The 57,671-nt window shown below is 39.5% G+C and carries 34 protein-coding genes (2 of these 34 cut by a window edge); 20 read left to right on the plus strand and 14 right to left on the minus strand.

Translation table 11 applies throughout. The features are described from left to right. The 9 genes from H9565_RS07730 to H9565_RS07770 form a co-directional block, all read left to right on the plus strand. Positions 1-1,057: the 3' portion of a RagB/SusD family nutrient uptake outer membrane protein gene (locus H9565_RS07730; protein WP_215438633.1), read on the plus strand. 482 nt of this gene lie to the left of the window's left edge; only the last 1,057 of its 1,539 coding nucleotides appear in the window; its start codon lies off the left edge, out of view; it ends in the stop codon at positions 1,055-1,057. A gap of 154 nt (positions 1,058-1,211) precedes the next feature. Further along, positions 1,212-2,738 (plus strand): sulfatase family protein, encoded by a 1,527-nt coding sequence (locus tag H9565_RS07735; protein WP_215438634.1) that lies wholly within the window; start codon positions 1,212-1,214, stop codon positions 2,736-2,738. Positions 2,739-2,762: 24 nt separating this feature from the next. After that, positions 2,763-6,146, plus strand: coding sequence for a VCBS repeat-containing protein (locus tag H9565_RS07740; RefSeq protein WP_215438635.1), 3,384 nt, complete (start codon positions 2,763-2,765; stop codon positions 6,144-6,146). Between the two features lie 165 nt (positions 6,147-6,311). Further along, positions 6,312-7,793, plus strand: a complete 1,482-nt coding sequence (locus tag H9565_RS07745) for a sulfatase family protein (RefSeq protein WP_215438636.1) — start codon at positions 6,312-6,314, stop codon at positions 7,791-7,793. Positions 7,794-7,802: 9 nt separating this feature from the next. Then, the gene (locus H9565_RS07750) at positions 7,803-9,629 is read left to right on the plus strand and encodes an alpha-1,3-galactosidase-related protein (RefSeq protein WP_215438637.1); all 1,827 of its coding nucleotides are present in this window, start codon (positions 7,803-7,805) and stop codon (positions 9,627-9,629) included. A gap of 161 nt (positions 9,630-9,790) precedes the next feature. Then, complete coding sequence (locus H9565_RS07755; RefSeq protein WP_215438638.1) at positions 9,791-11,674, plus strand: alpha-1,3-galactosidase-related protein; 1,884 nt, start codon at positions 9,791-9,793, stop codon at positions 11,672-11,674. 31 nt (positions 11,675-11,705) lie between these two features. Beyond that, complete coding sequence (locus tag H9565_RS07760) at positions 11,706-13,802, plus strand: sulfatase-like hydrolase/transferase (RefSeq protein ID WP_215438639.1); 2,097 nt, start codon at positions 11,706-11,708, stop codon at positions 13,800-13,802. A 17-nt stretch (positions 13,803-13,819) separates the two neighbouring features. Continuing rightward, positions 13,820-15,160: a sulfatase gene (locus tag H9565_RS07765; RefSeq protein WP_215438640.1), complete on the plus strand. Its 1,341-nt coding sequence runs from the start codon at positions 13,820-13,822 to the stop codon at positions 15,158-15,160. A 42-nt stretch (positions 15,161-15,202) separates the two neighbouring features. Next, complete coding sequence (locus H9565_RS07770) at positions 15,203-16,675, plus strand: sulfatase family protein (protein ID WP_215438641.1); 1,473 nt, start codon at positions 15,203-15,205, stop codon at positions 16,673-16,675. 70 nt (positions 16,676-16,745) lie between these two features. On the opposite strand, the gene H9565_RS07775 is transcribed toward H9565_RS07770, so the two are convergent. Continuing rightward, positions 16,746-19,472 (minus strand): outer membrane beta-barrel protein, encoded by a 2,727-nt coding sequence (locus tag H9565_RS07775; RefSeq protein WP_215438642.1) that lies wholly within the window; start codon positions 19,470-19,472, stop codon positions 16,746-16,748. Between the two features lie 272 nt (positions 19,473-19,744). Between H9565_RS07775 and H9565_RS07780 the strand changes: the two genes are divergently transcribed. From H9565_RS07780 to H9565_RS07790, 3 genes are read left to right on the plus strand one after another with little or no spacing between them, the layout of a single operon-like run. Beyond that, on the plus strand, positions 19,745-21,220 hold the full coding sequence (locus tag H9565_RS07780; RefSeq protein ID WP_215438643.1) for an arylsulfatase: 1,476 nt from the start codon (positions 19,745-19,747) through the stop codon (positions 21,218-21,220). A 45-nt stretch (positions 21,221-21,265) separates the two neighbouring features. Next, the gene (locus H9565_RS07785) at positions 21,266-23,539 is read left to right on the plus strand and encodes a sulfatase-like hydrolase/transferase (RefSeq protein ID WP_215438644.1); all 2,274 of its coding nucleotides are present in this window, start codon (positions 21,266-21,268) and stop codon (positions 23,537-23,539) included. Positions 23,540-23,545: 6 nt separating this feature from the next. Beyond that, entirely contained in the window at positions 23,546-25,051 is a 1,506-nt protein-coding gene (locus H9565_RS07790; RefSeq protein WP_215438645.1) for a sulfatase family protein, read from the plus strand. Positions 25,052-25,058: 7 nt separating this feature from the next. Here H9565_RS07790 and H9565_RS07795 read toward each other — a convergent pair whose 3' ends face one another. Beyond that, positions 25,059-26,210: a hypothetical protein gene (locus H9565_RS07795; RefSeq protein WP_215438646.1), complete on the minus strand. Its 1,152-nt coding sequence runs from the start codon at positions 26,208-26,210 to the stop codon at positions 25,059-25,061. An 87-nt stretch (positions 26,211-26,297) separates the two neighbouring features. On the opposite strand from H9565_RS07795, the gene H9565_RS07800 reads away from it, so the two are divergent. Beyond that, positions 26,298-29,213 (plus strand): glycoside hydrolase family 2 protein, encoded by a 2,916-nt coding sequence (locus tag H9565_RS07800; protein WP_317195433.1) that lies wholly within the window; start codon positions 26,298-26,300, stop codon positions 29,211-29,213. Between the two features lie 324 nt (positions 29,214-29,537). On the opposite strand, the gene H9565_RS07805 is transcribed toward H9565_RS07800, so the two are convergent. The 4 genes from H9565_RS07805 to H9565_RS07820 are packed head-to-tail and all read right to left on the minus strand — an operon-like array spanning position 29,538 to position 33,016. Next, complete coding sequence (locus H9565_RS07805) at positions 29,538-30,716, minus strand: acyl-CoA dehydrogenase family protein (RefSeq protein ID WP_215438647.1); 1,179 nt, start codon at positions 30,714-30,716, stop codon at positions 29,538-29,540. A 55-nt stretch (positions 30,717-30,771) separates the two neighbouring features. Then, on the minus strand, positions 30,772-31,485 hold the full coding sequence (locus H9565_RS07810) for a tRNA1(Val) (adenine(37)-N6)-methyltransferase (protein ID WP_215438648.1): 714 nt from the start codon (positions 31,483-31,485) through the stop codon (positions 30,772-30,774). Positions 31,486-31,517: 32 nt separating this feature from the next. Beyond that, positions 31,518-32,225, minus strand: coding sequence for a LytR/AlgR family response regulator transcription factor (locus H9565_RS07815; RefSeq protein WP_215438649.1), 708 nt, complete (start codon positions 32,223-32,225; stop codon positions 31,518-31,520). Beyond that, positions 32,222-33,016, minus strand: coding sequence for a sensor histidine kinase (locus H9565_RS07820; RefSeq protein WP_246560378.1), 795 nt, complete (start codon positions 33,014-33,016; stop codon positions 32,222-32,224). Before H9565_RS07820 ends, H9565_RS07815 begins: the two co-directional genes overlap by 4 nt. 649 nt (positions 33,017-33,665) lie before the next feature. On the opposite strand from H9565_RS07820, the gene H9565_RS07825 reads away from it, so the two are divergent. The 5 genes from H9565_RS07825 (at position 33,666) to H9565_RS07845 (ending at position 44,155) form a co-directional block, all read left to right on the plus strand. After that, the gene (locus H9565_RS07825) at positions 33,666-34,748 is read left to right on the plus strand and encodes a carbohydrate-binding family 9-like protein (protein WP_215438651.1); all 1,083 of its coding nucleotides are present in this window, start codon (positions 33,666-33,668) and stop codon (positions 34,746-34,748) included. Beyond that, positions 34,732-35,862, plus strand: a complete 1,131-nt coding sequence (locus H9565_RS07830; protein WP_215438652.1) for a family 10 glycosylhydrolase — start codon at positions 34,732-34,734, stop codon at positions 35,860-35,862. The genes H9565_RS07825 and H9565_RS07830 overlap by 17 nt, the downstream gene beginning before the upstream one ends. Positions 35,863-36,009: 147 nt before the next feature. Beyond that, positions 36,010-39,114, plus strand: a complete 3,105-nt coding sequence (locus H9565_RS07835; protein WP_215438653.1) for a SusC/RagA family TonB-linked outer membrane protein — start codon at positions 36,010-36,012, stop codon at positions 39,112-39,114. A 9-nt stretch (positions 39,115-39,123) separates the two neighbouring features. After that, positions 39,124-40,695, plus strand: coding sequence for a SusD/RagB family nutrient-binding outer membrane lipoprotein (locus tag H9565_RS07840; RefSeq protein ID WP_215438654.1), 1,572 nt, complete (start codon positions 39,124-39,126; stop codon positions 40,693-40,695). 121 nt (positions 40,696-40,816) lie between these two features. After that, complete coding sequence (locus H9565_RS07845; RefSeq protein ID WP_215438655.1) at positions 40,817-44,155, plus strand: VCBS repeat-containing protein; 3,339 nt, start codon at positions 40,817-40,819, stop codon at positions 44,153-44,155. Here H9565_RS07845 and H9565_RS07850 read toward each other — a convergent pair whose 3' ends face one another. Genes H9565_RS07850 through H9565_RS07875 form a run of 6 tightly spaced genes read right to left on the minus strand, consistent with a single transcriptional unit; the run spans position 44,156 to position 53,385 of the window. Continuing rightward, positions 44,156-45,589 (minus strand): sulfatase family protein, encoded by a 1,434-nt coding sequence (locus H9565_RS07850; RefSeq protein ID WP_215438656.1) that lies wholly within the window; start codon positions 45,587-45,589, stop codon positions 44,156-44,158. It lies immediately after the preceding gene. A 52-nt stretch (positions 45,590-45,641) separates the two neighbouring features. Beyond that, on the minus strand, positions 45,642-47,699 hold the full coding sequence (locus tag H9565_RS07855; protein ID WP_215438657.1) for an FN3 associated domain-containing protein: 2,058 nt from the start codon (positions 47,697-47,699) through the stop codon (positions 45,642-45,644). 1 nt (position 47,700) lies between these two features. Then, positions 47,701-48,507, minus strand: a complete 807-nt coding sequence (locus tag H9565_RS07860) for a chitobiase/beta-hexosaminidase C-terminal domain-containing protein (RefSeq protein ID WP_215438658.1) — start codon at positions 48,505-48,507, stop codon at positions 47,701-47,703. Further along, a complete protein-coding gene (locus H9565_RS07865; protein ID WP_215438659.1) occupies positions 48,504-49,538 on the minus strand; it encodes an NHL repeat-containing protein in 1,035 nt (344 codons plus the stop codon). Before H9565_RS07865 ends, H9565_RS07860 begins: the two co-directional genes overlap by 4 nt. Continuing rightward, positions 49,538-51,031, minus strand: coding sequence for a DUF1501 domain-containing protein (locus H9565_RS07870; protein ID WP_215438660.1), 1,494 nt, complete (start codon positions 51,029-51,031; stop codon positions 49,538-49,540). Before H9565_RS07870 ends, H9565_RS07865 begins: the two co-directional genes overlap by 1 nt. 2 nt (positions 51,032-51,033) lie before the next feature. Beyond that, the gene (locus H9565_RS07875) at positions 51,034-53,385 is read right to left on the minus strand and encodes a PSD1 and planctomycete cytochrome C domain-containing protein (RefSeq protein ID WP_246560381.1); all 2,352 of its coding nucleotides are present in this window, start codon (positions 53,383-53,385) and stop codon (positions 51,034-51,036) included. Between the two features lie 472 nt (positions 53,386-53,857). Here H9565_RS07875 and H9565_RS07880 point away from each other — a divergent pair, with 472 nt between their 5' ends. Continuing rightward, positions 53,858-54,901: a sugar phosphate isomerase/epimerase family protein gene (locus H9565_RS07880; RefSeq protein WP_215438661.1), complete on the plus strand. Its 1,044-nt coding sequence runs from the start codon at positions 53,858-53,860 to the stop codon at positions 54,899-54,901. A gap of 48 nt (positions 54,902-54,949) precedes the next feature. Here H9565_RS07880 and rimM read toward each other — a convergent pair whose 3' ends face one another. Next, on the minus strand, positions 54,950-55,480 hold the full coding sequence (rimM, locus tag H9565_RS07885; protein WP_215438662.1) for a ribosome maturation factor RimM: 531 nt from the start codon (positions 55,478-55,480) through the stop codon (positions 54,950-54,952). A 15-nt stretch (positions 55,481-55,495) separates the two neighbouring features. Beyond that, positions 55,496-56,032 carry a 30S ribosomal protein S16 gene (locus H9565_RS07890; protein WP_215438663.1) on the minus strand — a complete coding sequence of 179 codons (537 nt, stop codon included), beginning with the start codon at positions 56,030-56,032 and terminating at the stop codon, positions 55,496-55,498. A gap of 306 nt (positions 56,033-56,338) precedes the next feature. Here H9565_RS07890 and dnaE point away from each other — a divergent pair, with 306 nt between their 5' ends. Continuing rightward, a protein-coding gene (dnaE, locus tag H9565_RS07895) for a DNA polymerase III subunit alpha (RefSeq protein ID WP_215438664.1) crosses the window boundary here: on the plus strand, positions 56,339-57,671 show its 5' end (the start). 3,104 nt of this gene lie beyond the right edge of the window; only the first 1,333 of its 4,437 coding nucleotides appear in the window; its start codon is at positions 56,339-56,341; its stop codon lies off the right edge, out of view.

The raw sequence follows: 57,671 nt of genomic DNA on the forward strand, positions 1-57,671 counted from the left end.
AGTTACTACTTATGGAGAGGTTCCTCTTAGAATAGAACCAACTACTTTGGATAATCAAGATTTACCAAAAGCTCCTGAGTCAGAAATATTCGCTCAAATTGAAAAGGACCTAATATTTGCTGCTGCCAACTTACCAGAAGCTCCTTACGGAGATGGTTATGTTGTTAAAGGTTCTGCAAATGCTTTATTAGCCCGAACTTACTTGTACCAAGAAAAATATGCCGAAGCAGCTGTAGCGGCAAAGGCCGTAATGGACGGTGGTAGTTTTTCGCTATCTACTAATTACGAAGACCTTTTTGTAGATGCAGGACAAGTTGACAACCCTGAAATTATTTTCTCTACAAAATACTCAAGTGCTCCTGGCGAATTCCAAGATAGAGGTAGTGAAATCATGATAGGCTTTTGGGGAACTCTTAAACCAACTGAAGATTTTGTGAATTCTTTTGAAGCTACTGATGGTCTACCAATAGATGAATCTCCTCTTTATGATGAAGCTAATCCTTTGGAAAACCGTGACCCTCGACTAAGTAAAATAGTACAAGTAGGGGAATGGAATCCTGAAATTGAGCAAAAAACCTTATCAGGTTTTGGTTTGTTAAAATGGACAACCCCACAAACAAGGGCTTCCCTAGTACAGAATTTTACAGAAGGTACAGACTATATCCACATTCGATATGCCGATGTTTTGTTGATGTATGCTGAAGGTAAAATAGAATCCGGCAGTATTGACACCTCTGTTCTTGATGCCATAAATGAGGTAAGAGCAAGAGCATATGGTGTGGCTGTAGGAGATACAGGTTCTTATCCAGCAATAACCACTACAGATCCGGGTGAACTCCGTGAAGCCGTTCGTAACGAGCGTAGATACGAATTCGGTTTTGAAGGTTTACGCTATTTTGACCTTAAGCGTTGGGGCATAGCAGAAGAAGAATTAAATGGTTTTTATGATCCGCATGTAGATGCCAATAGAGTATTCCTTCCAAAACATTATAAATGGCCGTTGCCACAAAGTGCAATTGACAAGAATGATGCTCTTGAGCAGAATCCTGATTATTAATAGTCTATAAACATGAGAACAGTAAGACATCTGTTTTTATTAAAATTGTTGAGTTAGTTTTATCCTAAAGCCAGTTGACCATTTTGTCAACTGGCTTTTTTATATCGTTTCCATTAATTAATAGTATTTTCAATCTCTCTTTAATAGTTAACCCATGAGAATTCTAAAAAGAAGACTAGTTACGCTTACTACACTCTTTGCATTCGCGGTAACCTTCCAAACTTATGCTCAACAACCCAACATTGTAATTATCTATGCAGATGACATGGGCTATGGAGATCTACAATGCCAGAACAAGGATTCTAAAATACCCACTCCCAATCTAAACCAACTGGCGTCGGAAGGCATTCGTTTTACTGATGCCCATAGTTCTTCGGGTATTTGCTCTCCTAGTAGATACGCGTTACTTACAGGAACCTATCACTGGCGAAGACAGCATGATATTGTAAATTCTTTTGGCCCTCCATTTTTTAATGAATCGGATGTTACACTTCCTGAACTCCTGAAGACCAATGGCTACAAAACTGCAGCCATCGGAAAATGGCATTTAGGGTGGAATTGGAAATTCAAGAACGAACCTTCAGGCGAAGTTTTTCAGTGGAACAAAAAACGTAAGTTCTACAGACCGGAAGATATTGATTGGAGCGGACCCCTCACGGGCGGGCCGTTAGATCAAGGTTTTGACTATTATTTTGGTGATGGAACCATTAACTTTCCTCCTTACGCATGGATTGAAAACGACCAATTTATTGAACTTCCAAAAGCAGTTATGGACGTTTATAATGTAGGTTTCAATGTTAATGAAGGCGAATGGGAGTTTAGGCCAGGCCCAAAAGTTGAGGGTTGGAACCCATATGAGGTACTTCCCACCCTTACCAAAAAAACAGTAGCCTACATCAACCAACAAGAAGCAGATAAACCGTTCTTCCTTTACATGGCTCTACCCTCTCCCCATGCACCAATAATCCCTAACGAAGAATTTGTTGGCAAATCTGAAGCAGGTCCATATGGCGATTATATGTTTCAAACTGATTGGGTTGCGGGCCAAGTGATGAAAGCTTTAAAAGATAAAGGTTTAGATAAAAACACTATCGTAATTTTCACTGCGGATAACGGTCCTGAAAAATATGCTTTTGAGCGCGCAGAAAAATACGAGCACTTTAGTATGGGAGATTTTAGAGGCCTAAAACGTGACGTCTGGGAAGGCGGTCATCACGTGCCTTTCATCGTTAAATGGCCAGAACAAATTAAAGCTGGAACCGTCTCAAAGGAAGTCATTTCTCAAGTAGATATCATGGCTACTCTGGCAGAAATTGCAAACGCTACAATTCCTGAAAATGTGGCCCCGGATAGTTATAATTTATTAGACCTTCTAAAAGGTGAAAAATACAGCACTCCATTGCGGGAAGCAACCGTACACAATACATACAACGGTATTTGGGGTTTGCGAAAAGGGAAGTGGCTATACATTAACAAACCTTCTGGGCAACATTCAAAAATGCCCGATTCTTTTAAAAAGTTGAGAGGTTACAAAGATTTTGATACACCCGCCCTTTTATTCAATATGGAAAAGGATCCTGAGCAAAGAAATAATATTGTTGAAGTACACCCGGATGTTGTACAAGAAATGTCCACTATTTTAGAGACGTATCGCAAACAAGGATATTCGGTAAAACGATAAAAAATAGCCTCGTAAATTAAACCTATGCCTGTACTTTCTTTTGGACGTTATTCTATTTCACCAATCACAAGGTTGAAGTTATTGGCTTCGTTTGCGTTGCTATTGGTATCCTGTCAAGAAAAAGAACAACCAGGAACACAAGTTGGGGAAAACACTCTTTTCCAAGAGGTTTCCAGTGAAACTACAGGCGTAAATTTTGACAATTCCGTAAAAGCTTCCAAAACGCTAAACTTATTCTCCTACATGTACTTTTACAATGGCGGTGGGGTTGCTGCGGGCGATCTAAACGGGGATGGTCTTGATGACCTATATTTCACGGGAAATCAAGTTCAGAACAGATTATACCTCAACGCGGGAAATTTCGACTTTAAAGATATTACCGAGCAAACTGGTACTGGCGGCGATTCAAATTCATGGTACACCGGGGTTAGTCTTGCAGATGTAAATGGGGATGGCACATTGGATATTTATGTAAGTCAGATTGGAAAAATTTCAGGAACTAACGGGCACAACCTCCTCTTTATCAACCAAGGCAATGACGAGAAAGGTATTCCAAAATTTAAAGAAAGTGCAATTGAATTTGGCCTAACAGTTAAAGGTGCAACCACGCAAACCGCATTTTTTGATTATGATTTAGATGGAGACCTAGATGCGTATATTATGACGCACTCCAATTTTAACGACGGTGTTCTCCCCCGTGCCGAAAAACGACTCATTTCCAGTCCGTATGGCGATAAGTTATTCCGAAACAATGGAGGTAAGTTTACCGATGTCACCAAAGAATCCGGTATCTATAGCAGTCCATTAGGGTTTGGATTGGGTATTAGCACGGCAGACATTAACAAAGATGGCTATCCAGATATTTATATTGGGAACGATTTCTATGAAGATGATTACCTGTACATTAATAACGGAGATGGTACATTTACGGAGGATTTAGAGTCCCGTATAAAACACACCAGTCGGTTTTCTATGGGCAATGATATTGCCGATTTGAACAATGATGCCCTACCGGATATCCTGTCTCTGGATATGCAGGCGTACGAGCCCGAAATCTTAAAAGCATCGCATGGTGAGGATTCATATGCCATTTTCAATTACAAACTATCCTTTGGGTACCAACACCAGTATGCACACAACACCTTTCAACTGAATAGAGACGGAGAGCACTTTAGCGAAATAGCAAGATTATCAGGAATTGAAGCCACAGATTGGAGCTGGTCCGTTTTGGCAAGCGATTATGACCTGGACGGGCAAAAAGACCTTTTCATTACCAACGGTATTTTTAGGCGCAGTAATGATATGGATTATATGCAGTTCCTTTCAGGAAATGAGGTTCAAAAACAATTGCGTTCCGGTAATTATGACTATAGTAACGCCCTTACGGATAAAATGCCAAGTTATCCTTTGCAGAATTTCTTCTTTAAAAATAATAACAACCTTACTTTCACCAATACTTCCTCTGAATGGGGCGGCACAAAAAAAGGCTTTTCAAACGGTGCTACTTACTCAGACCTTGATAATGACGGCGACCTAGACTTGGTAATTAACAACCTTAATGCAAAAGCATCCATCTTAAAAAACACCACCATAGAGAATGACAGTTTAACCAAGGATTATTTAAAAATAAAGTTGAAAGGTCTAGCCGGAAACGATTACGGAATTGGCGCTAAGGTCATTTTAAAGAACAAAGGTCAAAAACAATATCAGGAATTATTGAATGTTCGCGGATATCTATCATCTACCCCTCCCTATTTAAATTTTGCAGTTGGCAAAAACACTATTGTAGATACCGTCTTGGTACAATGGCCAAACAAGCAGCAAACCGTTTTAACAAATGTGAATTCAGGTCAAGTGCTGAGCATTGCCCAAGAAAATGCTTCTACCATATCATTAGAGACCAAAAAAACACCTAAATCCCTTTTTACCCTTTTAAACAATAGTGAATTAGATATTGATTACCGGCACCAAGAAAATCGATTTTACGAATTTAATAGGGAACACTTAATTCCACATATGAATTCCACTTGGGGACCTCCTATTGCTGTAGGAGACCTTAACAATGATGGTTCAGATGATTTTTTCGTTGGTGGGGCACTAAACCAACCTTCTAAAATCTACTTGCAGCAATTTAATGGTAAATTTATCTCATCATCATCAAAAGCACTACAAACGGATGCAGCTTCTGAAGATACTGCAGCCGATTTTGTAGATGTTAATGGAGACGGCTATTTGGACTTAATTGTGGGTAGCGGCAGTAACCAAGAAATAAAACCAGACCCTAAAAGTCTTACCCGACTTTATATAAACAATGGTAAGGGCAACTTTACAAGACAAGATAATTTTCCTAAAATCTATACAACGGTTTCAGACTTGGCAATAGCCGATTTTGATAAAGATGGAGACAATGATGTTTTTATATCCTCTCGCTCTGTCCCCGGTAAATACGGTTCTTCTCCAGATTCATATCTTCTTAAAAACGATGGAAAAGGCAGTTTTTCCATGGATACATCATCCCAAAAACTTTTTGAAAAATGCGGAATGGTCAATTCTGCAAAATGGGTGGATTTAAATGGCGATGATTGGCAAGACCTTGTATTGGTGGGTGAATGGATGCCTATTAAAGTGTACTACAATTCAAACGGGAGTCTTAATAAAGCTAACCCAGAGGCCAACTCCCTACAGTTTTCAAACGGTTGGTGGAACTCCCTAGCATACGGAGATTTTGATAATGATGGCGACGTTGATTTGGTAGCGGGCAATCTTGGACTAAACTCAAAATTAAGGGCAACGGAAAAAGAACCGGTACAAATGTACTATTCGGATTTTGACAAGAACGGTTGGCCCGAAGGAGTTACTACACATTTCATTGAAGGAAAGGAACATGTTTTCTCCTCAAAAAGCCTTCTTGAAAAACAAATGGTATATCTCCGCAAAAAATTCCCCACATACAGTGCTTTTGCCCAAGCGGACTTCAAGGCTATTTTTACACCAGAAGAGTTAAAAAATGCAGAAATTTTAAAGACTCACGAATTCAGGAGTTGTTTCATTGAAAATCTTGGAAACAAAAAATTCAAACTTAGACCGTTACCTACCCCAGCTCAATTCTCTACGGTAAATGCTATTCATACGCTAGATTTTGACCAAGACGGGAGATTGGACCTATTGCTGGGAGAAAACTTCCATGATGCCAACACAGAGCTAGGACGGTACGACGCCGGCTATGGAACGCTGTTAAAAAATATGGGAAACAGTAATTTTAAAGAAACACCCATTTCTACATCAGGATTGTTACTAGATAAGCAAACCAGACACATCAAAAGCTTGAGCAGTAAAAAGTACGGGGAGTTATTGATCATAAGTAACAACAATGACAGTCTGCAGTTTTATAGAACTTCAGCTCAATGAGGCTGCTTTTACTAGAGGCTTAATTTAGTTGTAAATCACTTACAGTACTGTGTTAGCGCACATTTTGTACTAACAAATACATTTCGTGAACTGCAAGGCACACAGCTTTATGAAATAAAACCCTTCTTTGTATCTCATTATGCAAAAAACCGAAAAGTAATTCGCATGAAAACGATTTTAAAGTATAGTTTCTCCATTTTACTTGTTTTAATTACCCTTACAAGCTGCTCCAACGAGCAAAAAAAACCCAAAGAAAAGGATAGCGCCCAGGTTAGTAACTCCCCAAACATTATTCTATTCGTTTCTGATGATCACGGCACCGATGCTATTGGCGCCTATGGGAACGAAGTAATCAAAACACCTAACTTGGACCAACTTGCCGCAGAAGGTGTACGTTTTGATAATGCCTATTGTACCAGCGCCAGCTGCGCCGCTAGTAGGTCCGTTATACTTACCGGTCTTTACGGACATGCTACAGGCTCTTATGGACACGTTCATGATTATCATCATTTTAGCAGTTACGATAACATAAAATCCCTCCCCGTTCTTCTTGAAAACTCAGGTTATGAAACGGCAAGAATTGGTAAATACCACGTTGCACCGGAATCTGTCTATCGTTTTCAAAAGGTCCTGGAAGCGGATCCCAGAAATACTGTTGAAATGGCCGAACAATGTAAAGAAGTGCTTAATTCAGATAAACCATTCTTTCTTTATTTCTGTACGGACGATCCACACCGTGGCGCTCCTTTTGAGTCGCACCCTTGGAACGTACCAAATAGTTTCGGGAACAAGAAAGAAGGTTATGAAGGAGTTGAAACGATTACCTATGACCCAAAAGATGTTGTAGTTCCAAGTTTCCTTCCGGACAGTAAAGAGAGTCGTGAGGAAATAGCCCAATATTACCAAAGTGTATCTAGAATAGACCAAGGCTTTGGCAAACTCATGAAAATGCTAAAAGATACGGGCAAGGATAAAAACACCATCGTCATTTATATTTCGGATAACGGAATGGCCTTCCCCGGTGCCAAGACTACGGTTTATGAGCCAGGCATTAAACTCCCATGTATCATAAAAGACCCTTTGTCCGAGGTAAAAGGTGGCTCCGTAAACAATGCCCTTATTTCATGGACAGACCTTACCCCTACTATTTTGGACATGGCGGAAATCTCCTATGATTCCAATGATTTTCATGGCAAATCGTTCAAGAAAATAATGAGCCAAGAAAACCCAAAAGGATGGGATGAAGTTTATGCTTCGCATACCTTTCATGAAATTACAATGTATTACCCTATGCGAGTCGTAAGGGATAAAAACTACAAGCTTATTCGGAATATCGCATGGCGACAAGAATACCCCTTTGCTTCGGACCTTTGGGCGGCATCTACATGGCAAGAGGTATACCGAAACGAAAAAGAATACTACGGACAACGCAAAGTTAAAGATTACCTCTTCAGGCCTGAGTTTGAGTTGTTCGACCTATCAAAAGACCCGGAAGAAAGCATCAATTTGGCCACCGACCCAAACTACACCAATGTACTAGAGGCCCTAAAGACCAAAATGAAAACTTTCCAAAAAGAGACCAAAGACCCATGGCTCATTACTTGGGACCATGATAATTCGCTTCAAGGCACCGGTGTAAACCTCTAAAAAATACATATGACTCACTTTAAATCTATAAAAACACTATACCTGAGCACTATTTTGTGTTTAGGCATGTATACATTATCTGCACAGCAAACCATTCATATTCAAGCCCAGGCCGAGGACATGACGCCTTTGGTTCGCAAAGCACTAGAGAATGCAACGGACAAAAACCTGACTTTGGTTTTTGATAAAGGGATTTATAAATTTTTACTGGATTACGCCACTCAGCGCTATTCCTACATCACCAATCATGGTAATGGACTCAAGAACATCATTTTCTTATTGGAAGATTTTGATTCCGTTACCATAGAAGGTAATGGTGCCGAATTTATTTTTCATGGTCAGGTTGCCCCTTTTCAAATTAAAAATTGCAAAAAACTCACGGTTAAAAATCTAAAAATGGATTGGGATATCCCATTCTTATTTCAAGGTGAAGTTCTTGCTGTTAATGAAACCGAAGGCTGGCGGGACATTAAACCTTTTACTCAAGGTTTTTCATGGGAACTAAAGAAAGAACACATTTTGTTCCCCAACATAGATGGCTTTACTTTTCCCGAATTGGGAAGCACCCTTGCCTTTGATGCGCAACATAAGCGGGTGGCCCATGGTGCATGGGATATGAGCAGTAGACCGCGTTGGGTAGAAAAACGCCCCAATGGCGTCCTACGTTTTCATGAACATTTAAAACAATACCCGGCTGTAGGCTCAATTCTAAACTCAAAGGGAGACCATGACCACAACCGTTATGCCCCTGCTTTTCAAATTACGTCTTCCAAAGATGTTCATTTGGAAGATATAACTATTCACCACGCATTGGGAATGGGTTTTCTTTTTGAACGAACTGAAAATATTACCATTAGCAATTCAGGTATTTATGTACGTGACGGTTCGGACCGGGTAGTTTCTACCATTGCAGATGCTACGCATTTTGCCAATTGCAAAGGCGACATTCTCATTGAGGACTCCACCTTTAAACATATGTTAGATGATGGTACTAACGTACATGGCACCTATGTAGTTGTAGATAAGGTTTTGGATGACAATACCGTTCGCGTATCCCTTCAACATTTTGAACAAATGGGTTTTGAATTTGCTGCTTCGGGCGATGAAATCTGGTTCATTCAGCAGCCCAGCCCTAAAAGAGCCTCAGAAAACACGGTAGCCAGTGTTTCGGTCGTTAACGATAAATATTCGGACATCAGCTTTAAAAATAAACTTCCAGATAATTTAGCCGATGGCGATATCCTAGAAAACAAAACATGGAATCCCACTTTTATAATGCGTGGTTGTACTATAAAAGACCATAGAGCAAGGAATATTGTCCTGAAAACACCCTTAAAAACAGTTATAGAAAACAACAATTTTTCTTCTATGATGTCCTCCATATTCTTTAGGGGGGAAACTTATTTTTGGTTTGAATCGGGTGCCGTAGAAGATGTCCTGATTCAGAATAACAATTTTGACCATTGTGCCTATAGCGGAATGGAACATGCCATTTTAAACATAACACCTCGTCTAGGAAAGACTTTTGACCAGACCCAAACATATGACCGTAACATCCGCTTTACTAACAACACCATCAAAACTTTTGATAATAGGATTGTATGGGCAGACCGGGTAGACGGACTCACTATTTCCGATAATGTAATTGAACAAGTGTCCGGTTCCGCTCCGCTATATCCAAACGCACATCAATTCGATTTTAAGAATTGTGACCATGTTGAGATTTACAACAACACTTACACAGGAGAAACGGAGAAGGTGCTTTCATCAGATGAATCATCCTCCAAAAACTTAAAATTTAAGCGAAACAAAGGGTTTGCAAAATATAAGAAATAGCAATGTTCATTCTTGTAAAACCTTAATCTATAACTGGATTTTGGCCTATAAACAGGGACTTGAATGACCAAAGACATAATATTTACCCCTAAAGACAAAGAAAACACGCTAAGCCTATAATTTGGCCTAGAACAAACACTTTTATTAAACACGAGAAACCTATGCCGAAAATTATAGCCCGTTGGTCCGTTTTTATATTTGCCCTAATTTCCACAAATATTTATGCTCAAAATACCGTTGGTGAGCAAGTGCTTTTCAATACATCTATTTCTGATGATGCCACACCAGCAGTATTGGCCCGCATACTGCGTGCGGATAAAGAGCCCATTTCAGAAATAAAATTTGAAAAAGGAACCTATCATTTTTATCCGGATAAGGCATACGAGCGCTTTACCCGTATTTCTAACCATGATGATGTTATGGCCAAAACGGCCTTACCTCTTCTTGGTTTTAAAGAGCTGATTATAGACGGCCAAGGTTCTACCTTTATTTACCATGGCAGAATGATTCCTTTTCTGATTGAAGGTTCGCAAAATATCACGGTACAGAACGTAACTATAGATTGGGCCATGCCCTTCCATAGCGAAGGAACCATTGTGGCCAACGATGAAAAAAACAACACTTTTGATGTTCAATTTTCAGATGAGTACCCTTATGAAATCAGGAACGAGCAACTAATTTTCCTAAAGGAATACTATGAGCATGATCTTGGACAATCTATTCTCTACGACCCCAAAAGACAAGCAATTGCTTTTGACACTGAATCGTATACGTCCATTACCACTGTTCGAAACTCAAAAGTGCAGCACAACTTTGATAAAATAAAATACAAATACAAAGTAGACCCACGTTCCAAAGTAGAAAAAGTTAGAGGTAAGGAAAACAATTTAAAGGTTGAAGAAATAAAGCCGGGTACCATTAGGATTTACAACCATAAGAAAAAATTACCTCCCGTAGGTATGATTATGGTCTGCAAGGGAGACCAAAGCTTAAATCGTTTGGCCCCAGCATTTAGAATAACGGGCACGGACGGTTTCAACGCCAACAACGTTACCGTACACCACGCTGGTGGTATGGGCTTGATTGCCGAAAATTCTTCCGATCTTATTTTAGATGGCTTTCATGTAAAACCCTCTCACGGCAGAATGGTTTCTACATCTGCAGATGCCACACATTTTGTAGGTTGCCGCGGTAAGGTTGTCCTTAAAAATTGTACGTTCAACAATCAATTGGACGATGCCACTAATGTTCACGGCACCTACCAAGAGGTAATAGATATTTTAGGTGATAACAGCATTGGTGTGCGCATGGGCCATGCACAACAACAAGGCTTTGCCATAGGAAAGAAAAACGATACCATTGGGTTGGTTAATCTTCAAAAATCATTTTTTGGTTACGATCACCTTACGTTAAAAAGCATTACCCCAATAAATGGGAGATACCAGATTATTACATTCAATGAAAACATACCACCTACTTTAAAGACTGGCGACCTCATCGAAAACTTAGAAGGCTACCCGGATTTACTGGTACAGAACTGTAATATTAGCCGAAATAGGGCTCGTGGCCTCTTGATATCCAATCCTAAAAACACCTTAATAGAGAATAATTTTTTCAGTACAGAAATGGAAGCTATCTTAGTTCCTGTTGAGAGCAGCCATTGGTTTGAATCGGGCAACGCTGCCAATCTCACTATTAGAAACAACACGTTTCAGGACAACCAGCATAGCGGATTTGATAGAGGTGTAATCCGTTTTGTTACAGATGACGACAATGACAACATCGCCTTTAAAAATATTCGGATAATTGATAACGAATTTAATCAGTTTGATAATATGATATTGGAAATTTCCAATGTAGACGGACTATTATTTGAGGGAAATACCATTACCAATTCAGGAACTTTTCCAATGTTGCACCCAGATAATCCCGCCATTGAAGTAAAAGCGTCAAAAAATATAGTTTTTAAGAAAAACCGATATAAAGGAAAGGCCAAAAATATTTTAGAGACCGATGATATTATGTCCAAACTAAAATTCCGTTAACCAAACACTTTAGCAAACCATAAAACATTCCATGGTACATTCAAGAGCTGCCTTACGATTTTTAACACTACTTCTTTTTGGCATGGGCTATTCTTCCTTTGCGCAAGAAACCAAATCGATAAAAAAACCGAATATCATCTATATTCTCACGGATGATTTGGGGTATGGAGACATTGGAGCGTTCTTTCAAAACCAGAGAAAAGAAACAAATGATCGTAGCGAGCCTTATGCATTAACCCCACAATTGGACAAAATGGCATCTGAAGGGGTTATGCTTACCAATCATTATACGGCAGCTCCGGTATGCGCACCATCACGATCGTCTGTACTATTGGGGGTTAGCCAAGGGCATGCCAATGTCCGCGATGGCCAGTTTGATAAGGCTTTGGCGGATAACCACACACTGGGCAACGTATTGCAAAAAGCAGGCTACAAAACGGCGGCAATTGGTAAATGGGGCCTACAAGGTTCAAATAGATGGTCAGAAAACGGAGATTCTTGGCCCGCACACCCCAACAATAGAGGTTTTGATTATTACTATGGCTATATACGGCATAGAGATGGTCATGAACATTATCCCGTTGAAGGTGTGTATCGCGGAAAAAAAGAAGTCTACGAAAACAAAAATGAGGTAAGTAAAGGACTGGACAAGTGTTATACGGGCGATTTATGGACGGCCGTTGCCAAAAAATGGATCGTAGAACAGGTAAAGGGAAAAGAAAACGAGCAACCTTTCTTTATGTACCTAGCTTTTGACACGCCACATGCCGTTCTTGAACTACCCACACAGGCCTATCCACAAGGAGGCGGGTTACACGGTGGGTTACAATGGTTAGGAAAACCGGGGAACATGATAAATACGGCTTCGGGGAAAGTAGATTCGTACATTCATCCTGACTATGCCAATGTTACTTACGACCATGATAAAAATCCAAGTACGCCAGAGGTGGCTTGGCCGGACGTCTACAAACGTTATGCTACTAGCACCCGTAGAATAGACAGTGAGGTAGGCGATTTATTGCAATTGCTAAAAGACCTTAATATTGATGAAAACACTTTAGTGGTTTTTAATTCGGATAATGGCCCTTCTATGGAGTCTTATTTAGAAGAAGAATATACCGCCGATTTTTTTAACAGTTTTGGGCCTTTTGACGGTATCAAAAGAGATGTGCTTGAAGGTGGGGAACGTACTCCTTTAATTGCGCGTTGGCCCACTAAAATTCCGGCTGACCGGGTTATAAAGTCTCCGAGCATTGCCTATGACTGGCTCCCAACGTTTACTGAAGCCGCGGGTTATACTGCACCCGTAAATAGTGATGGGGTTTCTCTACTGCCTATTTTAACCGGAAACGGAAAGCAACAAGAAAGCCTTATTTATGTAGAGTACAACCAAAGTGGAAAAACACCGGAATACGAAGAATTTGCACCCAACAATCGCGGTAGAGTGCGAAAACAGATGCAAATGATGCGTGAGGGAGATATTGTTGGCCTACGCTACAACATTCAAAGTGCGGATGACGATTTTGAATTCTACAATATTGTTGAGGACACGCACCAAACCCTAAACTTGGCTACCCTACCAAATATGGAGGCACTACAAGTACAGATGAAAGAACGAGTGCTTCAAGTACGCATGCCCGATACGAATGCTGCAAGACCTTATGACAACGCTGCAGTTCCTGCTGTTTCATTACATAATCCAAACAGCGGATTGAATTGGAGCGCATTCAAAAACAATGCACCTTGGTTGCCCAAAGTGGATGGTTTAACCCCTGTAGCAAGTGGCAAAATCGGTACACCTAATGTGGCTCAGGTAAAAGAGAAAGGCGATGTTTTTCTATTTGAGGGTTTTATTCAAATCCCTACGGAAGGCAGTTATACCTTTTCTTTAAAGTCTTCCAACAGTACGTTTGTCCGTATTCATGAAGCAAGTGTTATTGATGCCGATTACGGTTATGAAACGGGTTCCGAGAAAAAAGGCACAATGAAATTAAAAGCGGGATACCACCCTATACGCATATATTATAAAAAGAAACCCGGAGCAACTCCTAAAATTGACTTACAATGGAGCGGCCCTACAATTGAAAAAAGCACAATTCCCGAATCGGCGTTTTTTGTGATTAAGTAAAAAAGAGAGAGAATCAAATGAAAAATATTATTCTTTTAACAGTAATTCTAATCGGCTTAGGTAAAGGCTTGGCCCAAGAAAAGCCTAACATTGTTTTACTCTTTGTAGATGATTATGGCTGGGCCGATGTTGGTTTTAGGAATTCCAAATTCCACACACCAAATATTGACCAACTTAAAAAAGACGGATTCAACTTTAACCGTGCTTATATTGCCACACCTACCTGCAGTCCTAGCAGGGCTTCGCTACTGACCGGGAAAGAACCGGTACGTTTTCAAATGGTACGCCATATTATTGATGGCAAGGAAAAGGCCGCTAAAAATAATATGCCCGGAGGAAAGTTCAATTTATGGCCTACAGACCCCGTACAAATGCCCTCCAGAAATTGGTTGCCATTGGAGGAAGTTACCTATGCAGAGCGACTAAAAGAATTTGGCTATTACAATATGTTCATTGGCAAATGGCATTTAGGTAGTGAAAAATACCATCCGGTACACCAAGGATTTGATGCCCAATATGGCACAGGAGACCATGGACATCCCGGAAATTATTTTGCGCCGTTCTTTAAAACAGGAAATCCATTACCTGATTCTCCGGAAGGCACTTATTTAACCGATGTACTAACAGAAGGTGCGGAAAAATTTATAACGGAATATGAAAAAGAGCAGCCCTTTATGCTATCGCTCTGGTACTATAATGTACACGGGCCACATATTGGCCGTACGGATTGGGTAGAACGCTATAAAAAAGAAGGTTTAACAGGCAAAGACGCAGAATATGCTGCCATGGTAAGCGCAATGGACGAATCCGTAGGGAAAGTTAGAAAAGCACTGGATAAAAAAGGCATAGCTAAGAACACGGTAGTTATCCTTCTATCCGACCAAGGAGGTTATTTTAGTAACGCTCCGTTATCCGGAGGGAAAACAGGTGGTAACACTTTAGGCGAGGGTGGTGCCCGAGTTCCATTCATTATTTCTTACCCGGGAGTTACTATGCCGGGCATTTCATGCGATGTTCCCGTGCAATCTATTGATGTGTTTCCTACTCTGGTTGAGATAGCTTCAGGCAAAAAATCCAAGAACAAGAACATTCAAGGAAAAAGTTTGATGCCTTTGCTCCAGGGCAAGGAGTTCAAAAAACGCAACCTGTTTTTCTTCCGTAGTTATGAAGATCAATACACTGCTATAATGAACGGAGATTGGAAAATGGTAAAATACCACAGTGGCAGACATGACTTATTCAATATAAAAGAGGACCAAAGCGAATCTAAAAACCTCATCAATATAGAAGTTGATCAAGCAAAAAAAATGAAGAAACAGTTAGAAAAATGGGAAAAAGAAGCTGTTCCCGAGTTTTAACCGTTCATCTCTGAAGGCCTGTATAAAATGAAAATTGAATCAATGAATAAAATAATAACGACTGGTATTTATTTGCTATTTACCTGTTTAACTTTTGCTCAAGAAAGACCGAATATTATCTGGCTCATGGCCGAGGATATGAGCATTGACTTAGAGTGCTACGGTATGAAAGGTGTTAAAACACCCCATCTGAACAAGATGGCGAAAGAAGGCGCTAAATTTGAAAACTGCTTTGTAACCAACCCCATTTGCTCGCCTAGTCGTTCTGCAATGCTAACCGGTACACACCAAGTAAAAATAAACGCGCACCATCACCGAAGCAATAGAGACGTTCCATTGGATGAGCGGTTTAAACCTTTTACCTATTGGTTAAGAGAAGCCGGCTACACAACTATTTTAGGCCACCATGGTGTAATGGGAAAAGGGCGCAAAATAGATGCTAATTTTAAACATGAACCCATTGGTCCTTGGGACGGAAAAACTCAGTTCGGGATTTTTGACAAGTACGATACTTTTGAGAAAGAAGACCAACCGTTTTTTGCCCAGATACAATTGGTAGCTAGTCATAGAGGTGATTGGTGGGACGAGGTTCGTGAAAACTCAAAACACCCTGTAGACCCTTCAAACGTAGAATTGCCCGAATTTATGGCCGACGTCCCAATCATTCGTCTGGATTGGGCCAAGTATTTGGACCAAATTGAGTTTTTGGACAATGAAGTAGGCATGATTTTTAAAGAATTGGAAGACAAAGGAATGGCTGATAATACCGTTGTTATTTTTATAGGTGACAATGGCCGTTGTAATATTCGTGGAAAAGGGTATTTACAAGACCCGGGCTTGCACATTCCACTTCTCGTTTATTATCCCAAAGATATAAAGGCCGGTCAGGTTAGAAAAGATGTGGTTTCTGCTACGGATATTACCGCAACCGTATTGGATTTTGCCCAAGTAGACATTCCCGAATACATGACCGGAAAACCTATATTCGATTCTAATTTTAAACGTGAGTTTGTCTACGGAGCACGTGACCTTTGGGACGAGATAGAAGAAAAATCCCGCGCCATTACCTCGGGAGAATGGAAATATATTAGAAATGACAAACCCGAAGTTCCTTTTGACGCAGGACAGGCGTATTTAGAATTTTATCGCCCTGCCGTGCACCGAATGCGTGCCCTAAAGGCCGAAGGTAAATTAAACGAAAGCCAAAAGCTGTTCTTTGCCCCCAACAAGGACAAAGAAGAGTTATACCATCTTACTACAGACCCTCAGGAGCTCCACAATTTGGCAAAAGACCCAAAATATGCAGATATATTGCAAAAAATGCGAGCCAAGACCGAGGCCTATGATATAGAAATGAAACCCGTAAACACCATATACCATCCTGAGCACGCTATTTCTGTAGATGCCCTAAAATGGGTAAAAGAAGAGCGGCCCGAAGAATACCAAAGAATGTTAGACGGAGAAGAAATTGGCTTTAAAAAAGCCGTTCAAGGATACAAAGAAAGTTTAAAATAGTTGTGTTAGTTAGATTGTTTTAAGTCTCCGGATTACGAGTTTCCGGAGGCTTTTTTTATGCCCTATCGGGCTAGCCCTTTCTTGGTTTACTATTAAGCTTGTGCATATAACTTACAATAAAATAACGCCCCAAACTATCAGAGGTGGTTTCTTCAAAATAATTGGTAGTACTGCGTCTGTAGATATCAATATTCTTATCGAGTAAATCTATCAAAACCAGTTTTAGGACATGGCTTTTCTCTTTGGAAAAAGCATAGGATACCGTAGCGTTCCATAGGGGAATGTTCTCGTCTGAAGCAAAAGCATTATCCGTATAAATAAAATAATCAAACTGGGTATTAAAGTTCACATTGTCACTTAAATCGCAATCCAACATAGAAAAATATTGCTGTTTAGTGTACTTACGATCTAAATCACGCTCTATTGAAAAGGATGTGTTGTTTACGCTATAGGTAGCTCCCGCTTTAAGGTCCACAACACTTTTGTTACTATTCTCCAGCGTTGCACTCACGAGAAAATCTTGGGAAGTAACTTCATTAAGCTGAAAATTTATAATGGCGTTATTGGTATTAAAGAAATTCCTGTTTCGGAAAGAGTAGCGCAATCCTAAACTTTTTATCTTCTGGCTAAACCCAAGTATAGTATTCAATCTTCGTTTGATTCCATTATTCTCGTAACTCAAGGTTCTAACGTAGTCATCATCTACATCAACACTCTTAATTATAGCATCTTTTGAATATTGAAATTGAACTCGCGAATTAAAACTAAAGGACGATTTAAAATCATGCACAATGGCGGACACGGTCAGGGCATCCATCCTTTCGGCAACCAAATCCGGATTTCCCTTACGTATAGAAAACGGGTTCAAATCGTTGATTACCGTAGAACTTTCAAAAGGTCTTGGCGTGCGAATATTCTTTTTATAGCTCAACCTGTATTTTCTACCTCTTTTGGGCACGTATTGCACCGTGGCCAGAGGATTAACGAACAACCTGTCCGTTACCGTGGCCGCTTCGTTTACAACCCCGAACCTCCTTACGATATCTTGTAGCTCCAGGGCCGCATAGGTATTGATTTTTCCCGTGGTGTAGCTATGCGCCAACCTGGTTTGGTAGTTATTCTCATTATGGTCGTAATCGTATTTTAGGATTTCCTCTTTGTTCTTCGCATTTACGGTTATCTTATTCTGATAGACATTTTCATTATCTATTTTATTGCCCATATAGGACTCCAACTTCATATAATGATTGCTCCCAAGGGGTTCTGTATATTTAAAATTAAAATTGACCAATGATGTATTGAGTTCTTGTTCCCGTATAGTATTCAGTTCCCTAACAGATTCCTTAGGGGTATTTATACGCCTAGTGATCAATGTATTTTGATCGTTCTTCATAGTAGACCGATTAAAGGTCGTATTTAATCCTGTTGCCAAGCTCCTACCCTTTTTGCGCAATTTTTGATAGAAATTAAGTCCCAAATTGGCTCTTTTCCTATCCCGATCTACAGTAGACACATTATCATTTGCCGTATTTAGTTCTTCTTCTTTAAAATAGCGTCCCATACGGTTGGAATAGCTATTGACTACATCTGAAATCATTTGCCCTTTAATGATCAAACTATTATTAGGATTGGATTTGTTCCTGTAATCCAAATTAAGATTGTGATCGTTCTTGGTGTTTACGTATTCGTTCTCGGCTACATAGTCAAAATTATTAGCGTTGGAAAAGGTGATTCTTTTAGATACGGAAGTACCGTCGTTTTTAGAATAGTTATAGAAATAATCTCCGTTCAAGGATTCTTTCTCCTTAAACTCATGTCCCACATTTATCCCTGCCACTCCCGTATTTAAATACCCACTTAAGCTTTTGGTCTTTTGTGCAGAGTTCTGTTCTTCTTCCTCATCATCGCCATCAACTCCATCGGAATTCTTTAAAAAATCCTGAATATTTGAACCCGTTATATTTATGTTGTTAATTTTACCAATGACCGAAAACTGGGTTTTAGAGGTAAACTTGTTGTAATTGAGGTTGCCAAAATAACGATTATCAAGCCCCAGACCTGCCGAAGCTTTTCCAAAGCCGTTATTCTTTCTCGATTCTTTTAAGGTAAAATTAATGACCACCTCCTTATTTCCGTCCGCTACACCGGTAAGTTCGGACTCATCACTCTTTTTATCAATAATCTCTACATTACCTATGGCGTCTGCGGATAAATTTTTGAGTACAATAGAGGGATCGCCACCAAAGAATTCCTTTCCATCGATCATGATTTTAGTCACTTGGTTCCCCTGGGCGTTCACCTTTCCATCAGAATCTATTTCCATTCCTGGAATTTTATTCAACAGCTCCTCTAAATTATCATCTGGATCCACTTTAAAGGCGCTGGTACTAAAAGCTATGGTGTCTTGTTTAATCTGCACAGGCACCACTGCGGTTAGCGTAACCCCCTCAAGTTCGTACGTATCTTCTATCAGTGTCAGTTTTCCAAAGTCTAGGGCCTTTCCCGTATAGGTAATGTTCTTGTATAAGGAGATATAGCCCAAGGAAGAAACATTTAAAATATAATCTCCTTTTTGGGTTTCGGCTATTTTAAACTCGCCATTTACATCGCTAATGGTATAATCTACGTAGGTAGAATCTTTTGTACTCAACAAGACAATCGCAACGGCTTCCAAGGGTTCGTTGCTTTCAGAAAGTACAGTTCCCGAAATAGACTCGGGTGACTGAGCTTGTATTGAGCAGAAAAATATAAAGAAGAGAAAACACAGAGCTGCCTTTCCTTTTTGAAAATTTACCATTAAACCTTAATTGAATTATAGTGCTAAAAGAGCAATGTCTAAAGATAAAATGAAGCAAATAAACAGATGTACATAAGAATACAAGAAATGTATTGTTGAGTACACATTCTATGATCGGTATGATCAATTTGCTCTAATAATGCAACAAATGATCAATGGCTCAAACTATAACAAGTAAAATAAGTACATTGCTTAGTGCTTTATCTTATAGGCCAATAAATTTGTTTCACTCTTGTTATAACCACTATCAAAGTCAAAAAAACTTTACAACTATGAGATTACGTATTGCCCATTTTCTATTTTTCCTTTTTTCTATTTCTTCCCTATTGAGTTTAGGCTCCTGTAAAGAAGAAGCAAAAACGGAACAAAAGACGGTTTCACAAAAAGAAAAGCAGCCCAATGTAATTTACATTCTAGCGGATGACCTTGGCTATGGGGATTTAAGCTCATACGGTCAAACAAAGTTTGAAACGCCCCGTATTGATGAATTGGCGGCTAGAGGCATACAGTTTACACAGCATTACAGCGGAGCTCCCGTTTGCGCTCCCGCCCGCTCATCCCTAATGACGGGACAACATACGGGCCACACTCCTATTAGAGGTAATAAAGAACTTGAAGGCGAGGGTCAAACGGCCCTGCCTGGCAATGCGGTTACCGTAGCCGAAATCATGAAAAAAGCAGGCTATACCACAGGAGCTTTTGGCAAATGGGGATTAGGTTTTATTGGCAGCGAAGGCGACCCGGTTGCACAAGGGTTTGACGAATTCTACGGATACAATTGCCAGCGTATGGCGCACAGGTATTACCCTCCCCATTTATGGCACAATGAAGACAAAATCTTACTTGATGGCAATGACTGGACAAAAACCGAAACCTACGCACCGGATAAAATTCAGGAAGCAATTTTGTCATTTATAGAAGCCAATAAAGAAAAGCCCTTTTTCGCCTACGTTCCTTTTGTTTTGCCTCATGCAGAATTAATTTCTCCCAAAGACTCCATTTTTGATAAGTTCAAGGACAAATTTGAGGAAACGCCCTTTACGGCGGAAAACGATTTTACCTCGGACTATGGTCCTGACATTGTTCACATGGAATATGCTCCCCAACTTAAGCCGCGCGCTGCCTTCGCATCTATGGTATACCGTATGGATGTGTATGTAGGGCAAATATTAGATAAACTGGACGAACTGGGCATTGCGGAAAACACCATTGTTATGTTCGCAAGCGATAACGGCCCACATGCCGAAGGTGGTGCAGACCCTGAATTTTTCAATAGTTCTGGAGGACTAAGGGGCATTAAAAGAGACTTGTACGAAGGTGGTATACGCTCTCCGTTTATTGTTACATGGCCCAATAAAATTAAACCTGGCTCAACCTCCGATCATGTTTCTGCATTTTGGGATGTTATGCCTACATTGGCCGAAATCACTAATACAGACGTTCCGGCCGCTAGTGACGGTATTTCATTCCTTCCCACCCTCTTAGGCAAAGAAGGCCAAAAAGAACATGACCACCTGTATTGGGAATTCCCTATTCAAAAAGGACGAAAAGCAGTTAGAAAAGGGGACTGGAAAGGTGTTATTTACAATTTTACCCAAAAACCCCAAGGCCAATTTGAGCTTTATAACCTAGCCGATGATCCATCTGAAACCAAGAATATTGCCAATGAACATCCAGAAATAGAAAAGGAGATGAGGCAAATCATGGAAAGCGAAAGTGAGGCATCAGAACTGTTCCCTTTTGAGTAGTTTTCGATTTAAAAACCAACCAAAAATTAAACCATTGCATATCCTATGAAAACCATTTATTTTCTTCTAAGCCTTATTTTATCGGTTTCCTGTTACGCCCAGAAGCCGAACAATACTAATTCAGAAAAGCGTCCCAACGTAATCCTGATTATGGTTGATGACCTTGGGTACGAAGGAATTGGCAGTTATGGAGGTACATCTTACAATACCCCAAACATAGATAAACTTGCTGCTACCGGTATGCAGTTCAATCAGGCGTATGCACAGCCGCTATGTACTCCTACACGTGTAAAACTTATGACGGGGCAATATAACTTTCGTAATTGGGAAGCTTTTGGAATTTTAAATCCTAAACAAAAAACGTTTGGCCATATCATGAAAGATGCAGGTTATGCTACCTGTATGGTGGGCAAATGGCAACTACAGAGTTATGACCCTCCAGGCTACCCAGGAGGTGAACACAGAAGAGGTATTGGCATGAAAGTAGAAGATGCGGGCTTTGATGAATACAGCATGTTTCACGCCTTTCACACAGAAGACAAAGGTTCCCGGTTTGCCAATCCAACAATTTATCAAAACGGAGAATTCCTAAAGGAAACAGATGGTAAATATGGCCCTGACATTTTCTCGGAATATTTAAACGATTTTGTTGGCCGTCAAGCGGATAAACCATTTTTTGTGTATTACCCTATGGCTTTAACGCACGGTCCCTTTAATCCAACACCAGATAGTTCCGATTGGAAATTTGCTGAAAAAAGATTGAATGACGAAACCGTATACTTTAAGGATATGGTAGAGTATTTGGATAAAATTATCGGGAATATCGTAACTAATCTAGAAAAGAAAGGCCTACGCGAAAACACGCTTTTAATGTTGTATTCCGATAATGGCACACACCAAACCATTTTTTCCAAGATGGGAGACCTAACAGTTCAAGGTGGGAAAGGTTTAACTACCGAAGCAGGTATTAAAGTCCCTTTTATCGTCAACTGGCCCGGTCATATAACAGAAGGCAGCGCATCAAATGAGTTTATTGATGCCATAGATTTTATGCCCACTATTCTTGAAGCCACTAACACCCCGACCCCTGCCGGTTTTGAGCCAGACGGGGAGAGTTTTTTACCGGTCTTGAAAGGGGAGCCTGTACAGCGTAGAGACTGGGTATTTATGAGCTACGACCCTAAACCAGGTTGGGACAAAAAACAATTTGCCCCGGCGGAATTTGTACTGAACGCCAACTATAAACTATACGGAGACGGCAGGTTCTATAACACCAAAAATGATGTACTGGAAAAAGATTCGTTGCCATCCAGTAAACTCTCTACACAGGAAAAACAGCTTAAAGGGAAATTTCAAAAGGTTTTAGACTCATTAAAAAAATACCCCACTTACGGGTGGATAGAACGTTTAGCTCCAGAGTTTGATTCGCTAGTATCAAAACATGCCCGTATTGAACTGGTTGCCGAAGGTTTCAACTGGTCCGAAGGCCCGGTATGGTTACCAAAGGAGCAAAAGCTCATATTTTCCGATGTTCCCGAGAACAAAATTTACCAATGGCATAATTTAGACGGGCTCAGCTTGTACATGTCCCCTTCGGGAGGTACGGGAATTGCAAATGGCAATACAGGAAAGGGGTCTAACGGACTTATTCTTGACCCTCAGGGAGATTTAGTTATTTGCCAAGTAGGAGACCGTAGAATAAGTAGACTTGCAAGTTTGCAGGATTCGCTTCATCCAAAGTTCACCCCTATTGTAACCGATTATAAAGGAAAAATATTCAACTCCCCCAATGACCTGGATTATGACGCTAACGGAAACCTTTACTTTACGGATCCTGCTTTTGGTTTAGGTAATGGTAAAAGTGCCATTGGTTTTAACGGTGTTTATTTTTTGAGCAAGGATAACAAATTAGTTCTCTTAGATGATTCTATAAAAGCCCCTAACGGCATTGCCGTATCTAATGATAACAAAACCCTTTACGTTGCGGACTCTTTTAAAGAACAACCCAAAATCCTAGCGTATGATATAGTAAGTGACGGAAAAGTAGCCAATAAAAGAATATTCTTTGATGCTACTCAACTTCACAAAGCCAGTATTAGTAAACAGTCTCCTGATGGAATGAAAATTGATAAAAAGGGGAATATTTTCCTAGCCGGTCCTGACGGGGTTTTAGTTATTTCTCCCTCTGGAAAGCATTTGGGAACCATTAGAACCGATAAAAACACTGGAAATTGTGAGTTTAGTGATAATGGTAGGTACCTGTTCATTACTGCGGACGATTATCTTTTAAGAGTAAACCTAAGGCCCTATTCCAAATAAACCGCCATGTACAAAAACTATACTTTATCTATTCTTTCAATAGGTCTTTTACTCCTTTCTTCCTGTGCAGAAAAGAAAAAAGAAGAGGCGAAAGTTACCCAAGAACGTCCCAATATAATTCTCATAATTGCCGATGATATGGCTTGGGACGATAGTGGTGCCTATGGCCATCCCAATATAAAAACACCCAATATAGACCAACTGGCACAAGACGGAATGCGTTTTGACAATGCCTTTTTGACTGCCAGTTCGTGCAGCCCCAGCAGAACCAGTATTATTACCGGCCTATACCCTCATAATACGGATGCCGAACAACTCCATTGGCCTTTACCATCGGATAGAGTGACTTTTGTGGAGGAGCTTAAAAAATCTGGCTATTGGACAGCGCAAGCGGGCAAATGGCATTTGGGCGACTCCATCAAAGACCGCTTTGACCTTGTAAAGGACGTAGGTACACAAGGTTTTCAGTTATCGCCAACAGGTGAAAAAACAAAACAAACGGGTGATGGTAGTGGTTGCGAAGAATGGGTACCCGTACTTCAACAAAGACCGGAAGACCAACCTTTCTTTCTGTGGTTGGCGGCAGTAGACCCCCATAGACCCTATACCGAGGACATTATTGACAACCCACATGCCTTAGAAGATGTAATTTTACCCCCGTATTTCCCGGATACCAAAGAGGTTCGTGAAGACTTTGCCCATTATTACAACGAGATTACCCGTCTTGATAATTACGTAGGTAAAGTAGTGGCGGAATTGGATAAACAGGGCATTTCGGATAACACTATGATTCTATTTATTAGCGATAACGGCAGGCCTTTTCCTCGTGATAAGACCACTCTTTATGACGGCGGTATAAAAACACCATGGATCGTAAAGTGGCCCAATGAAGTAGAATCCAATTCTGTTAATTCCAACTTGGTAAGCTCAATAGACATTGCCCCCACCTTCCTGAAACTAGCAAATTTGGAGCCTTTGTCCAGTTTTGAAGGTGAGGACTTCTCACCGCTATTAGAAAACACCAAAACAAAAGTAAGAGATCTTATTTATGCCGAAGACCATTGGCATGATTACGAAGATTACACCCGTGCGGTACGCTCGGAAGAATACAAATACATCCGCAATTTCTATACGGATTTACCCAACACCCCATCTGCGGATGCTTTTGTTGGAGGTACATTTAAATCTATGCAAGAGCTAAAGAAAAAAGGGGAACTCAACCAAGCGCAGTTAGCTTGTTTTATAACACCGCGCCAAGAAGAGGAGTTGTACGATGTTGTTAATGACCCTTACGAGCTAAAAAACTTGGCACAAGACCCAGCGCATCAAAGTACGCTTGAGGCGCTTCGTAAAGAAATGAATAGCATCCGTAAAGCTTCAAACGATAGTCTTCCGGATTTTAGAACACCGGATGAATTTGATCGCGAGACAGGAAAATCCAACTCATTCAGAAAAAGACCTCGACCTTCAAAAGTGGAAATGGAGAAAATTATCAGGGCCATGAAAAAGTAGATACCCTTTAAAAACCGACCACTGTTTCCATTTTCAAATCGGTGTCCACTCTATTTTTTCCCCTAACTCTAAAAAGTGCCGTAAAATATTTTTTACCCTTTAAATATTTAGTTTCAAAGGTCTTGAGGCTATCCACATTGGTAAAGTATTCAACGGTGGCACTCACCCCTATATCGTGTTCCGAAAAGAAAACAAAATGCTCCGTAGCACCAATACCCGGGTATTTTGAAACTATGGCATACTCTTGGTCAACGGAAGAAGCTCCAAAGGCAAACGAATTATCCTTCTTAGTAGGATGACCGGACAGCTCCAACGTTTGTCCAGATAATTTAAAGTAAGGATTGGCGTCATTAAAAAATCCGATAAATTGATTATCGTTCTTTACTGGCCCCGCGTAAACGGCATTGCCTTCCTTTATTTCCGGCAAAGTAGTTTGTGTAGAAAAACGGATGGAGAATTGTTGGTCATAGGTTTGAAAAAATTGTTGCAAATATTGGGTTGCCATAGCCGCCATACGAGTAGTATAGCTATAGTTTGCAGGACGTAGCACCCCTTGTAACTCTGGCTTTCTCTTTAAAAGGTCATAAAACTCATCAACATTGTTTATTTGAAAGTCTCTGGTCCAGCCCCTACCACCGGTCATGGTTTTACCCATGGCACCAAAGTGATCCCCCAAAATAACGTTAGTAGAAGTATCCGAATCCAAAAAAGACTCCCATAACAACGGTTTCTTTAATGGCATTTTATTCACCAATAACAATATCAAGGCTATGAGCAATAAAGCATAGGGTAAAATTTGCGTCCAACTCAATTTTTGCACCCAACCTACCGGCACCTGCTTCTTTACAAACCTTACTTTATACTGGCCTTTATCAATTTTTAATTGCCATGCATCAGTACTGCCTTCGCTTGCATAGTAGGTGGCCAACTTTTTTCTAAGGTTGTAAATATTAACCCTCACCCTTGGATTACTTTTTTCGTCCGTCTGGCTATTCTTAAAAAACTCAAGCTCTATTACGGTCTCTTTTAGGTGCTCCCCTCGTTTGGTAGACTCATAAAGATATTGTAGCAACCCCCTACTTGTAGGCGCATTTTTAAAAGTTTCACTATCCCTAATTTTAGAAACTACCTCTTGTTCTATTTTTTTCGTCAGTTGCATATAGAATACAGTAAAATGGGTGCATCCCGTTCAACTTTAACCGTTATAGCTACCGTTAAAGAGAGGTTAAAGTACTAATAATAAAGTGTGGAACATACATTTGCTAGTATCAATTTTATTTCCATTCCAGAAAACATGCCCGAATACCATTCTAAAAAACAACAAATGAAAATCACTTCTACCTTTATCCTACTGCTACTATCCATTTTGGGAGCGAGTGCCATGCAGAGCAACGCACCATCAACAGATGTGGAAACACAAAAAGTTTACCTCTCAGGAACAAGTAAAGATGATATGGTAGACTGGGAATTCTTTTGTTCCGATGGTATGAACAGCGGTAAATGGTCAACTATTGGCGTACCATCTTGCTGGGAGCTACAGGGTTTTGGAAATTACAACTATGGAAAGGATGACTTTGACGTGCGTAAGAACGAATATGGGCTTTACAAACATCAATTTAATGTTCCCAAAGACTGGAAACAAAAAGAGGTGAAAATTGTCTTTGAAGGTGTTATGACGGATGCCGAAGTCAAGATTAACGGAAAACTTGCCGGTGCAATACACCAGGGTGCGTTTTACGAATTCAAGTACAACATTACCAAACTCCTGAAGTACGGCGAAAAAAATTTATTGGAGGTTAAAGTCAATAAAGCTTCCTCCAATATGTCCATTAACCATGCGGAAAGACAAGCCGATTTCTGGATTTTTGGCGGCATCTACAGACCGGTTTATTTACAGGCTTTTCCAAAAGAAAATATAGAACGCGTAGCTATCGACGCCAAAGCGGATGGAAGCCTTGAAGCCGATATTTTTACAACATCTAAAAAAGCACAATCACTGCGCATTTCATTATTGGATATCAACCACAATAAATTGCAAGACTTACCAGCCACCAGCATTACCAAAGAAAACGGAAAGTGGAATTTTGTTTCAAAGGCAAAGTACATAAAATCATGGAATCCGGAATCACCTCAGCTCTATTTCCTGAATATAGAACTCTTGGGTAAAAAGGGTGAAGTGCTCCATAAAACTATGGAACGTATTGGCTTTAGGACGGTTGAAGTTCGTGAGGCGGACGGAATCTATGTAAACGGACAACGAATTAAGTTCAAAGGTGTAAACCGTCATTCATTTTATCCCTCCTCGGGAAGAACCACTTCCAAAGCACTTAGCATAGAACATGCAAAAATGATGAAAGACATGAACATGAATGCCGTTCGCATGTCTCACTACCCACCTGACACACACTTTCTAAATGCAGCGGATTCTCTTGGTCTTTTTGTCATAGACGAAGTCTGCACATGGCACTCTCCACATTTGGATACAAAAGTAGGTGAGAAAATAGTTAAAGAAACCGTAGTTAGGGATGTGAACCACCCATCTATTCTTCTTTGGGCCAATGGTAACGAAACAGGCTGGAATACTGAGTTAGACGATGATTATGCCAAGTGGGATATCCAGAAAAGAGAGGTCATTCATCCTTGGAACATCTTTAACAAAACCAACACCATGCACTATCCTAGCTATCATATTTTTGCTTATGATGCCTACGCCAAGGATAAAATCTATTTCCCTACTGAATTTTTGCATGGTCTATATGATGGTGGCCACGGTGCCGGATTAGAGGATTATTGGAAACAGATGTGGAACATGCCACTATCCGCTGGAGGTTTTCTTTGGGATTTTGCAGACGAGGCCGTTGTTAGAACGGACAAAAACGGCATACTGGATACAGATGGTAATCACGCTGCCGATGGTATTGTTGGACCTTATGCCGAAAAAGAGGCCAGTTACTTCAGTATTAAGGAAATTTGGTCTCCCGTTCGTATTGAGGACCGGTTTATAAAGCCTGATTTCAACGGTATTTTCAGGGTACAGAACAGATATCACTACACCAATTTAGCCGATATTAAAATGGTGGCCCAATGGGTACAATTTGATGGCCCCAAAGGAACGGATAAGGTTAAAATCCTATCCGAGGCCACGGTACAGCTTCCCAGTTTAGAGCCAGAGAGCACAGGAACCTTTAAAGTAAATTTACCGGAAAACTGGCAATCATCGGACGCGCTATATTTGACCGTCACAGACCCCAGCGGATTAGAAATATTTACTTGGAGCTACCCTGTACAAGCACCAAAGGTCACGAACAATCGCAACATTAATCGCTCAGAAGAAGGAACGATTACCACCCATATAGATGCTGGAAACATTACCGTTATAGCTAACGGAATACAATATACATTTTCCGAAAAAACAAGTTTGTTGCAAGAAGTGAAGAAAGGAGCTAGAATTATTCCCTTCAACAACGGACCGCTAATTTTTGACCACAAGGACAAAATAGAATCCTTAAAAGTAAACGAGCTTAAGGATCAAGTAGAGATAGTTACTGTTTTTGAGGCGTCCGACAAATCTCCCAGTTGGGCCAGCCACAAAGAATATAGTTCCGATGTAATTAAATGGACAGTTCACTCCAACGGCCTATTGGACTTGCATGTTGAAATTAGAGGCAAAAAAATAGTGGAAGGGTTTAAAGGCATTACCTTTTCTTTTCCGGAATCCGAGGTTGCCGGCATGAAATGGCTGGGAGACGGTCCTTACCGGGTTTGGAGAAACCGCATGAAAGGCACCAAACTAAAAGTTTGGGAAAACGATTACAACAACACCGTTACGGGTGAATCTGGTTTTGTGTATCCAGAATTTAAAGGCTTCTTTTCCAGTTTGTATTGGGTGCAGGTGAAAAGTAAAAATAATACTGCTTTTACAGTATACTGTAATTCCGAAAACACTTTCCTACGCATGCTAACCCCGCAACAACCAAAAGAAGACCCCAATCATAGAGTTTCCGTAGATTTTCCGGAAGGCGATATTTCTTTCGTCAAAAATATTCCGGCCATAGGAACCAAGTTCCAAACCGGGGATAAAATGGGTCCCCAGGGAAATTCAGAAAATTATTTTGGAAATGATGATGAGCCCATCAGTATAGACCTGACCTTTGAATTTTAGACTGAAAAGTTACGAAACGCCATAAACTAAAAAGAGTCTCATCGGTTTCGACAAGACTCTTTTACGAGAACACTATATGAAAATGAAAAAATTTAATTCTGTTTGATTAACACTGTAAACTTACGGTGGTCCTACGCATTTTGAAAAAATATGATGTGAAGTGGCCGATTTCTGTTGTGAAAACGTCTTTTCTTGTAATTCCACTCAAAATACCCCCATATTTATCCAACATAGGACTGGGCTTTTTCAAGTTAAAACACGAAAAAGAATCTAAAATATGAGGAACCCTATTTTAGCTAAAGCTATAAATTTCGGTAAGTTTTGTTATTGAAAGGCCGGAAACCCGGTAATATCGGCTCCTGTAATCAACAAATGAATGTCATGGGTGCCTTCGTAAGTAATTACACTCTCTAGGTTCATCATATGGCGCATAATGCTATATTCTCCTGTAATTCCCATTCCCCCCAGCACCTGCCGAGCCTCTCTGGCTATCTTGATGGCCATATCTACATTATTACGCTTGGCCATAGAAATCTGTGCAGAAGTAGCCCTACCCTCATTCCTTAATTGCCCTAAACGAAACGCCAATAATTGTGCTTTGGTGATTTCCGTTATCATCTCGGCCAACTTTTTCTGCTGTAATTGGGTAGCTGCTATAGGTTTACCAAATTGCACACGTTCTTTAGCGTACCTCAAAGCGGTATCATAACAATCCATAGCCGCACCGATCGCCCCCCAAGAAATACCATAACGGGCAGAATCCAAACAACCTAAAGGAGCCCCTAGTCCAGATTTATTGGGCAACAGATTTTCCTTTGGCACCTTAACGTTGTCAAAAATAAGCTCTCCGGTAGCAGAAGCCCTTAAAGACCATTTATTGTGTGTTTCCGGTGTTGAAAAACCTTCCATTCCCCGCTCAACTATAAGTCCGTGTATACGGCCCTCTTCGTTCTTGGCCCATACCACAGCAATATCGGCAAAAGGCGAATTGGAGATCCATAGTTTGGCTCCATTCAACAAATAATGGTCGCCCATATCCTTGAATTTTGTTTCCATACCACTTGGGTTGGAACCATGATTGGGTTCTGTAAGTCCAAAACACCCCATCATTTCACCCGAAGCTAGCTTGGGTAAATATTTTTTTCGTTGTTCTTCGGTGCCATAAGTGTAAATTGGATACATGACCAAAGACGACTGTACAGAAGCCGTTGAACGCACACCGCTATCCCCACGTTCTATCTCCTGCATAATTAGTCCGTAGCTAATTTGGTCCAATCCCGCTCCACCATATTCCTCAGGAATATAAGGTCCGAATGCTCCTATTTCTGCCAATCCACCTATAATTTGTTTCGGGAATTCCGCTTTTTGGGCATACTCCTCAATAATGGGCGAAATATCCCTTTTTACCCATTGACGTGCTGCATCACGCACTAATTTATGTTCTTCGGAAAGAAGGTCATCAAGGTTAAAATAGTCTGGAGCTTCGAACAAATCAGGTTTCATAAGATGAATTTTAATCAAATATACTGATGAAACGTAACATTACGAATACAAATTGTTACATTTTTAAATAAAAATCTTTGGTCAGCGCAATGTATTCGTTGGTGTACTCATGCCTGCTTGTTTCAATGGTAAGTTCATTGGTCTCCGGCGCTACTTTCTCAAAACCAAACTGCAATAAACTGCGTTTTATTTTAGCGGTAGAACTTCCTTTTACATGGGTAATTCGGTTTGGGTATAAACCATAACCGGCTGCCATTTTGAGAAAAGCGTTCTCTTCTTTAAATGGAATTATAGTGGCAAACGCCCCTTGCTTAGCCATTAATTTTGATACACCTTCCAGCAACTCATCAAAAGGTAACGATTGATTTTGTCTGGCTTTATCCCTAGCAGCGTTGCCACTTGAGACATCCTCTGCATAAAAAGGGGGGTTAGAAACAATTAAATCATACGGATCTTCCCATTCTTCCACAAATTCATCAAGACCGGCATGGTAACAAAATAAGCGATCACCCCAATCCGACATTTCAAAGTTAGATACACACTGTTCATACGCACCCTCATCTATTTCCAAAGCATCAATAGTATCCGCAAGGCCACGCTGGGCCAGCATTAAAGCTATTACCCCTGTGCCGGCGCCAATATCCAAAATAGACTCTGGGTTATTCTCAATAGATGCCCAAGCCCCTAACAGCACCCCATCTGTACCTACTTTCATGGCACATTGGTCTTGACTGATATTGAATTGTTTGAATTTAAATAGCTCGCTCAAAATAAACTGCTTTTGATAATAAAAAGGACTTATTAATCCGTTAGGTTGTTAAGAATTCTACTTTTTGCATCCGCCAAATAACTTCTTCCAACGGTATATCTAATACCGCCTACCTCAACACTGTTACCTTCAACAACACTTACTTTGTCTACTGCAATAGTATAGGACCTGTGAATTCTAATGAAGTTATCTCCCGGTAACTCTTCCGTAAAACTGCTAAGTGTTCTATGTATTATATACTTTGCTGTTGGTGTAATAATTCTGATATAATCCTTAAGACTTTCAATCACCAAAATATCATCAAGATATATCTTCTGTAGTTTCTTCTTATCCACTTTTACAAAAATAGAGGGCCTGTCTTCTTTATCCGGCACACCTCCAATTTTTTTTAACCCTATAACCCGGTTTACAGATTTAAAGAATCTTGGTAAGGAAATGGGTTTTACCAAATAATCAATAGCCTCCAATTCAAAACTCTTTAACGCATGCTCTTCGTGTGCCGTAGTCATGATAACAAAAGGCTTCTTATGTAGGGTACTTAAAAATTCCAATCCGTCAAGAAAAGGCATATTAATATCCAAAAACATAATATCTACCTCATTATCCCTTAAAAAAGTTGATACATCAAGAGCATTTGAAAAAGTAGCTTCTAGCCGCAATTCCTTGACCCTATTAACATAGTTCTTAATTACGTTCACCGCCAAAGGCTCATCATCTACCACAATTACTTTCAAAATCATTTTACCTTTAGCTTTAAAAACACATTGAACATTTTATCTTCTTCAAAAATTCTTAAATCATATTCATTTTTTGCATACCCCAGCTCCAGACGCTTTTTAACATTGGAGAGCCCTATACCTCCTTTTTTTACAGGGTAAACATATTCTTTGTTTACGAGAGGTATAGAATTAGATATTCTGAAATCCATAAAACCGTCTTCAGCCTTAATGTCAATTTTAATTTTCATCTCACCTATATTCATACTTGCTCCATGCTTAAAGCAATTTTCAACAAGGGGAATCAGCAACATTGGAGGTATTTTACAATTGCCAAAATTACCTGAGATATTCATATCTATCTTCAGAGAATCATCAAACCGAATACGTTCCAAATCTATATAATTTCTTATACAATTAATTTCACTGGACAAATCTTGTTGTTGCTTCTTTGTTGCGTATAACAAATAACGCATAAGCTCAGACAACTTTAAAATCACTTCCGGTGCTTGATCAGATTTTTCTAAAGTTAAAGAGTATATATTGTTTAAAGTGTTAAAAAAAAAGTGTGGAGAGACCTGCGACCTTAAAAACCTAAGTTCTGTCTTCAACTGGCGCCTTTCCAAATCATGAATCTTGCTATTTTCCCTTAACCAATCAATAGTTAATTTAATAGCTGTAAAGAATGAAATGACATAGACTTCCCCTATCATGGTCTGAACTGCATAACCAATGGTTAATGTATTAATAACCTTTGGGCCTTCTGGCATGACATCCGTACTTACCAGATAATAGGTTAAGTTATACTTTACCATTAGCATTATTAATAGTGCCAATAATATATATACGGTGTACTGAAAATACTTTTTAGTATATATAAACTGGGGCATTAAATAGTATGCATTTACATATGCCAATAACATGTGAATAGGAAAACCAATTAAATTGGTCCGTAGAGAAAGTAAAAAGTCATCATGGATAAATGTCCATCGAAAAGTATTGAAGATAAAATAAACCGACCAAAATAATATGTGATGCCAAGGCTTAATATCACTTGTACCGTGCAAATTGGGACTGCTTAAAAACTTCCTCAATTTAAAACTCATACCCATTCACTAAAAACGATATTTATTCTTTCCCCTAATTAACGTTGGGCATTGATGCGTAGTTGTTAAGCTAAAAATTTTCTGACTAAACAAAATTTTAGAAATATTCAACTCAACGTTGTAAAGTAGCTTAAAAAAAGCTCCTCTGATGTTAAATGTACTTAAAAACATTAATAGCTTGACCGCGTTTTACAATCCGCTTTGAAGTTACAAGATGTTCGGGCATACAATTTTAGTGGATTTCTCAAAATAAACTTGAACAAAACAGAAATAAACTAACGTCCAAATTAATCCTTGTTACCTTTAATTCAAATAATGTAGTTCATTAAGAAATAAAAACAGACCAAAAAGCAAGGTTATGATAATAACTGAAGTATTACAGTTAAAAACAATAGTCCTTTTATTAAACTTTTTACTTTTTATCACAATTTCATTAGCAGCCCAAAAAACACCCCGCACATATGTAGCTGAATACACCAATGATACAATTCATATTGATGGTAAAATGAACGAAAAATCATGGGAGAATACTGATTGGTCCCATAAATTTATAGATATCGAAGGGATAAAGAAACCTAAGTATGACACAAGGTTCAAAATGATATGGGATGATGAGTACATCTATTTTTTTGCAGAGTTAAAGGAACCACATGTTTGGGGTACCTTAAAACAAAAAGATACCATTATCTTCTATAACAACGACTTTGAAATTTTTTTGGACCCTGATGGAGACACCCATAACTATTATGAATTTGAGATAAACGCCTTAAACACCATTTGGGACCTTTACCTATCAAAACCCTATAGAAATAATGGTCACGTTACCGATTCTTGGGATTTTAAGGGTGTAAAGACTGCTGTGACGGTAAATGGTACTTTGAACAATTTTTCCGATATTGATAAGGGATGGAACATTGAAATTGCCATACCTTGGTCTTTTACCACTGCTCCAGGCGGAACCACAAAGGTTCCCGAGGGAGAGTCATGGAGAATAAATTTTTCGCGGGTCAATTGGGATTTTGACATAGAAAATGGTCATTATAATAGACAAAAAGATTCGTCCGGAAAATTTCTACCGGAATACAACTGGGTCTGGTCTCCGCAAGGGGTTATCAATATGCACGAGCCAGAACACTGGGGCTATGTTTTTTTCAATAAAAATTCCGATGCAACGGAATATTCAATTCCTAAAGACGAGTATATAAAATGGTATTTGTACGAACTGTACAGAAACTATAAAAAACACGGTGAAAAAGGTTGGACAAATAAAAATGGTCTACTTGAAAAAGAGGCCAATTTAATACATGGCAAGCCTGTAATTGCTGTTTTAGAAAAGAACAGTTTTGGTTTTGACATCTGGACAAAAAGTCCATTCACGAATAATAGATTAATTATACATACTGACGGAAAATTTACAACTGACTATGACCAAACCAACTAAATTTTTACAATTTTTACTTCTTACACTTATTACTCTTCATGTTTCATGTGAAACGAATAAAAAAGGAGAGAAACAGGAAAGTTTACTCACCACTTCAGATTTTCCATCAAAAACAGAATCATTTAAACTATGGACTTGGATAACCGCTGAAAAATCTAGAACGGATGAATCCTTTTACGAAGAGTTTAAAAAATATGGGGAAAATGGCATTAATGCTGTTTTAATAAATACATACGGTGATCCAGAATTACTGGCTCGGTTGGTACCAATTGCCAAAAAATATAATTTAGAAGTTCATGCTTGGATGTTTACCATGAACCGCCCTGGTGATAAAGTAGCGGAACAGCACCCAGAATGGTACGCAGTAAGTAGGGATGGCAAGTCTTGCTATGACGAACCACCATATGTAGGGTATTACAAATGGCTCTGCCCCACTAGAAAAGAATCTCGGGAGCACATACTTAGTTTAATTGAAGGACTATCAAAAGTAGAAGGCGTAGCAAGCTTTCACTTAGATTATATTAGATACTCAGATATTTTTTTACCTATTGGCCTACTTCCCAAATACAACTTAAAACAAGAGACAGAATTACCCAGATATGATTTTTGTTATTGTGATGTCTGTACTTCAGAATTTGAAAAAGAACACCATAAAAATCCAAACGATTTTAGTAATCCCGCAATAGATATGGAATGGAAAAACTTTCGTTTAAACAAAGTAAAAGCCATTGTAGACGAGGCATATAAAATTACCCATGCAAATGGCAAAAATCTAACTGCAGCGGTATTTCCTTATCCAGAAATGGCAGACCACATGGTACGCCAGCGTTGGGACAAATGGAATGTAGATGCCGTTTTACCTATGATTTACAATGTATTTTACAATGAAGAAATAGATTGGATCGGTTATGCTACAAAACAGGGAGTTGCTGATCTAGAAGGAAAAAACACTGAACTACACACAGGAATCTATGTACCGGAAATGACTCCTCAACAATTAAAGGAGGCTATGCATCAAGCAAGAAGCAATGGAGCTAAAGGCGTTTCTTTCTTTGATGGACCAGCTATTACACAAGAGCAATGGCAAGTTATAAAAGCTTCACAAAAACCGTGATTATTGTTTTATTCATAAAACTTTACTTTTTCTTAACATGTTGTTAAGCTTTTCACAATTGTTATTTGTCGAAATTTTTCATGATTAAACTAAATATAAATCACCTTAATGCAGTATTTTATACAAACTAACTAAACTCAATAATTTATGAACAAAAAATTCTCTAGTTTTTTGACTGTTGCCCTACTGCTTTTTTTACAAGCTGCAATAGGTCAAGACAAGAACGTATCTGGTGTAGTCACAGACGACACAGGTATACCTCTGCCAGGGGTAAACGTAGTTGAAAAAGGCACATCTAACGGAACGTCTACCGATTTTGACGGAAACTACACAATTAGCGTTGATGCAAATGCAACTTTGGTTTTCTCTTCTTTAGGGTATAAGACTAAAGAAGTAAGTGTTAATGGTCAATCTACAATCAACACTTCGATCACTGAAGATGCCAGTGAGTTAGATGAAGTGGTAGTAACCGCTTTAGGTATTCGAAAAGAAACAAAAGCACTAGGATACTCTCTAACTGAAGTTGACGCGGAAGAAATTGCGACCATTAAAACTCCAAATGCAATTAACTCTTTACAGGGTAAGATTGCAGGTGTAAACATCTCTCAAAATGCTACTGGTGCCGCTGGTTCAAGTAGAGTAGTAATTAGAGGTGCAAGCTCATTATCCGGCAACAACCAACCACTTTATGTAGTGGACGGTATTCCTATCGGAAACGGTAATAATGGCTCCGCCAGTTTGTGGGGAGGCTCCGATGGTGGAGATGGCATCTCCAGTTTAAACCCAGATGATATAGAATCTATTTCGGTACTTAAAGGCGGTGCCGCTTCTGCACTGTACGGTTCTCGTGCTGCAGGTGGTGTTATTATCGTTACCACTAAATCCGGAAAAGGACAAGACGGTTTTGGAATAGAAGTTAGCAGCTCAGTAACTTTTGACAAAGTGGACACCTCATTACAGGACTTCCAAACTGAATATGGACAAGGGGTTAGAGGTGTACGACCATCTTCGCAAAGTGCGGCATTGGATGCGGGCAGTTCTTCTTGGGGCGAGGCTTTTGATGGAGCAAACACCGTCCAATTTGATGGTGCTTCAAAACCTTACTCCTACATTGGAAACAATGTAGATAAGTTCTACAGAACGGGCTCTACCTTAATTAATACGGTAGCTATAACCAATGGGTCGGAAAACATGAGTTATAGATTGTCCGCATCAGACCTTACAAATGAAGATGTTTTACCAAATGCAGGATTGAACAGAAAATCCTTCTCTCTTAATTCAAGCGCTGTTCTGGGCGAAAAATTTACCAGTAGCGTAAATGCGAAATACATTATTGAAAAAGTTAAGAACAGACCAAGACTTTCAGATTCCCCAGGTAACGCCAACTTTTCAGTTGCTTTACTTCCCGGTAATATAGATGTTACCTCGTTACAACCATCTACCAATCCCGATGGATCAGAAAGACAATTTTCAAATAACACATTTTCTACCAATCCATATTTTGCGGCATACAACTTCAACAATGAAGATGTAAGAAATAGAATCATTGCCTCTACTTCACTCAGGTATGACATTCTAGATTGGCTTTCCCTAACTGGTAGAATAGGTATTGACAATGACATCATTAGAAGAACGTCTGCAGAACCGTTTGGCACGGCATACAAACCGCTGGGAGGCATTAATGAAGAAGAAAGAAGATACAATCAGGTAGATGCTGATTTAATTTTGGCTGCAGAGAAAGACATTACTGATAAATTCGCAATTTCTGGCTTAATAGGTGCCAATACCAACCATGTTAAATCTGAAAACCTGTTCTTAGGGGGTAACGATTTTATTGTTGCCGGTCTAGAAGATATAGGAAATACAGTTAGCCAGTCTAGGAGAAGAGAATATTCCGAGAGAAAAATTGGGTCGGTTTATGGGTCTTTAGAACTGTCTTATGACAGCTGGGCATATGTAACATTTACTGGAAGAAATGACTGGTTTTCAACCCTGTCCTTCCCTGGAAAAACTACCCCTAATGATGATTTCTACCCTTCAATTAATGGTAGTTTAATTCTATCGGATGCTTTTAACATGCCTTCTTTTGTTAGCTTTCTAAAATTAAGAGGAGGTTACTCAGAAGTAGCTGGCGGTGCTCAAGATCCTTATTCGCTTGCCTTGAACTACGAGATTTTTGGAAACCCTATTAACGGGCAACCTTTAGGCAGAGTTTCTGGTAGTACAGTTCCAAATGCCAATTTAGTTGCTTTTAGCAAAAGTGAAACAGAAATTGGTTTGGATATGAGGTTCTTTAACAATAGATTATCCTTTGATGTTGCATACTACAGCAATGAAACAACCAATGACATTGTAGATGTATCAACATCATCATACTCCGGGTATTCTGGCGCAAGTGCCAATCTAGGTAAGGTAAGTAACAAAGGTGTTGAGTTCTTAGTAAGCGGCTCACCTATTAGAACAGATGACTTTTCTTGGAATGTAACAGTAAACGGTGCCTATAACGAAGGTATGGTTGTAGCAACGGACGATGTAGACTCTGATGTAAATTTAGATGAACCAAGAACCCAAAATGTTCGTATAACCCATATTGTGGGGGAAGCTTACGGAACTATTGTGGGTGTACCATACGAACGTGATGAAAATGGAACAATTATTTACGAAATAGACGGCGAAGGAGTTCCTAGAGCTGTTGAAGGTGAACGTAAAATTTTAGGAGAGGGTGTACCGCCTTTAACCTTAGGTTTCAGCAATTCATTTACCTACAAAAATTTCAACCTTAACTTTTTAATAGATGGTAAGTTCGGCGGTCAGATATTTTCTGGTACCAACACCATACTTTATAGTAACGGTCTTCATAAGAATACTTTGGAAGGAAGAGAAAATGGTTTAACCGTATCTGGCACCGATCAAGCAACAGGTCAGACATTTACTACTACTATTGCTCCAGAAAACCTATCTACGTATTATAGTGAAATTGCCGATATCGCAGAGGAATTCGTTGAAGATTCTGATTATATTAAGTTTAGACAATTAAGCTTAGGGTATTCTTTACCAAAGAAAGCCTTAGAAAATGTTTTCTTGACAAACGTAAATGTATCCCTAATTGCTTCAAACTTATTCTACCTTAAAAGAAGTGTAGACAATATTGACCCAGAAAGCGCGTACACTGTAGGAAATTCGCAAGGTTTGGAATATTTTGGAGTTCCATCCTCAAGGAGTTACGGTCTAACTATCAATGTAAAGTTTTAATAGAGAACTATGAAAAAATCAATATATATATTAATGTTCGCACTACTATCTGTAGGTGCATGTGACGATGGCTTTGAAGAATTAAATGTCAACCCTACCAAGCCAACTCAAGTTGCCGCTAGCAACAAGTTAACTGCCGTAATGAAATTTATCTCTAGTGAAAGGTATGATAACTGGAGGGCCGGCATGATTTACCAATCCACAATGATGCAACATGTAGCAACAACTGCAGGTTATTGGAGTGGAGACAAATACACTTGGAACAAAGGCTATGCTTCATCTCTATTAGATAGATATTATGGAAATGCGGTAAAATCTATTGAAGATTTACAAGTACAACTAGAAGAGGAAGGTGCTCCAGAAGAGATGAAAGCTATCGTGCGAATTTTACGTGTTTTCACCTATTCGAGACTTACGGACCTCTATGGCGATATTCCATATAGTGAAGCTGGAAAGGCAGTTATTGAAGGGATTTTTCTTCCCAAATACGATGCTCAAAGTGAAATCTACCCAGATTTATTAAACGAACTGGAAGAGGCTTCCGCTGCATTAGGCTCTGGAATTTCAGAATTTGGCCCTGCAGATGTTATCTATAATGGCGATCAAGCAAAATGGAAAAGATTGGCAAATTCCTTGATGTTACGTTTAGGTCTAAGGTTGATAAAAGTTGACCCTACAGCTTCTCAAGCGTGGGTCACAAAAGCTATAGCAGGCGGCGTAATGACTTCAAACGAAGATATTTTTTACCTACAACACGATGCTGATAATAAGAACGGTATTGGTGAAGTGTTTACGGCTGATGGCAACCCAAGAATGAGTGCCACATTTATCAACTTTCTTAAAGACAATAACGATCCAAGGTTAACCGTATTGGCATCGTTACCTGCAGAAAGAATAATTTTCAAAGAAGACCCTGAAAACCCTGGTCAGTTCATAGAAGACAGAAGAGAGGACAGAACTGAAGAGGAAAGACTAAACCCAGATGCCCAAAGAGGTTTAGTCAATGGCAAAGATGTTCCTATGCTAGAAGAGGAAAATGTTGATTTAGACAATTTATTCAGTAATCTAAACGACTATTCTGAACCAAACAGGTTATTAATAACTTCAGAAACAGCTCCAATGATATTCCAAACCTATGCAGAGGTAGAATTTATGCTTGCAGAAGCAAATGTAAGATGGGGGCTTGCCGGTGAAGCCGAAACGCATTACAAAAACGGTGTAACTGCCGCCATGAAACATTTATCACTTTATGGCGAAGGAGGTGTCATTGCAGATGGTGATATCGCAGATTATCTAGCCGCTAACCCTTACGATGCTGCTAATGCCCTAGAACAGATAAACACACAATATTGGGCTGCTACTTTTTTGAATGAATATGAAACGTTCTCAAACTGGAGAAGAACTGGCTACCCGATACTTACACCAGTTAACTACCCCGGTAATGTTACCAACGGCACCATACCAAGAAGATTAACATATTCTGAAAGCGAACAAAGTGTTAATCCGGATAACTATGCCGCTGCAATTGCAGCTCAAGGTCCAGATGTTCTTACCACTAGAGTGTGGTGGGATGTTGAATAACATCGATTAAGATTGGTTTTAGAGAGAAACCTCTCATAATAGTTTTGAGTTAATTTTTTTATTGAGATCGAAAAGGAGAGGAAACTCTCCTTTTTTTTGTATAAAATAGTATCTTGTAATTATGAAAATCAGGCATTTAATATACTTCTGCTCACTACTAGTTTTATGTTGCGAAAATGCTCCTGAAGAGACCAAAGCAACACCAAAATTATTTACACTTCTCAATTCTAATGAGACAGGAATTGATTTTAATAACATCATTAAAGATGATAAGGATAAAAACATATTTGCCTATGCCAATTTTTATGGCGGGGCAGGTGTTGGTGTGGGCGACTTTAATAATGATGGACTGCAAGACATCTTTTTTGCAGGGAATATGGTTCCTGATAAATTTTATCTGAACAAAGGAAATTTGGTTTTTGAAGATGTTACCATAAAAGCTGGCATCAAAAATTTTGATGGATGGTCTACCGGGGTCACCATTGCAGATATCAACAATGATGGACACCAAGATATTTATGTAAGCAGAGAACTGTATGATGAAAACCCGGAGTGGCGCAGAAATTTGGTGTACATTAACAATGGAGATGGCACTTTTACAGAAAAAGCCAAAGAGTTGTCCATTGCAAATACCGAAAGAACAAGACACGCAACATTCTTAGATTTTGATAAAGACGGACTATTAGATCTTTTTCTATTGACCCAACCACCAAATCCGGGAAGTCTTTCTCAATATCACAGTGCGGACAATTTACTCATACCAGAATATGCACTAAAACTTTACAAAAACAATGGTACTAAGTTCAAAGACGTATCAAAAACTGCAGGTATAGACCGCACCGGTTTTCCTAATGCCGTATCGGCGAGTGACATTAATAATGACGGATGGCCAGACCTCTATGTGGCCAATGATTTTTATGCACCAGATTTTCTATTTCTAAATAATCAAGACGGCACATTCACAAGCATTGAAAAAAACGCTTTAAAACAAACGTCTTACTATAGTATGGGTGTAGATGTAGCCGATATCAATAATGACCAAAATTTAGATGTATTTGTACTGGATATGGTGTCTGAAGATAATTTCAGATTAAAATCCAACATGAGCGGTATGAACATTGGTGCTTTTTGGAAAGTAGTAGAAGACGGTGGCGGATATCAATACATGTATAATACACTACAGCTAAACAACGGTAATGAAACCTTCAGTAACATTGCGCAATTTACCGGTATGTCCGCAACAGATTGGAGCTGGTCTAATCTTATAGCCGATTTTGACAATGATGGTCTAAAAGATACGTATGTCACCAACGGATTATTGCGTGATATTAGAAATACAGATGCGGATAAAAATGTAGCCCATTATATAAATACCACTAGAGCACAATGGCTACAGAACAATCCCAATGCCCAAAACGTTAAAAGCATATGGGATATCGTAGACCTTGAAAAAGCGGTTAGCATGGTCCCATCCCAACCTTTAAAAAACTACGCCTATCAAAATTTGGGCGATTTGGAATTTAAAAATACTTCCACTGAATGGGGTTTGGACAATGAATCTTTCTCCAACGGATCAGCATATGCCGATTTAGATAACGATGGTGATTTAGATTTGGTGGTCAATAACATCAACAGTGAGGCATTTATTTACAGAAATAATTCGGAAGCAAAACCAAACAGTAACTATCTAAGAATACAATTGGTCGATAAAAACAACGGACCAACATTTGGAGCTAGGGTAAACATATACACTCAAAATGGTGTACAAACCTTAGAGACTACAAACGTACGTGGTATTTATTCTACCAGTGAACTTACGCTACATTTTGGATTAAAGAATTTGACACAAGTAGACAGTCTAACGGTTGTTTGGCCCAATGGAAAAAGTACTGTAAAAAGAGACATCTCGGCAAATCAACTGTTAGAAATTTCATCTGACGAATCTGAAATTTTAGACGTTAAAAATGAAGGAACGGATAAGACTCTTTTTGCAGATATGACCGATGTTTTTCCTGCAAAATTTAAACATCAAGAGAATCAATTCGATGATTTTGAGAAACAAATACTGTTGCCACATAAGCTTTCTCAATTTGGACCAGCCCTGACCGCGGGAGATATCAATGATGACGGATTGGATGATTTCTATATTGGCGGTGCCGCCAACCAAGCACCTACCCTATTCATTCAACAAAAAGATGGCAATTTTGAAGAAAGTCAGGTTGCATTTTGGCAAAAAGAAGCCGGTTATGAAGATGTAGATGCCTTATTTGTTGACATCAATAATGACGGATTAAAAGATTTGTACGTAGTAAGTGGTGGTAATGAGTATCCAAAAAACGATTTTCACTATACCGATAGAATCTACCTAAACCAAGGTAATGCGACCTTTAAAAAAGGAGCCATTTTAAATGCTAAAAGAATTAGTGGCTCTGTAGTAAAATCCGCCGATTATGACGGTGATGGTGATATGGACCTTTTTGTTGGTGGCAGACATACTCCGCAACAATACCCAAACCCATCTTCTAGCATGTTATTGGTAAACGACAATGGGCAATTGGTGAACCAAACAGAATTATTATCCCCACAATTGTTGCAAATAGGAATGATTACCGATGCCATTTGGAGCGATTATGACAATGACCTAGATTTGGATTTAATGATTGTAGGCGAATGGATGCCTATTACCATTTTTGAAAACAATAATGGTAACCTATCAAAGGTTGAGAATGAAAATTTTACATCAAGCTACGGCTGGTGGTTCAGCATAGAACAAGGAGATTTTGACAATGATGGAGATTTGGATTATATAGCAGGGAATTTAGGTCTTAACTACAAGTACAAAACTAGCACTGACAAACCTTTTGATGTATATTATAATGACTTTGACGCCAATGGTAATGCAGATATTGTTCTAGGATATTACAACAAGGAAAAACATTATCCATTAAGAGGGTTTTCATGTTCATCGGAACAAATTCCTGCCCTAAAGAAAAAAATAGTAAAGTATGATGCCTTTGCCTCTATGGAGCTAAAGGATGTATATGGTGAAGAAAAACTGAAAAACTCCCTGCATTACAGCGCAGACACTTTTGCATCGGTATACATTGAAAACCTAGGCAATGGTCAATTTAAAATAACGGACTTGCCCAATGTAGCACAACTATCTAACCTCAATGATATGCTTGTAAGGGATTTTAACGGTGACGGAGCATTAGATGTTCTTGCCATAGGCAACTTATACGTTTCAGAGATAGAAACCCCAAGAAACGACGCAGGAACAGGACTACTGTTGTTGGGAGATGGTACCGGGAGCTTTTCTGCTAAAAGAGGGTCAGAGATAGGGTTCTTTGCAGATAGGGACGCCAAAAAACTGGTTACCTTAAGCAATGTTCAAAATGACTATTTCTTGGTGGGCAATAATGATGATGTCCTTCAGATTTTTGAATTACAGAAAAACTAATTAATCAATACGCCCGGGAAATCGGGTTTCACTTCCTTTCATTTCTAAAAGGGAATCGCCCAATTTGGCTCGCATATCATCCGCCAATTTTTGTATGGTCTTTACCACTTCTGGATGAGCTGCTGCTACATCGGTAGTTTCGCTTTCATCCTGTTCTAAATCATAGAGTTCAATTTGCTCTAGATCGATCATTTTATACACCCCGGGCAATCCATCTTTACCAGGGGTTTGTCCGTTCATAGTTCTGTACTTGTGAGGAAAATAAAGCTTCCATTTCCCATACCGCACCCCAAATAGCTCATTTACACGATAATAAAAGAAATAGGCTTCTTGCGGACTCTCATCTGTTTTGCCTGTAAATAAAGACCATGCGCTTTTACCGTCTATCTCTTTCTCTGCCAAAGGGGCATTGACAACCTCTGCTATTGAAGGTAAAATATCTATTGCCATAACAGGTGCCTCAATAGTAATTCCAGCTTTTATTTCTTTCGGATATTTAATGATGAACGGTTCACGTTGACCACCTTCCCATCCAGTGCCCTTACCCTCTCTAAATGGTAAAGCACTTCCGGAGTGATTTCCGTATGCCAACCAAGGTCCATTATCAGAAGTAAAAATAATAATGGTATTTTGGGTCAATCCATTCTTATCAATAGCCTTTATAATTTCACCTACAGACCAATCCAATTCCATAATAACGTCACCGTACAATCCTCTTTTAGATTTTCCCTTAAACTTATCGGACACAAATAAAGGTACGTGGGGCTGAGGATGCGGTACATACAAAAAGAATGGGTTTTCTTTATTACGATTAATGAAGTCAACACTACGCTCTGTAATCTCAGTAGTCAAATTCGTTTGATCCGTTAATGTATCCAATACCTTTTCATTCTCATAAAGAGGCAAGGGACCAAAATTAAAAATAGGACCTTGCTGCGGATGTAACGGCCACATATCATTGGAATAAGGTATGCCATAATATTCATCAAACCCTTGATTATTGGGCATAAATTTTTTTGCATCTCCCAAATGCCATTTTCCAAAAACAGCCGTAGCATACCCTTCCGCTTTCAATAATTCTGCGAGGGTAGTTTCATCAGGATTCAAACCTACTTTACTATTGGGCATAAAAGCGTTATGAATACCGATCCTATTAGGATATGTCCCCGTTAATATACCTGCCCTTGAGGCGGAACACACAGCTTGAGCAGCGTAAAAATGGGTAAGCATTGCACCGTCTTTAGCCATTTGGTCCAAATTGGGAGTATCTATGTCGTGAGCACCAAAAACGCCCACATCATTGTAACCTTGGTCATCCGTAAAAATTAAAATAACATTAGGTCTACCATTTGCAGCAACTCCGGTTTTCTGAGCCAAAAGACGCTGACCCATAACCAATAGGAATATTATAAAGCAAATTGACCTTGAACTCATAACTATTATTTTGACTCTATTAATGGACATTTTTCAATACCGTTTCCTCTTTTTAATTCAGCACTACTTCATCAATGAAAATCCAGCTTTTACCACCAGGATCAGTGTGCCAATCAGGGTTTTTCAAGGGACTCTTAATGGATAGTTTTACATACTTTGCTTGGGTGGGAGGTATGTCTAAATCGAAAAAAGTGAGTTTCACCTCGGCATTGGGTTTCTCTTCTCCTATATCTTTTCTCCCTACTTCCTTAAAGTTAGTACCATCATTGGAAACCGATACCACAAAAGATGTGGGGTAAAAAATCCAACTTGCAGGTGCGGACAATGCACCAATAGATACTTTTGAAATGGCGTTCTGCTCTTTCAGCTCTACCACGGCATTCAAGTGCTTTCCTTCAAAACCCAACCAGTTACCATCTACAAAATTGGTAGACCCACGCTTTTGATCCATTAAAGTTTTACCTTTTTTCCCTTGATACTTATCATTGGGCACCGTTAATAAATCTACATCGGCATAGGCTATATTGTTCTTAATAAACGTTCGTTCGGTAATGTTGCTTGGCTCCCATTCTTTTTTTGCAGCAATCGCTTTCACATTTGCCGTTGTCTCTAATGTGATCGCACCATCATACTTCAAGGAAGATTCCGTGGGCTCAGAGCCATCAAGCGTATAGTAAATCTCAGTACCATCAAATAGGCTTTCAATAGCTATGGTTAAACTATCACTAAAAAAACTACGGTCACTTATAATGGTGGGCGGATCTAAAACGGTTGCCTTAAATACATCTGCCTTAATTTGCTGAATGGTCACTCCCGGTAAATTCTGCTGTAATTGTGCCAGTCCGTCTTCCGTAACATCAGTTTTCCATAAATAAATATTACGAAGCTTTTTATTTTCCTTTAAATCAAGAACGATCTTATCGGTAACAGCGGTACCATATAAATTTAACGACTCTAACAGTTCAAGATCACTAAGATATTTCCCAATAGCATCAGTTACTTTAGTATGCTGTAACTTTAATTTCAACAGATTTTTAAACGGTTTCAATTCTGACGCAAGATCATCGTTAAAGTTGCTGAACCCTAAATCTAGCTCTACAATGTTGGATGCATATTCTTCAAGCACTTCTAACGTATCGTCAGTAATAGAATCCATACTTGCCATATTCACCGAGAGCAAGTGATTCTCACTAGATAAGGTTTGAACCGATATACCGGCGCGCCTAACATGTTGCAACCATTCTTGCGGCACTTCCATTGCTTCTTTCGTTAATACGGCAATTGTAGAAGTGTCTTGTTCCAATGAAGTTAATATTCCTGCTATATTTCCTTCCCTAGTCAGTTCATTTACTTTACACTCAAAGCAATTGTTATTTTCCATCCACCATTCAAGCAAAGCCTTTTCATTATCGGTCAATTGCACCTTACCTTTTGGAGGCATATGTTCATCATGATCTAAAGGCAGATGCACCCTTTCCAAGAACAAAGATTTTTCTTGACCTGAAATAGTATCTAAAAGACTACCCGTATCACCACCTTTAATAATATCATTAGGTGAACCCATTAGCAAACCACCTTTAGCCTTGCTTTCATTATGGCAGCTTACACATTTAGCGTCAAAAATAGGTTGTATGACTTGGGCGTAAACCTGAGCCTCTTCAATATTTGTAATGACAATAGCTTCTTTTTCATCTACAAATAAATAATCTTCTCCATGGGTCATATTACCGCCAAAGTGACCGGTAAGGCTAATTAATGCCAATACCAATATAAACGTTGGAATATAGGTTTTTCTAATCCACCCAATTTTACTTCGTTTCACCAAATAGAGAAGTACTGTTGTAACGGTAAACGCAACTGCCATCCACCTATGTAGAAAAAGGGAATCTTCATCATAACCACTTTCCTCTCCGAGCAACCACCCGGTACCCAGTGAAAATATTGCCGTAATACCCGCTACCAAAAGTGTAAATTCTACTACCTCAGTAAAAGATTCTTTTGATTTTAATCTACCATAAACCTCTAAAATAAAGGCAAGCATGATGATACCTATGGGCAGGTGAACAAAAAGCGGGTGCAGGTGTCCTATTTGTATTCCTAATTGAATCATGCTATTGTATAATTATTTCATCTATAAAAACCCAAGGCGTTGTTCCTTTGCCTTGGTGCCATACTGGAATTTCGCTTAGTGGATGTATTACCACATTCAACGTATTGTACATTCCTGTACTCACCGGTACATGTAAAAATGTGGAACTGTTAGGTGTTTCTTGTTCACTCTTTGCAAACGTCCTTTCTCCTATTAATTCCCCCTCATTAAAAACTTCAATTTTACCAGGTGCGAATATCCAGTTGGATTGATTGGTCAATACACTGACCACTATTTTATTGACCGTGCTATTCTTTTCTAGCTGAAGTGATGCCGTTATCTTCTCCGTTTGAAAACCCATCCACTGTTTATCCCCTGCAAATTGGGCACTTCCTTTTTTCAAATCTGATAACCCCATGGCACCCATACCTGAATATTTCTCACTAGGTTCCGGTTTAATTGCTACCTCCTTAATAGCACTATTCTTGACAATCTTTACCACTTCTAATACAACTTCATCACTTTCTTTATAATCCGGATGAAACATTTTAGCCTTGATTACGGCACTTTCCTGTATTTTCAATGGTCCAGAAAACACCTTTGCATTTTGATTTACCGAGCTACCATCCAAGGTATATTTTATTATTGAATTTGGCATATCTACGTTGAAACTGAGCATAGTATACGAATCGAAAAATATGGACGACACTTGAACACGAGGGTTGGATAATTGAAATAAGGCTGTTGGTGCATGTTCCGTATTTTGAGAAATACAGGCTTGGCACAATACTAGAACTATAGCTATTGAATAGAACATTCGTTTGATCATATTCTATTCAGTTTTATAGGATACGTCTTCCCTGAATTCCACTGGGCAACATATAAATTATCTTCATCATCTACACATACATCATGCGGATGTGTAAATATTTTGATGGATTGATACATGGACTCCAAACCATTTTTCCCATAAACAGGAGTACATCCGCCAGGTGCGGATGTAAGTTTATTATGCTTATCCAATATGGAGATAAATCCGGTACCATCAGACCCATCACCAGACCAGATAGTTGCCAAATAAATGGTATCACCCTTAATTACCGGTCTACAAATATATGCTCCGGGCAAATCTATACTTGCTATAAATTCCCCATCCATGGTAAACCGTTTCAACTTATTTTGCTGTCTTGCTGTTATTAAAAGTTCGGGAGACTTGCCGCCTCTGGTATCTATACAAATACCGTGGGCATTATTAAAAAGGTGATCTGCATCGCCTTTACCGCCAAAAGTCTGTAACAACTCCCCTTTGGCATTGTACCGCATAATGTATTGAGCGCCATAACCGTCAGTAATATATACATCGCCATTTTCAGCAATAGCCGTTTCTGTGGGTATGTATTGCTCCTTGCCAGTATATTTTCCCGATTCCTTCGGATATGAAAAAACTTGTATCACCTTACCGTCTATGGTAGTCTTAATCACCTCATGCCTATTGTTATCCGCTATGTACAGAAAGTCCTCACCATTTTCAACATTCAATGTTAAACCGTGTGCACCGGGATAATCCGTTCCCCAAGTTTCCAACAATTTACCAGAACGGTCATAAACAATAACATTGTTCTTGGTATGGTTGGTTAACAATAAAATCCTGCCCTTAGAATCTTGCACCATTTCATGGCAATCGTTCACCGGATGGTAATTAGAATTCAATGCACCCCAGTTCAAATCTATTTTATACTGGTGACTGCCATGACCTATAACCGCATCTTTATATTCCAATATACTTGCGCCCAAAGAAGAGCAAGTTAAAAGTCCCGCTGAGGCTGCGGCGGTATTTTTTATAAATGTTCTTCTCTGCATTACGATAAAATATCTTTAACCACGTGACCTTCAACATCGGTAAGCCTAAATCGTCTACCTTGATATTTATAAGTAAATTTCTCATGATCAATACCCAATTGATGCAACATAGTAGCCTGAAAATCGTGAACATGCACCGGGTTCTTGGTTATGTTATACCCAAAATCATCGGTTTCTCCATACACAATACCCGGTTTAATACCGCCACCTGCCATCCACATGGTAAAACATCTTGGGTGATGATCCCTACCATAATTGGTATCTGTAAGCAAACCTTGGGAGTAATTGGTTCTACCGAATTCTCCTCCCCAAACCACCAAAGTATCTTCTAGCATACCACGTTGTTTTAAATCTGCCACCAAAGCGGCAGACGCTTGATCCACATCTTTAGCCTGTTTTTCTATTGCCCCAGGAAGATTATCATGCTGATCCCAGCCCATGTGGTACAATTGTATAAAACGAACATCTTTCTCTGCCAAACGTCTTGCTAAAAGACAATTAGCTGCAAAGGTTCCTGGGATTTTAGCATCCGAACCATACATTTTATAAATATAATCTGGCTCACCATCCGTATTCATAACATCTGGTACAGAAGTTTGCATTCTATATGCCATTTCATACTGGGCAATTCTACTTTGAATTTCAGGATCGTTAGATTCTTGGTAATGTTGATCATTGAGTTCTGCCAATTTATCAAGCATAGATCTTTTAACATCTGCCGTAGTTCCTTTAGGGTCATTCAAGTATAAAACAGGGTCTTTTGCCGCTCTGAACTGTACCCCTTGATGAAGGGAATGTAGAAACCCGTTACCCCAAAGTCTCGTATACAACGGTTGCCCGTTAGGTCTACCCGAACCTCTTGACAGAAGCACCGTAAAAGCGGGTAAATTTTCGTTCTCGCTACCCAGCCCGTAACTTAACCATGAGCCAATACTTGGTCTACCCGGTTGCTGTGATCCCGTTTGAAAAAATGTTACCGCAGGATCATGGTTAATAGCTTCCGTGTACATTGATTTAACAATACAGATATCATCTACAATTTTGGCGGTATAAGGCAAAAGGTCACTAATATAGGTGCCATTTTTACCATACTGCTGAAATCCGAAATTAGAGCCCACCAAAGGAAACCTATCTTGACCGGAAGTCATACCCGTTAATCTTTGTCCGTTACGAATAGATTCCGGCAAATCTTCACCTCTACGTTGGTTTAAAAGCGGTTTATAATCAAACAGCTCCAATTGCGAAGGACCACCACTTTGAAATAAATAAATAACTCTTTTAATTTTCGATGGATGATGTAGCGAATCCAACACGCCCTTTACCCCAGTAGGTCCGCTATCTGCCGTATATAATCCGTTTTCACCTTTTCTAAATAAGTTTGTACCCAATAAGGAAGCCAATCCAATTCCACCAACTCCCAATGCAGCTTTTCCTAAAAAAGACCGTCTGTTTAAAATTAGCGACCGCTCTTCAACTATTTTCTTTTCGCTCATAATCAGCCTCTATTTATAGTTTCGTCTAAATTCAAAATTGTGTGTGCCGTTAAGGTCATTGCCACTAACTTTTCTTTGTTTAAACCCGTAGGTACTTCACTTCTGCCAATACTTAAATACTCGCTTGTAGAAATTTCGCCGTTCTCAACTTTCGACAACATTTCAGTATAGTAATCGGTCAATGACTGTATCTCCGTTTCATTGGGCATACGAGAGGTTGCTTTGTAAAACAGGGTTTTTATCTGCTCGCTCTCCGCATTGGGGTTTGCCTCCATCTCACCTACGGCAGCTACCCTTGCGGCTTCAACTATTTGTGGATCATTTAATAATACCAAAGCTTGTAACGGGGTATTGGTCTCTTGCCTTTTAACCGAACAATAATCTCTTGAGCTACTGTCAAAAGTCATCATACTTGGTGGTGGAACGGTACGTTTCCAAAACGTATAAATACTTTTTCTATACACATCTTCACCCTCACTTAAGGTATAGGAAGCCGTACTACCACCACCGCCACCCGTAGTTTCTTCCCAGATACCTTCTGGCTGATACGGCTTAACACTAGGACCGCCCACTTCCCTATTCAGCAATCCGCTAAAAGCCAAGGCTTGATCCCGAATAGCTTCAGACGAAAGTCGTAAACGAGAGGCGCGCGCCAAATATTTATTTTCAGGGTCTTGCTCCAATTTCTCGGGACTAGCCTTTGTATCTTGCTGATATGCCTCGGACATTGCAATGTACTTCAACATTTTTCTGGTATCCCAACCTTCAGTTTTGTATTTGATAGCCAGATAATCCAACAATTCCGGGTGTGTAGGCAACGAACCTTGATTACCAAAGTCGAAAGAAGATGCTACAATACCACTACCGAACATTCGCTGCCATAATCTGTTCACCGCAACCCTTGCCGTAAGTGGGTGCTTATCATCAAACAACCATTTTGCCAATCCTAATCTGTTCTTCGGATAGTTATCAAAAGGTAAAATGGATTCCGGAGTATCAGGAAATACCTCATCGCCATATTGATCATAAATACCTCTTTTTAATATAAATGAAGATCTAGGCTGATCCATTTCTTTCATCACCATTACCGGCACCTCTTTCATCTCACTTTTCTCAAGGTTGATGAATCCTAGAATATCGTTCACTTCTTTCTGCGTCACTTTAATGTAAGGTTCGGGCAAATCCGCAGCATTATCCAACAAGCCTTTTTCTGGTATTGTATTGAAGAAGCTATAAAACTGAAAGTGATCTTTTTGACTAATGGGATCATACTTATGGTCATGACATCTTGCACATTCTAAGGTAAGCCCCAAAAACGCCGTACCCAGCGTGGTATTTCTATCCTCTACGTATTCAACCCGGTATTCTTCAGGAATCACCCCACCTTCGGCAGTTATCTTGTGATTCCTGTTAAAACCGGTAGCTAATATTTGTTCTAGATTGGCATTTGGCATTAGATCACCCGCTAATTGATAGGTAACGAACTGGTCATATGGCATATTCTCCTTAAAAGCGTGAATAACCCAATCTCGCCAAGGCCACATGGTACGTTCAAAATCATCTTGATACCCGTGGGTATCTGCGTATCTGGCAATATCCATCCATTCCGCAGCCATATTCTCGGCATAATCTACCGATAACAACAAAGAATCTATAACCTCTTCATATTTTTCCTGTGAAGGATTTTCCGCAAATTTTTCTATTTGCTCTAAAGTGGGTGGCAATCCGGTTAAGTCAAAAGTAATTCTGCGCAATAGTTTTTCACTACTTGCCCGAGAACTAGGACTCAACCCTTTTTCGGTCAATTTATTTAAGATAAAAGCATCTATTTCATTGCTGCCCCAAACTTTAGCACCATCATTTTCCGGTACTTCTTGCGGAGTAGGTGGTATAAATGCCCAATGCGTTTTATACTCGGCACCTTGTGCTATCCATTTTTCTAGAATAGCTTTTTCAAAATCCTCTAAAACCAGGTTAGATTCCGGTGGCGGCATGATCAAATTAGGATCATCACTGAAAATACGTTCTACCAAACTACTTTTAGATGCATTACCGGGCACAATGGCCGCATGGTCTTTAAGTTCACCCAAAGCCCTATAAGCTTCTTCGGCGGAGTGAAGGGATAAATCACCTTCAACGGCATTCTTATCTGGACCGTGACATATAAAACATCGGTCCGAAAGAATAGGCTTTACATGAAAAGTAAAATCGATTTTCTCGGGTATGGCCGTTTCTTTATTGCCATCTTCCAGTGCAATTGTCTTATCAGCTTCAGAAGCACAACTGCATAATACACAGCTTGCAAAAACAAAAGCAGCAATGCTGAACAATTGGCTCATTACATTCTTGGTCATTGATGGTGGTTTTAAATCTGTAATGAACTTACAAACTTTACCATTTAATAACCGTTAAAATTCGACCAATAACAAAGCAAAAGAGCTAAATACTAACAAAATTTCAAAACAGAATGCCAAATACTGCCATTTTAACAAAAGTCGCCTTGGCAGCAGACACGGCACCCCCAACCTCCCTCCTATATGCAAAAAGGAACAAGAAGTTACGTCAAAAACAACTTCCCATAAAGCCCTGAACTTGACCCATCTTACCTGAATGAATTGGTTAATGTATATAATCGGGTTGCCCTTAATTTACAAATACACCTAACAGTCTTTCCTTTTGTTATAGTGTTTGTAATACTTGTTCCTAGAATTGAAAATACCTAATTTTCTTGGTGTAAATTAACCTTTAAAAATTATGATTTCAGTTTGCCTGTAGCAATTAACTATTATAAAAACTCACGTACACTTTAAACCAAATTATACCAAAATGCAAAACAACTCAAAATCCGGAAGACGCAAATTTTTAAGAAATACCTTAACGTTAGCCGCAGGGTCAAGTCTCATTACTCCATCTTTGTTTGGCGCTCCGTCCATATTAAAATATTACAATAAACCCAATTCCAAATTTAATGGAGTACAGATAGGGGTTATTACCTATTCCTTTAGGAGCATGGAAGACCAAAGTGCGGAGGCCACTTTAAAATATATCTTGGACTGCGGTATAAATGCTATTGAATTGATTGGCGACCCTGCCGAGACTTTTGCAGGAAGACCAGAAAACACATTGGACAGAAGAGTATACTTTGGGTTGATGAAAAAGAAAAAAAGCGGAGCCATTTCGGATAACGAAGCAAAGGAGCTAGCTGAGATACAAGCTGACCAAGCAGTCTACAATGCCAAAGTAACGGAATGGCGAAAGAATGCCGATATGAAAAAGTTTGAGAAGTTCAGAAAAATGTATAATGATGCCGGAGTGCAGATATACGCATTTAAGCCAAGAAACACCTTTGGTAAAAACAATTCTGACGCAGATATTGATTGGGGCATGAAAACTGCAAAAGTTTTAGGTGCCAGCCACGTTACCGTAGAGCATCCAAGTAACGATGCTACTACACTTAGACTAGGAAACTTTGCTAAAAAGCATGGAATTTATATTGCTTACCATGGCCACGAACAACAGACACCTACCCTTTGGGATACAGCTTTGGAGCAATCAAAATACAATGCCTTAAACCTAGACCTGGGCCATTTTGTTGCAGCAGGTAATGCTGCCCCTCTAGATATCATAAAAACCAAACATGAGCATATTAAGAGCATGCACTTAAAGGACAGACAGACACCAGAACACGGGAAAGGAAATCTAGTTTGGGGTAGTGGTGACACTCCGTTGGCAGATGCATTACAGTTAATGAAGGACAAAAACTATACCTTCCCGGGCACTATAGAACTTGAGTATGATATCCCACAAGGCTCTAATGCCGTAGCGGAAGTCCAAAAATGTGTGGAGTTTTGCAAGAATGCACTGAAATAGGTGTACCCAAAAATAAAAAAAAGGTAGACCGGGCCTAACAAGCCTGGTTTACCCTAAATACAAGTCTACAAGACCTTCCGGTGTGCTTACGTGAACGGTCTTATTTTCCCTATCAACTTTCTTTACGATTTGATCAATGATAGGCACTAAAATTTCTTTACCGTCTTTTTCTATTTCAAAAATAGCTTGGGAAGTAGTATCGTTAACCCCGGTTATTTTTCCAATGTTGCCGTGCGTCTCATCCAATACATCAAACCCTATGACCTCATGAAAGTAAAATTTATCACCCTCTAATTTGGGAAGAGCGGATAAGGGCAAATAGAGCTCGTGCCCCATGATACGGTCTGCAGCAGCTTCGTCCTTTACTTCTTCAAAATCTATGCGCAGTAAGGCCGATTTATGTAAGCGACATCTATCAATAAAAAATGGAACCAGTGCATTGCCTTTCATCAAGACAAAAACTGATTCCATGTTTTCGTATACTTCGGGTTCATCGGCATCTAGTTTCACCAGTACCTCACCCTTAAAGCTATATTTAGAAACGATTTTACCGAGGTAGAAACAATCTTCCTTACGCATTCGTTTCTAAATTATTTATTCTTCTTCTTTAGATGCTTCAGCTTCTACGGCCGGAGCTTCTTCTGCGTCTGCCTCTTCAGCTTCAGGAGCTTCTGGCAATGCAGCAGCGGCAGCTTCAGCAGCACGCTTCTCGTTTACTTCTTTTTCAGCTTTCAAAGCTTCTGCTCTGGCTTGCTCTTTTTCTTTGTCAAGACCATCAACTTTAGAAGCAATCTTACTTTCTTTTTCCTCTAACCAAGCTTTAAATTTCTCTTCTGCTTGCTCTTCGGTCAAAGCACCTTTGCGAACACCTCCTAATAAGTGGTGTTTTAAAAGTACTCCTCTATAAGAAAGAATAGCTTTAGCTGTATCTGTTGGTTGTGCTCCGTTTTGTAACCATTGTACTGAATTATCTATGTTCAATTCAATAGTAGCAGGGTTGGTGTTTGGGTTGTAGATTCCCAATTTTTCCAAGAATTTACCATCTCTTTTCGCACGGCTATCCGCAGCAACGATCCAATAAAATGGTTTTCCTTTTTTACCGTGTCTCTGTAATCTAATTTTAACTGGCATATCACATTAATTTGTAGGGTGCCCGACCCTTGTTATTAATTCATTTTAAAATCTTCCCTTTTAAAGGGCTGCAAATATAGAATTTCTTTTTGATGTACACCTACTCAATTTAATAAAAATGATGCATTGCCCGTCTTTTTCCCGAGTCGTGACAATTACAACTTAACACACTCGCTTTGAACCCTTTATTTACAAGAACCCTTACAACTTCAGATCCGTTAATAACTCTTAACAAGTCATTCGTTCTAAGAGCGTTCTTTTTGCTTAATTTTATAGTCTCTTTTTTAAGCTGAAACACGAACTCTTATGTACCTCATTTTTGATACGGAAACCACCGGACTTCCCAAGCGCTGGGACGCCCCAATTACCGATACGGACAACTGGCCACGTTGTATACAGATAGCTTGGCAGTTGCATGATGAAATGGGTAATTGTATTGAACATCAAGATTATTTGGTGCGCCCAGACGGATTCAACATACCTTATGATGCCGAGCAAATTCACGGAATTTCTACAGAATTGGCCGAACAACAAGGTGTTTCCCTTTCGGAGGTTCTAGAGAAGTTCAACATAGCCATGTCCAAAACAAAGTTTATCGTTGGGCAAAATGTTGGTTTTGATGTAAATATCATGGGGGCGGAATTTCACCGTTTAGGTGTTGAAAACCCATTACAGGAACTTCCGGTCCTGGACACCTGTACGGAGCATACCGCTCAGCTTTGCCAAATTCCCGGTGGTCGTGGTGGTAAATTTAAGCTACCCACGCTTACGGAACTACACCAACACCTGTTTGGCGAACCTTTTGGCGAAGCGCATAATGCCACTGCCGATGTTGAGGCAACTACACGTTGCTTTTTGGAGCTTATTCGTAAGCATCAGTATACTACTGAACAATTAGATGTTCAGCCCGATTATTTCAAGAATTTCAACGAGGCCAATCCTCAGGAGATTCAACTTATCGGTTTAAAACACATCAACCTTAAAAAGGCTTCTAAAAAAATAGCCGACGCACTTTGGGAAAAGGACACTGGTGGCGTTTCCCAAGAAGAAATTGAGGAAAATTTGGCTACATTGGAGTCGGCCAGTTTTGCTCATTTGCACAACCACACCCAGTTCTCTATTCTGCAATCTACCACCAGTATTCCGGATTTGATTGCCAACACGGCAAAGGCAAAAATGCCAGCAGTGGCAATGACCGACCACGCCAATATGATGGGGGCCTTCCATTTTGTAAATGGCGTGCTTAACCACAATAAAGGCGTTGTTGCAAGAAACGAGGCCAATTTAAAGCGCTTCGAAGCAACACAAAACGGTACACTTGAAGAAGGACAAGAACCGTTGAACGAATTACCGGAACCGGAATTGGAAATTACCCCGATTATAGGTTGCGAATTTCAGGTCTGTGAAGACCACACCAACAAATCTCAAAAAGACAACGGGTACCAAATTGTTATGCTCGCCAAGAGCAAGAAAGGATACCTAAACTTGGCAAAAATGTCTTCCATTGCCTTTGTAGACGGAAAATACTATGTACCTCGAATCGATAAAAAAATTATAGAGCAGTACAAAGAAGACGTTATGGTGCTTACCGGAAACTTATACGGCGAGGTTCCAAGTAAAGTATTGAATGTTGGTGAAA

Source organism: Zobellia russellii (genome assembly GCF_018728565.1).
Classification (GTDB): Bacteria; Bacteroidota; Bacteroidia; order Flavobacteriales; family Flavobacteriaceae; genus Zobellia; species Zobellia russellii.

Excerpts from the sequence above, each read along its gene's own strand:
- H9565_RS07735 (WP_215438634.1), top strand. The coding sequence starts at position 1,212 with ATGAGAATTCTAAAAAGAAGACTAGTTACGCTTACTACACTCTTTGCA.
- H9565_RS07740 (WP_215438635.1), top strand. The coding sequence starts at position 2,763 with ATGCCTGTACTTTCTTTTGGACGTTATTCTATTTCACCAATCACAAGG.
- H9565_RS07745 (WP_215438636.1), top strand. The coding sequence starts at position 6,312 with ATGAAAACGATTTTAAAGTATAGTTTCTCCATTTTACTTGTTTTAATT.
- H9565_RS07750 (WP_215438637.1), top strand. The coding sequence starts at position 7,803 with ATGACTCACTTTAAATCTATAAAAACACTATACCTGAGCACTATTTTG.
- H9565_RS07755 (WP_215438638.1), top strand. The coding sequence starts at position 9,791 with ATGCCGAAAATTATAGCCCGTTGGTCCGTTTTTATATTTGCCCTAATT.
- H9565_RS07760 (WP_215438639.1), top strand. The coding sequence starts at position 11,706 with ATGGTACATTCAAGAGCTGCCTTACGATTTTTAACACTACTTCTTTTT.
- H9565_RS07765 (WP_215438640.1), top strand. The coding sequence starts at position 13,820 with ATGAAAAATATTATTCTTTTAACAGTAATTCTAATCGGCTTAGGTAAA.
- H9565_RS07770 (WP_215438641.1), top strand. The coding sequence starts at position 15,203 with ATGAATAAAATAATAACGACTGGTATTTATTTGCTATTTACCTGTTTA.
- H9565_RS07775 (WP_215438642.1), bottom strand. The coding sequence starts at position 19,472 with ATGGTAAATTTTCAAAAAGGAAAGGCAGCTCTGTGTTTTCTCTTCTTT.
- H9565_RS07780 (WP_215438643.1), top strand. The coding sequence starts at position 19,745 with ATGAGATTACGTATTGCCCATTTTCTATTTTTCCTTTTTTCTATTTCT.
- H9565_RS07785 (WP_215438644.1), top strand. The coding sequence starts at position 21,266 with ATGAAAACCATTTATTTTCTTCTAAGCCTTATTTTATCGGTTTCCTGT.
- H9565_RS07790 (WP_215438645.1), top strand. The coding sequence starts at position 23,546 with ATGTACAAAAACTATACTTTATCTATTCTTTCAATAGGTCTTTTACTC.
- H9565_RS07795 (WP_215438646.1), bottom strand. The coding sequence starts at position 26,210 with ATGCAACTGACGAAAAAAATAGAACAAGAGGTAGTTTCTAAAATTAGG.
- H9565_RS07805 (WP_215438647.1), bottom strand. The coding sequence starts at position 30,716 with ATGAAACCTGATTTGTTCGAAGCTCCAGACTATTTTAACCTTGATGAC.
- H9565_RS07815 (WP_215438649.1), bottom strand. The coding sequence starts at position 32,225 with ATGATTTTGAAAGTAATTGTGGTAGATGATGAGCCTTTGGCGGTGAAC.
- H9565_RS07820 (WP_246560378.1), bottom strand. The coding sequence starts at position 33,016 with ATGGTAAAGTATAACTTAACCTATTATCTGGTAAGTACGGATGTCATG.
- H9565_RS07825 (WP_215438651.1), top strand. The coding sequence starts at position 33,666 with ATGATAATAACTGAAGTATTACAGTTAAAAACAATAGTCCTTTTATTA.
- H9565_RS07830 (WP_215438652.1), top strand. The coding sequence starts at position 34,732 with ATGACCAAACCAACTAAATTTTTACAATTTTTACTTCTTACACTTATT.
- H9565_RS07835 (WP_215438653.1), top strand. The coding sequence starts at position 36,010 with ATGAACAAAAAATTCTCTAGTTTTTTGACTGTTGCCCTACTGCTTTTT.
- H9565_RS07840 (WP_215438654.1), top strand. The coding sequence starts at position 39,124 with ATGAAAAAATCAATATATATATTAATGTTCGCACTACTATCTGTAGGT.
- H9565_RS07845 (WP_215438655.1), top strand. The coding sequence starts at position 40,817 with ATGAAAATCAGGCATTTAATATACTTCTGCTCACTACTAGTTTTATGT.
- H9565_RS07850 (WP_215438656.1), bottom strand. The coding sequence starts at position 45,589 with ATGAGTTCAAGGTCAATTTGCTTTATAATATTCCTATTGGTTATGGGT.
- H9565_RS07855 (WP_215438657.1), bottom strand. The coding sequence starts at position 47,699 with ATGATTCAATTAGGAATACAAATAGGACACCTGCACCCGCTTTTTGTT.
- H9565_RS07860 (WP_215438658.1), bottom strand. The coding sequence starts at position 48,507 with ATGATCAAACGAATGTTCTATTCAATAGCTATAGTTCTAGTATTGTGC.
- H9565_RS07865 (WP_215438659.1), bottom strand. The coding sequence starts at position 49,538 with ATGCAGAGAAGAACATTTATAAAAAATACCGCCGCAGCCTCAGCGGGA.
- H9565_RS07870 (WP_215438660.1), bottom strand. The coding sequence starts at position 51,031 with ATGAGCGAAAAGAAAATAGTTGAAGAGCGGTCGCTAATTTTAAACAGA.
- H9565_RS07875 (WP_246560381.1), bottom strand. The coding sequence starts at position 53,385 with ATGACCAAGAATGTAATGAGCCAATTGTTCAGCATTGCTGCTTTTGTT.
- H9565_RS07880 (WP_215438661.1), top strand. The coding sequence starts at position 53,858 with ATGCAAAACAACTCAAAATCCGGAAGACGCAAATTTTTAAGAAATACC.
- rimM (WP_215438662.1), bottom strand. The coding sequence starts at position 55,480 with ATGCGTAAGGAAGATTGTTTCTACCTCGGTAAAATCGTTTCTAAATAT.
- H9565_RS07890 (WP_215438663.1), bottom strand. The coding sequence starts at position 56,032 with ATGCCAGTTAAAATTAGATTACAGAGACACGGTAAAAAAGGAAAACCA.